Source organism: Wenyingzhuangia sp. IMCC45574 (genome assembly GCF_054182685.1).
On the sequence record NZ_CM135169.1, the window covers coordinates 862,542 to 920,084 of the forward strand.

Below are 57,543 nucleotides of genomic sequence, written 5' to 3' on the forward strand. Positions count from 1 at the left end.
GCGCGTTTGCAGACCCTAGTCCTACAAAAACAAACAAACTACCTATGACGATTCTTTTTAACCACATATTAATTCTTCTTTTTCTTGTTCTTATTTGGTACTACAGCATTCCAATCTTTAATCTTATCTTCTTTTGTAATCCCCTCTTTTATTTCAACTGTAATTCCATCACTCACACCTAAAACCACTTCCTTACGTTCAAACTCTTGTTCTCCTACTAAAACTTCTACATAAGGTTTCTTGGTTTTCTTATCAAACTGTAATAAAGATTCTTTAATAGAAAGTACATTCTCCGCTTTTTCTAATATAATAGATGCATTGGCACTTAATCCTGCACGAACTACTGTATTGGTAGGAATATTTACAGATGATTCGATATCGAACTGAACCGCACCATTCTTTTCTACTCCTTTTGGAGCAATGTAATCTAAAGTAGTTTCGAACTTTAAATCTGGTAAAGCCCCCACACTAATAGATATTGGCATTCCCTCTGTTAACTTTCCTACTTCACTTTCGTCTATTGTTCCTTCAAAAATCATTTTATTTACATCTGCAATGGTTGCCAACTGTGTACCTGCATTAAAATTATTACTTGGAATTACCTGAACACCTTCTTCTACAGGAACTTCTAAAACAACTCCACCTACAGTTGCTTTTACCAATGTGTTTGCCAAATTCTGAAAACCTTTAGTAGTACCTGTTTTTATTATTTGGTAATTTTCCGTAGCCGAAACAAATCTTTGTTTGGTTTGTAAATATGTTGCTTTGCTATTGTCAAAATCATTGGCAGATATAACCCCTTTATTAAACAATGACTTTTGACGATTGAATATTTTCTCTTGCGCATTCAAATCAATCTTAGCTCTTTCTACATTATTGGCTGCAGATTGTAAGTTATTTACTGTTGGTATTACTTTAATTCTAGCTATTAAATCTCCTGTTTTTATAGTATCTCCCGCTTCTACGTAAATCTTTTCTATAATTCCCGGAATGTTCGGTCTAATAATTACCTCTTCTTTAGGTGTTATTTTACCAGAAGCGACAGTACTTTGGGTAATGGTTTGTACACTTGCTGACTTAGTTTTAAATTCAACAGGCTTTTTTTGATCTCTTTTCCATAAGTATCCTAAAGCTGCTGCAAAAGCAACTACTATGATAATTAGAATTAAAATTGTTTTAGATTTTTTCATTGTTTGCGTATTATTCAGTTCTTATTGCGTTTATTGGTTTCATTTTTACTGCTTTTCTAGCAGGAATCATTCCGGCTAACAAGCCCGAAATAATTAGGATTAGGAATATGATGGCTAATAATTTTAAATCAATCGACGGATTTAAAATCATTAAATCATATGGATCCATAGTGTCTAACTTTAGATTTACTAAAAAGACGATAAATGTGGCAAAGGCAACACCTGCCATACCAGAGATAATAGTTAAAAATATAGACTCTAATAGAATTTGTTTTTTTACAATGTAAGGTGTGGCTCCAATAGCCCTTCTTATTCCTATTTCTTTGGTTCTTTCTTTAATAACAATTAGCATAATATTACTAATTCCAATTACTCCAGAAATTAGAATCATAATCCCCACAAAGAAAGAAACAGCCTTTAGTGTAATAAAAAGCATGTTAAACTTTTCAAATCGATCATTCAAATCAAAATTCCCAATAGCTCTTTTGTCCTTAGGATTAATTTTGTGCATTTTCTGCAAGGTGCTAATTACTTTAGGCTTTAATTCCGATGCAGATTGTCCATCCTCAGCCGTAATAAAAAAGTAATTTACTCTGTCTCCAAAATTAAATGCTTGCGAAAAGGTATTGAATGGAATATGAATTTTTTGCTGAGCACGAACGTTTTGTTGTCCATCTATAGAAGTATCTTTATACACCCCTACCACTTTAAAGTTTACACCTTTAACCCTAATGAAACTTCCTATTATTTCTTCTCCTTTCTCAAAAAGTTCATCTATTAAACCAACTCCTATAACTGCTATTTTTCTTTTATGAATTAAATCGTCTTCGTTTAAAAAACGACCTTGCGTCATTTTTAAAGCAATCTGATTTAAAAATTGTGGTTTATTTCCCTCTACATTAAAGCTTCCCTCTTTTAAACCATGTACAATAGAAGTTGTAAAATCATTTCTAGGTGATACTACTTTTAATCCTTTTACATTTTCTTGTAAAGCCTCTACATCTTTGGTATTAAAACGATACCATCTGTTCTTTGGCATCCCTTTGTACTCCATGGATGTTTTTTGTGCCCACACAAAAATTGAATTGGTTGCAATTCCGCTAAACTTGTGTTTAATACCTGTTTCAAAACCTCTTGCTGCAGACAATAATAGAATCATAATAAATATTCCCCAGAACACTCCAAAAGCTGTTACCATGGTACGTCCTGGCTTAGATTTTAGCGACGAAATTATTTCGTTCCACAAATCTTTACTTATAAATTTATTCATCTCTTAAAGCAATTATAGGTTTAATTTTAGCTGCATACTTTGCTGGAAAATAACCTGCAATAGTACCAGAAATAACTAATAATATTACTGTAGAAATAGCTATTGAAAAGTCTACAGTGGGTTGATAAATAAAATCAGTTTGTAAATTCTTACCCACTATCTCTAATACTCCAAATCCAAAAAGCAATCCTATCATTCCAGAAATGGAGGTTATAAAAATAGCCTCGTGTAAAACCATTCCTATAATACCTTTAGGTTGAGCTCCTAAAGCTTTTCTAATTCCAATTTCTTTAGTTCTTTCTTTAACAATAATTAGCATAATATTACTAACCCCAACAATACCAGCTATAAGCGTTAAAATTCCAATAGCCCAGAAAAACAACTTCATTCCCCATATTAATTGGTATAAATCTTTATTTCCCTTTACCGAGTTCCAAAAACGAATGGCTCTTGGATCATCTGGATGCACCTTATGCATTCGTTGCAGTTTTGCTTTTACTTGCTCGGCAAAAGCTTCTGATTTAGCCAAAGCAAGCTCGTAATTATCATCTAAGTCTAACGTAAACATAAAACCGCTCCCCCACTTGGTTCTACTATAAATCTTAGTCATGGTAGAATGAGGAATATACAGTCGTGTATTCTCTCTATCATTAGGATCTTTAAACACCCCAACCACTTTATATTTAACACCTCCTGTTTCAATTAACTTCCCTGTAGCTTTTTTAATATCTCCAAAAAGTTCTTGTGCTACTTTACTACCTATAGCCACCACTTTTAACCCATAATCATAATCGTTCTGATTTATAAAACGTCCTGCTATCATGTCTGCAGCCTCTATAAACTGTCTATCTGGCATAGAACCTACTAACTGGTAACTACCACTTTTATCCTTATAATTTGTGGTTAAACCATTTCTGTTAAAAGAAGCAGCTTCGTATTCAATTATATCTTCGTGCCACTTAGAAATTAAATTGTAATCGTTTACGGTCATTTTAATTTGTCTTCCGGAGTTTAACCCCATATACTCTTTGGTAGTTCTCTGCGACCAAAATTCGATTAATGAAGAAGCATCTCTAGCAAACTGTCTTTGGGTTCCTTTCTTAAAACCATTTGCTACCCCCAAAAGAATAATGAGAATAAAAATTCCAGAACCTACAGAAATACCTGTTAAAAAAGTTCGGAGTTTGTTTTTGGACATGGCATCGAAAATTTCTTGCCATCTATCTATATTAAACATACAATTCGGCTCTTACAGGTTCTATAATAGTATCACTAATAATTACCCCGTCCTTAAGCTCCACATTTCTCTTAGTCATTTTAGCAATATCGTGTTCATGCGTTACAATAATAATGGTCTTACCCTCATCATTAATTTTTTGTAACAACTCCATAACTTCATACGATGTTTTAGTATCTAAAGCACCCGTTGGTTCATCTGCCAACAAGACCTTTGGATCCGAAGCCAAAGCTCTGGCAACGGCCACACGTTGTTTCTGTCCTCCGGACAATTCATTAGGTAGATGATGAGACCATTTAGCCAGTCCAACTTTATCTAAATAATACAAAGCCCTTTCTTCTCTTTCTTTTCTAGATACTCCTTGATAATACAATGGTAAAGAGACATTATCTATGGCTGTTTTGTAGTTAATCAAATTAAAAGACTGAAAAATAAACCCTAAAAATTTATTTCTATACTGAGCCGCCAACTTTTCATTTAAATCTTTTACTTCTAAACCATCCAAATGGTAAGTTCCTTGATCTGGCTCATCAAGAATACCTATAATGTTTAACAAAGTAGATTTCCCAGAACCTGAAGACCCCATAATAGAAACCATTTCTCCTTTTTGTACATTGAAGTTTATCCCTTTTAAAACAGGTAGTACGTTTTTACCCATCTGATAGGATTTATAAATATTTCTGATATCTATCATGATTTTTTGTTTTATATAGAATTATGTATAACCAAGTAGTATGTCATCAAATAGTTTGCCAAACAAACTTACAGAGTGTCAAAAGTTTTGACAAACTATTTAATTTAAAATCAATAAAAATAAAATGGCTATTATAGATAATATTAAAATCATCTGCGATTAAATTTACAACGATGAATCTGTAAAACCATCATTTATTTGTTTAATAAAGTGTTAATTTTAAAATAGTTAAGATCTAATCTTTCTGTAACAAAACTCTCCCTTCATCCTGCTTTTCTACTTTTACATTTTCTACTTTTAAAGCTTTGGCATCTATAAGTCCATTTGTATCTACCATTAAACTGGCAAAACCTACCTTTTTCTTTTTGTTTGTCTGAAATTTAATTTTTGAATAAGAAGAAACATGCACAAACAAACTATCCATACCATTTGCTTTCATTAAAACATCAGCAGAATAAAGCACATTTACTTTTAAAGTGGATGGTTTGTATAACCAAATTCCAGAATGACAGTTTTTAACAGTAATAGATTCTACTGTATTAGATTTAACTTCTATTCGATTCTTTCTCTTTTTTAATAAATTGGTTCTTTTAAGCTCTGAATGATAGGTAATATATAGAGTGTCATTTTTAACAACTCTATCAAAAAGCTCACCTATATAATCATTATATACAATTCCTGTAAAACCTTTAGAATTATTAAAATCTACCGTACCTACATTTGCCCCATCTACCACTACATGTTTAAATTCAAAAGAATCTAATTCTTTTTGTACAACAAAATTATTTTCTGCTCTTTTATCGTACTTTACTTTTATATCGTATTTATCATATGCTACAAACCCTAAATAAAATATCATACAAAGGATTAAAATTTTATTACTTGTTTTCATTTTCTATTTTTTTAGATACTTATTGTATTCCTGTTTTATATCCTCTACATCTAAGTTTAGCAACTCCATGTTTTTAAAGACCTCTGGTAATACTTCTGTTATAAATTCTTTTTTTCTTAGCTCTATTACTTTATCTACAGCATCCACACTTGTAAAATACCCCAAACCTCTTTTGGTAAATATAATCTCGTGTTGCTGCAACCATTCATAAGATCGCTGCACTGTATTAGGATTTACCTCTAATTGGACAGCGGTTTCTCTTATGCTCGAAATTTTGCTTTCGTTTTCATAGGTTCCTAACAGTAATTTATCACAAATACTGTCTGCTATTTGTAAATAAATAGCCTTATTGTTATTAAATGCTATACTCATACTTCTTTTTCTTTTAGTTTAAAATAATAGACCAATGCTATCATTATGGCAATAGGTAGAAAAAAATAGAGAGCTATTTCTATGGTTGTAAAACTACTTCCTTGATAAATTGAATACTTTTCTGCAATGCGATTTTTGAATCTTACTTTTTGAAAAGGGAAAGAAAAAAGATTGCTTGTTGTAAATGTGATTCTATCGCCTAAAACAGCCAGATTCGCCAACGATGGCACTATAAAAAACACAGGTATTATCGCAAACTTTAACACACTCACAAAAGTGCCTTTGGGTGTTATCTGAAAAATTGAAGTTGTAAAAGTTACTATATAGATAACCAAATAAAAAACAAGCATACCATCTTTTAAATAATCTAATGGTTCTATAATTAACTCTCTAGAAGAAGATAGATTGTTTATTTTGTTGAACTCATGATAAGGTATGATTTCATAAATGATTAAATAATCTAACACTCTAAATAAGAGCAATGCTACCCCTAAAAACAAGAAAAAAACAAAATGTATATACACTACTTTCTCCAAGCTAGAACTTGGTGTTAATAGGTATTGTGCCATTCTATTTTTTATTTTTAAATCTTTGGTCGTTAAATTTATCACCAAAGCTACAAGTATAATTAAGTACAAAATAAACAATAGCTCTCTGGCTGTTGTAAAACCTTTGTAATCGTTAATCGTAAAGACCATAATTCCTAATACACCCAGCGTAATTAGAAACACATATAACAAGGCCGTCTTTCCTTTTTCTAACAAAAAAGAAAGCACTAAATTTTTAAACCTTAAAAAATTAAATAAGTCGTTCATTTTATAGCTATTTTTCATTTTTAAATATTTCTTTAAACTTTTTTGGATGCTCTAATACTGCATTCATTAACTGCTCCAAATCCATTTGAGTAAACTCTTTATCCTCATTTTTTTCCACAACAGCATACCCCCCCATTACCTCCAATACTCCCAAGCAAAATTCAGGATCTGGTTCTTGAGTATATTTAGTGAACTTAATTTTTTTTACAATCTCTGTTACAGAACTATTTAATACTAAACTTGTTTTGTCTAAAATTAATATATGATCTAATAGATTTTCTAAATCTCTAGATTGATGTGTGGATATAATAATTGTTTTCTCATCAGAAATTGTAGAGGCAATTATTTTTCTAAATTGATTTTTAGAAGGAATATCTAAACCATTGGTAGGTTCATCTAACAACAAGTAAGCTGTATTACAAGCCAATGCAAAAGCTATTAAAAACTTTTTTTGTTGCCCCAACGAAAACTCATAAGGCTTCCCTTTTACTGGGATTTCAAACTTTACCAAATAACTTTCGAATTCTGTAAAAGAAAAATTAGGATAATAGATTGAATATAACTTTACATACTGCTTTATTGAAAGCTTAGGCAAGGTAAACTCATCTGGTACATAATATATGGTATTTAAAAAACTGGGAGTTCTTTTACTTGGTAAGACTCCATTTAGAGTAACCTCTCCCCCTTTCGCAAAAACCAATCCGCACATTGCTTTTAGCAAGGTGGTTTTTCCAGTTCCGTTTTTTCCAAACAAGCCATAAACTTTTCCTTTTTCTAAGTCAAAATTAATATCACTCAACAATGGCTTTTTCTCAGAGTAATAAAAATCGAAATTTTTAAATTGTATCATATTTTTTAGTGTATTAGTAATCTAGTACACTACAAATATAAAGCAATTACTATTTTAATAGCAAATGTTATATTGTAAAATTTATTTTAATTTTAATTACAGACTATAAAAGCCTATTCTACTTAGTTAACTTGTGGTATATTTGTAAGCAACTGAATCTTAAATTGTAACAATTGATTTCTTTTTTAGCCAAAAACATCTTAAAAGGGTTCTTTAGTTTATTTGGAGTAGCTACACTTTTGTTCTTTTTGTTCAACTTATTAGGTGATCCTTCTAGAATGTTATTGGATCAAAGAGAAGATGAACAACAATTAAAAAACATAAAGGTTAAATATGGATTAGACTTGCCAATGCATATTCAATATCTAAACTATATAAACGACCTATCTCCTGTTTCGTTCCACAGTACAAACCCTAATAATTATAGTTATCTAAAAAAAGAAATCTCAAGAATTGAAATATTCTCTTTTAAAAACTTCATCACCGTTTTAAAATCCCCAAACCTTAGAAATTCTTTTCAAAAAAATGACAAACTCGTTGGTAGTATACTAGCAGAAACTCTCCCAAACACCATTCTTTTGGCAGTTTCTGCAATTTGTATAGCACTTTTAATTGGGTTAATCTTAGGGGTTATTTCTGCATTAAAAGTAAATTCAATTTTAGATAGATTTATTATGGTAATTAGTACTTTAGGAATGAGTTTACCCTCTTTCTTCTCGGCTATTATTTTTGCCTGGTTGTTTGGTTTTGTATTGCACGAAATTACAGGATTAGGTATGACAGGAAATCTTATTGAGGTAGATGATTTTGGAGAAGGTACCAAAATTGTCTGGAAAAATGCCCTATTACCCAGTATTGTACTTGGTATTAGACCTTTGGCGGTTGTGGTTCAACTAACACGAAACTCTCTATTAGACGTTTTAAACAAAGACTATATAAGAACTGCAAAATCCAAAGGACTTTCTACCTATCATATCATAAAAAAACATGCTCTTAAAAATGCTCTTAACCCTGTAGTTACTACAATTTCTGGATGGTTTGCTTCGCTTTTAGCTGGTGCCGTTTTTGTGGAATATATCTTTAATTGGAATGGTTTAGGAAAAGAAATTGTAAACGCTTTAAATTCTTCCGACTTACCTGTTATATCAGGAAGTATATTAACCATTGCTGCATTTTTTATCATTCTAAATATTTTAGTTGATATTTCATACAGTATTTTAGATCCAAGTGTAGAATTAAAATAACAGACATGAAACAAATAGCCATCATCTTTTTTAGTTTATTATTTATAAACTGTAAACCACCAAAAGACAAACAGTTTTCTCAAGAATTATTAAACGCTCCTATTATTACACATACCGGAGAAGAAATAACGTTTAAGAAAGTACTAGATTCTTACAAAGGAAAAACAGTATTAATAGACGTTTGGGCATCATGGTGTGGTGATTGTATAAAAGGATTGCCTAAAGTTAAAGAAGTACAAGAAAAACACCCCAATATTAGTTATGTTTTCATCTCTTTAGATAAAGATCAAAGAGCTTGGAAAAATGGTATAAAACGTTTTAGTATAAAAGGCGATCATTATTATGTAAATGGAGGTTGGAAAAGTATATTTGCAGAGAATATAGATTTAGATTGGATTCCTAGGTATATTGTCATCAACCCTTTGGGGAAGGTTGTATTGTACCGAGCTATTCACGCTGATGATAAAGACATTTTAAAAAATTTAAATAAATCAAATAATTAAATATCATGAGAACTAACATAGTTGCTGGTAACTGGAAAATGAACAAAAACGTGAACGATTCTAAAGCTTTAGCAGAAGGATTGGTAAACGAATTAAAAGATGTTACTTTAGAAAACACTAGAGTAATTGTTTCTCCTACCTTTGTAAACTTAACAACTGTAGCATCTGCTACTGAAGGTTCTGCTGTAGAAGTTGCTGCACAAAACATGCACCAAGAAGCTAGTGGAGCTTACACTGGAGAAATTTCAGCAGAAATGTTAACAAGCATTGGTGTTAAAACAGTAATCTTAGGACACTCTGAAAGACGTGAATACTTTGGAGAAGACGAAGCTTTATTAGCTAAAAAAACAGATGCTGCATTAGCTAATGGATTAGAAGTAATCTACTGTTTTGGTGAAGTAAAAGAAGAAAGAGAAGCAAATACTCAAGAGCAAGTTGTAGAAAAACAAATTTCTGAAGCTTTATTTCATTTAGATGCTGCTGCATGGTCTAACATTGTATTAGCATACGAACCAGTATGGGCAATTGGAACGGGATTAACTGCTTCTGCAGATCAAGCTCAAGAAATGCATGCTTTTATCCGTGGATTAGTTGCTAACAAATACGGAGCAGAAGTTGCAGAAAACGTATCTATCTTATACGGTGGTTCTTGTAAGCCTTCTAATGCAGAAGAAATTTTCTCTAAAAAAGACGTAGATGGTGGTTTAATTGGTGGTGCTTCATTAAAAGCTGAAGATTTTGCTGCTGTAATTAAAGCGATCTAATTTATTAGGTATACAATCCTTATAATATTATACAAATAGCCAAAAGTATCACTGCTTTTGGCTATTTTTGTATCCCAATACATTTACTAGAATTCATGAATTACATAGGATATACATTTAAAATAATTCCTTTGCAACCTGCATCGGAAATCTTAATTGCTGAATTAGGAGAACTTCCCTTTGAAAGCTTTGAAGAAACTGAAACAGGAGTTAAAGCGTATATTCAAAAAGAAAATTGGAACGAAGGTATCTTAGAAAATATTTTTGCATTACAATCCTCTGAATTCAACATTACTTTTTCTTTTGAAGAAATAGAACAAGTAAACTGGAATGCTCAATGGGAAAATAATTTTGACCCTATACATGTAGAAAACAAAGTAAGTGTTATTGCTCCTTTTCACGAAAAAACAGGAATGGAGTACGAAATAGTAATAGAACCTAAAATGAGTTTTGGTACAGGACACCATGAAACAACACATTTAATGCTTCAGCACATTCTAGAACTAGACCTAAAAGATAAAACAGTTCTAGATATGGGGACTGGTACAGGAATTTTAGCCATTTTTGCTGAAATGAAAGGAGCTAAAGCAGTAGATGCTATTGATATTGATGAATGGTGTTACATTAATACAAAAGAAAATGCAGCTGTAAATAATTGCACTAACGTAACTGCTTATAAAGGTGATGCTTCTTTATTAAAAGATCAAAAATACGATTTGATTATAGCTAATATCAATAGAAATATACTTTTGAATGATATGGATACCTTTAACAGTTGTCTAAATACTGGTGGTAAACTCTTATTAAGTGGGTTCTATAAAGAAGACATTCCTTTTTTAGAAGCTAGAACAAAAGATATAGGTTTGATAATTAAAAAAACATACACAAAAAATAACTGGGTAGGTCTACAACTAGACAAATAATTTCTTATTTTTGCATCTGATTATGAATACTATAGAAAAAACACAAGAAAGCATTGAAGTACTCGAACAACTAATAAAAGAGTACGAAATTGTATTATACAATGATGATGTAAACACCTTTGATTTTGTAATTAGTGCATTGATTGACGTATGTGATCATGAACCTATTCAAGCGGAACAATGTACAATGCTTGTTCACTATAAAGGGAAATGCTCTGTTAAAACAGGTGCATACAAAGACTTAGAACCAAAATGTTCTAAATTACTTGAATTAGGATTGTCTGCTGAAATTCAATAATGGAGCAATTACTAGATTACTACGATTTTTCTCCTTTTGTAAAGGATCAATCAACCTTTTTTGATCAAATAGCTTATACTCCAATCAAAGATGATTTGTATCTAGTTATTGAAAAAAAAGAAACTGGATACAGTGTTCATTTCACAAAATATTCCAACCAAAACTTAATAGGTAAAGAAAAACCATCTGGCTTAAATACCTTGATTGAAAATTTTGAAATGGATAATAATAGCCACCGAAAAGTTATCCAACAATATTTAGATTACAATTAAAAAGTAGCTGATAGTGTTAAACCATTAAATCGAGTAGATATATTGGGAATAAAGCTAACATTAAACTTCTTTTTACTTTTTGGAAGAATACCTCTTTCTTTCCAACTACTTCTTACAATAGAACGCCCTATTACTGTTCCCACAATACCTCCAAGTACCATGTCAGAAAGCCAATGTTGGTGTCCCCTTATATTTGAACAAAACACCACAGCCATAAAACCATACGGAACCCAATAATTATCATACTCCATCTGAAATACTTTAGCCATTGCAAAGAAAGCAGTTGCATGTAATGAGGGTAACGCTGTTCCATGAGGACTGGAGAAAATATATTCCCCTTGTCTACTATTGAAAAAATCATAGGGGTTATCTGTTGTGGTTAAAGGATCCTCCGTTAAGCCCTCCCTTAGATGATGATAAGGTCTCTTACGTCCAAAAACTGTTTTTAAAAAAGTATGAGAAATGGCTATAGAGTATATCAAAGCTTTATAACCGTTAACAGCAGCATATTGTCCTTTTTCACTTCCATTAAATAACGATGCTACATACACACCTGTCATGGTATAAAACATATAAGCATCTTCTCCAGCTAACCAAGGAAAATCAGCATTATTAACAGTAATAGCCGGTAATTTGTATTGAATATTGTCTTCTACATGGTCTTGATATAAAGTTGTTAAAGGCTTGTCAAAGGCTATCAAAGCTCCTACAATACCTGTATATAAAGCAGTTTGCTTCCAATCTTCGGTTACATTTTTCCCCATATATTTAAAATCAGAGGGAATGGTTTTAAAAGATGTTTTTAATACACTACCTGCTGTAGTAAGTCTATCCCTAAAAGAAGTTTTTTTATTAGTATTATATTGAGCATTAATAGTAATACTTATAAAAAATACGAAGAAAAATAATTGCTTTCTCATTGAAGTCCAATTTGGCTGTAGTAAAAGTAAAAAATCAATATCCAATATGTAATCCTATCGCTTAGTTTTTTTTTATAATTAACATAAAAAAAATTTAAGCCATAAATCTATAAATAAAAAAAGCCCCTAGTAAAACTAGGGGCTTTGTTGTGACTCCGGGAGGATTCAAACCTCCAACCTCTTGAGCCGTAATCAAGTGCACTATTCAGTTATGCTACGGAGCCGATTGCGGATGCAAATATACGACTTAAGTACAATGTAGCAAAATAAATTTCACACTTTTTTCACAAAGAATGTTTGGTTACAAAACAACGCCATTCTATTATTAATAATTGTATTTTTGATGCCTTAAATAAATCTATTCCTCTATGGGAATAAGTAGGCAAAAAGAGCTTATTAGCAACTGCTAAAAGTTTAAAAATTAGTCTTTTCATATGTCATAGAATTTTAAAGCAATACATAAATATAATAAAATGTTTCTAGTTTTCATTATTACAGGTTTGATAATCTTAGTTTTAGGAGGTGATTGGCTTCTTAAAGCTGCTGTAAATATTTCTGTTAAATTAAATATTCCTAGAATAGTTATAGGAATGACAGTAGTATCTTTTGCTACATCTGCTCCTGAATTAATTGTAAGCATCAGGTCTGCTTTGGATGGGTTCTCTGATATTTCTTTAGGAAATGTAATTGGTTCTAATATTGCAAATATTGCTTTAGTATTGGGATTAACTGTATGTTTGAGTAAAATAAACATAGATAAAACCTTTTATAAATTAGATTGGCCACTTATGATTGTCTCCTCTCTACTTTTATACTTCTTTATTGTTTTTGATCATCAAATTAGCAGAACAGAAGGAATTATTTTATTCATTGTACTAATAGTATCCTTGCTATATCTTTTAAAATTTCATCAAAAGAACAAAAACAACGCGATCGAAGAGGATGAAGATATTCCTAATTTAAGTATCCCTGTCTATAAAATTTTATTCTTTCTTATTATTGGTGCTATAGGGTTATGGGCTGGTTCTGAATTGTTAATTAAAGGTGCAACTGGATTGGCAAAAGAATTGGGTATAAGCGAACGTATTATTGCGGTAACCATTGTTTCTATAGGGACTAGTATTCCTGAATTAGCAGCTTCTATAATCGCTATCATAAAGAAAGAAAAAGCAATTTCATTAGGGAATTTAATTGGATCTAATATATTTAACATATTAGCTGTTATGGGAATTACAGCCATTATAAAACCCATTCATGTAAACGATATTAAAATTGTAAACAACGACATATATTGGATGCTAGGAATAGCCTTTATAATATTACCACTATGCTTCTTCCCAAAAAAGATGCAATTTGGTCTTAAAGAAGGACTCCTTTTATTAGCAAGCTATATTGCCTTTGTATACTTTACTATCTTTTAAAGATTTAAGAATTCAACAAACTATAAAAAGGGTGAGTATCTATTTCGATATTTACCCTTTTTATAGTTACAAGTACTGTTTTTATTACTGATACTTCTCGCCTAGTAATCTAAACTCAATACGCCTGTTTTTCTCATGTTCTTCTTAAAGACAAACAACATCGTCTGTACAATTATTTTTTCCATTTCTTATAGGAACTAATAAGCTCTTTTGTATTCCTTTAGAAACTACTTTAGCTCTACTTCAGAAAGTATCTTATTTACAGAACTGCTTCCTCTATGTATTGTTTTTATATTTTTCAATATCTTTTAATGATTATAGAATTCAACAAAAAGTAAAAGGGTGAATATCTATTTCAATATTCACCCTTTTTATAGTTACAAGTACTGTATTTTTTGCTAATATTCTACTCTAGCAATCTAAACTCAGTACGTCTGTTTTTCTCATGCTCATCTTCAGGACAAACAACATCGTCTGTACAATTGTTTTTTAATCTTGTTTCTCCATATCCTATAGGAACTAATAAATTTTCTTGTATTCCTTTAGAAACTAAATAATCTGCAACTGCTTTAGCCCTAGCTTCAGAAAGTGTCTTATTTACAGAACTGTTTCCTCTAGAATCTGTATGTGATGCGATTTCCAAACGAATTCCAGGATTGTATATCAATACAGGCATTAACGTAGCATCAATTGTAGATTTTGCAATATCTGTTAATTTAGAACTGTTGTATTCCCAATTAACTGGTAATGGTTGATAATCTAGTAAAGAACACTCAACTCCTTTCCAACTTACTATTCCACCTCTTTGTACTAATACCTTTCTCTGAACCACCTCTTTTACAGCCGGAATTACCTCTTCAACAACGTATGAATCTTTAATTAAAATATTTTTCTGAACATCTTTATACTCCGCTGGTACAACTACCTCTTCAATTCTTGCTGGCTCTAATAAAACATACTTATCGTAAGTAGTAGTAGACTTGTTTCCTACTGCTGTATTAAATGTAGCTTCTTGTACTACCACTTTAGTATCGTACTCTTCTATTTTAGCAGGATATGTTTTGTACTTCCAAAACTTACAAGCATCTGGATCTGGATCAAAACAATTTGGCTTCCTTCCTCCTACTTCCCATCTACTAAAACCAGGGCTTACTTCTAAGGTATCTCTTCTAATTTCAAAAACAGGTGGTGTAACTGTAATTTGAGAAGCTAAATCTTGATTTACAAAAGATGCTGTTTCTGTACCCCATACCTCAGGAACAACTACCATTTTTTTGTAAGAAGGCTTTACTAAAACCTTTTTATTAATCACCTCATACTGAGCAGGAATCACCTTAATAACCTTATGTTGTGGCTCCTTTACTATGTTTATATTTTTGTATTCGTATTTATCTTGAGAAGTAACTTTAATATAACACTTGTTTGGGTCAGGATTTTGAGGAAAATTTTGCCCGGTTGAGACAAATCCACACAACAATAGCAATGAAAATACTAATTTTTTCATGTATAAAGATGATTGAGTTTTAATTTCACGTTGTGCCCAAATATACAAAATGAATCTACAAAATAGATCAAATAATAGTTAATAATATACAGACAAAAAACAAACACACCTAAACATTTGAATTAAAACGCTTTAGCTCGTTTTATCATCAATTTAAAACCTATTAAACAACAGTTTGTTAGGTGGTTTTTTACAGTTATTATTCATCACAATAACCCATGTCAATTTTAAAATAATTTGATTATTACAAAACAGAATCCTCGTATCTTTATACACATGAAAAATGACATCCAAAATAGAGAAGATGTAAACCTGTTGGTTCGTACATTTTATACAAAAATAAGACAAGACGATTTATTAGGACCTATTTTTAACCGAATGATTCCAGAGGAAGCATGGCCAGAACACTTAGAGAAACTGACTGATTTTTGGGAAACAAATCTTTTTGGAATTCGAAAGTTTAAAGGAAACCCAACCCATAAACACATAAAAACGGATAAAGCTTTTGATTACACTATTTCTAAAAAGCATTTTAACCAATGGTTATGTCTTTGGAAAGGAACTGTAAACGAACTGTTTGAAGGTGATAAAGCCACTAGAGCACTGATGGCAGCCTTTAATATTGCAGATGTTCAAAATGCAATTATAGACAATAACAAACCTGTTGCAAAGACATAGCAAATGCTTTTTTAGAAAGTAAAATAGTGCACAAATATACATACTACTAAAAGACTACCAATCAATAGGTTTGTAGTCTTTTAGAAATTTACCACACCAGTGTTTTCCTGTATTTATTCCATCAAATAATGGATCTACCACCCTAGCAGCTCCATCTACAATATCCAAAGGTGGCTGAAAGTCATGTACTTGCTCCTTCTTTTTAGACAATTCTGCAGGATCTTCATCGGTAACCCAACCTGTATCTACAGCATTCATATAAATTCCATGTTTTGCCAGTGTAGAAGCTGATGTATGTGTTAACATATTTAAAGCAGCTTTGGCCATATTGGTATGCGGGTGTCTATCTTCTTTTTTAAAGCGATAAAACTTTCCTTCCATAGCAGACACATTAATAATGTGTTTTTTACCCGTGTTTTCCTTCTTCATTAACTCAGCCAAACGATTGATTAACACAAAAGGAGCTACTGAATTCACCAACTGAACTTCTAACATTTCAGTAGTTTCAATTTCTCCAATTTTCAATCGCCAACTGTTCGTTTTACGTAAATCTACTTGCTGTAAGTCTGCATCTAACTCTCCTTCTGGAAAAACTTCTGCCGGACTTAAAGAATTATCAAAGCTATATGGAATTTGAGACAACTTAGCAGAAGCTCTAAGCCCTACTCCAGGTTCTTCTCCATGCCAAGTAACTGGTACATTTTTATTATTTGCAACTACCTGTCCACTTAGCTGTTGCAATTCGTGTAAACACTCGTGATGATCTTTTAACAACTCTTGAGCTAGCACAGGTAAATCACTCACAGGCAATTCTTCTACCTTCATCATATGCGTGTAAAAACCTGCAGGTCTTCTTACCGTTTGTGCAGCATTGTTGATTAAGATGTCTAAACGATCGTATTTTTGCTCTATGTAGTTACAGAAAATCTCTACACTTGGTATATGCCTTAAATCTAATCCATGAATTTTTAAACGATGTCCCCATTCATGATAATCCGCTTCTTTTGCAAAACGAATGGCTGAATCTGCGGGGAAACGAGTGGTTGCAATCACCGTTGCTCCTGCTCTTAACATCATTAAAGTAATGTGGTATCCTATTTTTAAACGAGAACCTGTCATTATTGCAACTTGTCCTGTTAAATCTGCTAATTGAAAACGTTTTGCATAGTTAAAATCTCCACATTCTGTACACATACTATCATAAAAATGATGCAGTTTGGTATACAATGTTTTACACACATAACAGTTTCTAGGCGATTCTAGTTCAGGTGTATCGTCTTTTTCAACTTCGGTAAAAGTCAACATTTTTGGTGCTTCAAAAACAGCAGCTTCTCTGGCAGAACGTATTCCTGTTTCTTTACGCGCATGTTTATCTCTTTCTTGCTGTTTACGTTTGGCTGCCTTTTTTGCATCTTTTCTCCTCCTATCTTGCTCTTCTTTAGTAGGTCTGCTTAACAAACCTGCTACTTTCATTAAAGCAACGCGTTGCTCCTCTGGCATTTCAAACAGCTGATTGGTATCTTGTAATAAAGACTCTATAGTATTTATACAGTCTTTTACTTCTTTATCGGAAATATTTTTGGGCTTTGAATTCTCTGACATCTTCTAAATAAAATCAGTAGCAAATATACTACTTAAAAGAACATCTCTATAAAAAAGAAAACACCAAACTATTTAATTTATAGCTTGGTGTTATCAAAAGGAAAAAGGTAAAACTATTCTATAATAAACTTCATTCCAAAAGAAACTATTCCCGCTTTTAAACCGTTGCTTCTTGTGTAGTTACTGTATTTTAAATTCACATTTTTTAACCCAACTCTACCCATCTTGTACTTTGTAAAAATGTCGGTATACTTTATCCCCAAGCCAACTTGATTGGCAGAAAATGCAGATAAATCATAATCGGACGTATAGTACTGACTGGTAGAGACATGTTCCTCGTAAGGAGCAAAATAATCCATAGCTGTTTGTTTGTAATACCTGTAGGACGGATATAAAGTAAATTGCTCTCCTACTTTAATTGGCAATTCAACCTCTGCTGTATGTGCTGTTACTCCCCAGTTGTCCCAATAATATCGGTAATAGGTTCTTAGAGTTAAATTTTCATTTAGGTAATAATGGAATCTTGCCCCCATAGGCAACTTAAACCTTGAATCTGGTAAGCGCTCCAAATCGTCTGCCAAGTGGAAAACATCTGTATTTACAGGCGATGTATAATTGGAAATATTGGCTGCATTTCCAATGTAATAATTCGGTCTATCTTTAAAATACACACGTTGCATTGGATTTGCCAACCACCCGCTTTGTAATATCGCATCCGAAAAAATGGAGATTTGTACATTTTTACTCAGAATCTGAGAAAAACTAAAAGAGAAAGTATATGTATTTCTCCCTGTATCCTGAATCAAATTAAAACTATCTATAGGTTTCCAAGTTCTGTCCACAACCCCATTTTCATTTAAAATATCTACTCCCTGAAAGAAACCATTATTTACATCCCTACCTGCCTCTATGTAAGAATCTAACTCTGTAGGATATTTAGGCATCCAATTGTCTAAGAAAACCTTAGCACTTATACCTAATTCTGTATTCTTGTCATTGAACAACTTAGTCAACCCACCACCAAAACCAATAGACATATAGTCATATTCAGCCGCAAACGAAACATTGGCATTCCAAATAGTATTTCTATCGTCAGAACTATGGCTATAACTAGCTGCTATACTTCCCCAAGTATCCATATTCGAAGCTCCAGAAGAAGCTACCCAAGGATTACCTGTTACTCCTGCTGCACTTCCTCCGTGATCATCATCATCGTCATCATCATCATCCTCGCCTTCACCATTTGCAGATGCACCCGAACTATCAAAAGGATCTAAATTACTAGAAGATGCTGATGTATAAGTAGAAATTCCCGCATCTATCGTTAAAACATCATTGGCATTTAAAGGAACACTAATCACAACGGTAGGGGTAAAATCTGTTAACTTTTCGGAACCAATCCCCCCAGTTACAGCTGCATTGTTACCATCTTGTTGGTAATAGCTTGTTAAAAAGTCAACTTCTGTAGCTTCTAATACTCGTTTCTGATACGTTTTAGGTGGATCATTTTCCTTGTCTGGGGCAGATTTTTGTGTTTTTTGGGCTTGTACACTTACAAACATCAAAAAAAGGAGTTGGGTTATTAGCTTCATTTTGTTTTTAAACATCATTATTTCTTCTCTTGTTGATTCATTTTTTAATTACATCCACATCCTCCACCGGTTTTTCCTCCGTTTCCTCCCGATGCTGCTTCTCTGTATACCTGAAAAGCAGTTTCAAAACGATTGGATTTATTGGCTGACAACTCCATATCCGGGTCGTTGATATTGACTTTTTCGTAAGGTTTTAATACTGCACAAGAACTCACCAATACTCCAACTATCAGTACCATTGTTACTTTCTTAATCATGTTTTGTTTCTTTTAAATTGATTCCTTTGGAACTGTGCACTTTATTGTCCGCATCTACCACAATACACTCCACTCCCTTTAACTGATTTACAAAGTCGATTCCTACATCTACCCCCATTACAAAAATGGATGTTGCCAAAGCATCTGCCACTTCTGCATTCTTAGCAAAGACAGAAACACTCAGCACTCCGTAACTTGGATATCCTGTCCTAGGATCTATGATATGTGTATATCTTTTTCCATTGAACTTTACATATTTCTCGTAATTTCCAGAAGTAACCACCGCTCCATCTTTTACAGGCATCCACGAGAACACTTTCTCTTTGTTCAACGGATTTTTAATTGCCACCAACCAATCTTTTCCACTGGGTCTAGTGCCCCATGTGGTTAAATCTCCCGATGCATTTATAATTCCTCCCTTAACTCCTTTGGATTGCAATAAAGCCTTTGCTTTGTCTGCTGCATAACCTTTACCAATGGCTCCAAAGCCAATTTTCATTCCTTTCTCTGTTAAGTAAACCGTTTGCTTTTCTTTGTCAATCACTATTTTTTGATAGCCCACTCTGGCCACCGAAGCTTTTATTTTTTCTTGGCTAGGCATTACTTTCATACTACCATCAAACTTCCAGATTCTATCCATAGAAGCGTAGGTAATGTCAAAAGCTCCATCGGTTAGTTTGGATAGTTTCACCGCTCGTTCAATCAAGTAAATCAACTCTTTATCTACCTTTACAGCTTGTACTCCTGCATTTTTATTGATTTTAGAGGTCTGTGAGTTTACATCCCAACTAGAAATAATTGTTTCTATACGTTGAATCTCAGCAACTGCTAAACCTATATAGTTGTCTCCAGCTTCTTTGGTATCGGCCAATACAGTAATTTCATAACCACTCCCCATCAATTTTAGAGAACGTTTGTAAATCTGTGCTTGTGCTACACTAACACAGAGCAAAAGGCAAATAATTAGTTGTCTCATCCTTAAAAAGCTTCTAAATGTTGAATGTATTCCTCAACCGACATCTTTTTATAACTGGTTTCTCCTATTTTTTTTCCATCAGAATTTAAAATGACTACAAAAGGAAAAATTCCATTAGGGTTGTATTTAGCGGCCAGCTGATTGTTTTGTTCTTGTACCTCTTTGGATAGTTTGTTCTTTTTTCTTCTTGGAAAATCTGCCTTTAACATTACAAAATGCTCTTTGGCATAATCCTTAAAAGAAGTGGTGCTCCATATTTGTTTGTCTAACTTAATACATGGGGCACACCAGTCGGATCCCTGAAAAACAACGATTACTTTGTGATTTTTTTCATGAGCAATTATTACAGCTTCCTTAAAATTGGTTTTCCATTCTTGAGAAAAACCTAGCGTAAAAAAGAATAAGAAAAAGGGCAGGATTTTATATTTCATTTGTCTAATGGTATTACGATTTACTACTAAGACATTTTTTTTAAGCTCATCCCCCTAAAATTTCTATCTATATTGATACTTTTCTATATTTACCCCAACTAAAAAGTGTAATGAAGACAAAAGAGCCCTCTATTTGCGAAGAAAAAAATTACAATCACCTGTTCAGAACTTACTATGAACCAGCCACTAAGTTTATATTTTACAAGTGTGGAAATTTAGAACAAGCAGAAGATATTGTACAGAATGTATTTGTAAAACTTTGGAAGTTATGCGCAACCATTTCCTTTTCAAAAGCAAAATCATACATCTACACCGCTTGTAGAAATATGTTCTTAAACGATGTTGCCCATCAAAAGGTGGTGTTAAAACATCAGAAAACTGTCTTAGATCCTGTAGAACACGAAAACCCTGCTTTTAATTTAGAACTAGAGGAATTTCAAGAAAAATTAAACAATGCCATCAACCTACTAACAGACAAAGATAGAGAGGTGTTTCTACTAAGTAGAATTGAAGATAAATCATACAAGGAAATTTCAGAAATAACAGGATTAACTATAAAAGCTGTAGAAAGGAGAATGAGCAAGACTATGCTAAAGCTAAGAGAACATATTGGAAAAGAATATAAATTTTAATTAGGGGGTACTTACTGCTTTTACGGTCTTATATTAAAGAACTGCATAATTTATGGAAGAAAACTACACTAACGACGATACATTTTTGGCAAGATGGATAGCAGGGGAACTGAGTGAAGAGGAACGTATCGCTTTTGAAAAAACAGAAGCCTATAAGGAATTTAATACCCTAAACAAAGTTGCCAAAACATTAGCTGCCCCAACTGTAGATACTGAATCTGCCTTGACTAAAGTAAAAGCGAAACTAAAAGCTAATACAACCAAAACAAAAGTAATTAAGCTATGGATTTCGGTAGCTGCAAGTATTGCTATTTTAATAGGTTCGTACGCATTTTTACAATCTAGTGTAACCTACACTACTGCCATTGGTGAAAAGATTGATATTACTTTGGAAGACGGATCTGTGGTAAACTTAAATAGCAATTCTAGCCTTACACACAAACGTTTCTTTTGGAAAGATGATAAAAAACTAAGTCTGAGCGGAGAAGCTTATTTTACAGTAACCAAAGGAAAGGGATTCCATGTAAAAACCAATCACGGAATTGTGTCTGTATTGGGTACACAGTTTAATATTAAAACTCAAAAACTAGGAACTGAAGTAAAGTGTTATACTGGTAAAGTACAATACAAAAACGAACAACATCTAGCGATTTTAACCAAAGGGTTTAAGGCTGCTTTCCAACAAAAAACGGGAAGTTTTACCAAAGATACCTTTAACAAGACCACACCAGATTGGAAACAAGGATTCTCTAGCTATAAAAACCAAGATTTTGCCACTGTATTGACAGATATTACCAACTACTACCCTATTAAAATTGACAACCAAAATGTGAATATCAACAGAGTGTACACGGGTGTATTTGTTCACAACAACTTAAACCAAGCCCTACAAACCACCCTAGGTGCCCTAGGAATTAAATACCAACTGTCTAAAGACGGTACAACACTTGTAATTTCTAAATAGTTATGAGAGCAACTCTCTTTTTTGTTATTTTACTAATCTCTTTGAATCTAAACTCTCAAAACAACAAACATTGGAAGTTTACAAATACTCCATTAACAACAGCTATTGATGAAATACAAACGTATTATCATATTCAGTTTTCTTTTGATGCTGCCTTGGTGAAAGAACAAACCATAACGCTTAACTACAAACCTATCAACCTAGCTGATTTATTACTATTCTTAGAAACTTATACTGGCTACAGTTTTAAAAAAATTACTGACAACCAATATGTAATTGTAGAAAACCCCAATGCTTCTCAGTTACAGGAATTGGCACAAGTGGTATTAACGGGTTATATTACTTCTGGAATTGATAGAAACTCCGATAGTTCTATTAAAGTTACGAGTAAAACCTTGGGGATTTTACCTGGTTTAACACAAGCTGACTTGGCACAATCTATTCAGTTAATTCCTGGGATTAGCAGTTTGGATGAATCTGCTACAGGAATTCAAATTAGAGGGGGTTCCCCAGACCAGAATTTAATTTTATGGAACGGTATAAAACTATTCAACACGGGCTATTTCTACGGAATGTTTTCTGCTTTTAATCCTTCTGCTACCGAAAGTGCTCGTATTTTTAAATCTGGAACGAGTGCTGCGTATGGGGATCGTATTTCGGGGATTATAGACATTACTTCTGGAAACCAAATTCCAGAAAAAATAACAGGCGGATTTGGACTGGACGGTTTAGCAATGGATGCCTTTGTGAAAGCTCCTATCAACAAAAAAACAGCTGTTTATGCCTTTGCTCGTAGGTCTTATGGAGATGTACTCCAAACTCCAACCTATGATAGCTACGGAGAAAAAATATTCACCAATTTTGGTACAGTAACCGATAAAAACGGAAATATTCTAAACATAGAAACCGACGACGATTACGATTATGAGAATAGTGAACATGAATTCTTTTTCAACGATCTAAACCTAAAAGTGATTCACAAACCTGACGAAAATAACGTACTTGAATTGAGTGGTTTGTATAGCAAAAACCGAATGGATTTTACGTTTACTGCAGATGGAGAAACCAAAAACGATTCCTTAAACACCATAAACAAAGGACTAAGCTTTAACTGGAAACACAAAAGCAGCAATAATAAGCAATCCGAAGAAATTTCTGCTTACTACTCCAACTACCATTCTTTTTACAACAACGACGAAATAAAAGACTTAGACAACGACGGTTTTATTGACGATTTAGAAGAAGTAAACGACCGTAAAAACACCATTACAGAACTAGGAATTCAGCTGAGTAGCAAAACACAACTAAGAGAAAACCAACAGCTAGAAATTGGTTACCAACTGTCGCAAACAGACTTGGGAGTCTTATTGACGAAGATAGATACAGAAGATCCTACAGACAGTGAACATATAGAACAAAAAGAGAGCAATGTAAAGAATGCTGTGTTTGGAGAATTCACCCAACGATTTAACAAAAAAGGTTTGTTAATTGGAGGATTAAGAGCGGTGTATTACAACGTGGTAGACAAATTCTACTTAGAACCTAGAATTAGCGGAGAATACAATATCAGTAACACCTTTAGAGTAAAATCGGCCTTAGAAAGAAGAAACCAACCCATTTCTCAGTTGGTAGAATCTCACCAAACCGAATTGCGTTTGGAAAACAACTTGTACCGTTTGTCTAACAAAACGGACTACCCTATGCTTAGCAGTAACCAAGTCTCTGGAGGATTTTTATACCACCATAAAAACTTAACGGTAGAATTGGATTCTTACTACAAAAGACTGAATGGTTTAACCACTTATACCAGTGGTTTTAGCAACCCTTTGGCCAATTTAGAAAAGGGAAAAAGCACCATTAAAGGAATAGATATTTTGGTAAAAAAACGTTGGAGAGATTACCGTTTGTGGGCTGGTTATACTTATAACGATATTGAATTTGAGTTCCCAACCTTAGCCCAACAAAAGTTCCCTGGAAACAACGACATTACCCATAGTTTTAGAATTTCTAACACTTTAAAAGTAGACCAATGGCAGTTTTCTTTGGGTTGGCAATTTAGAACCGGAGAACCTGTTACTCCAATAGACAATGTGGAAAACATTCCAGACCCTGCACCAGAAACTCCAGGAGCTACCATTCCTGTGGTAACCTACGGAGACATTAATAGTCACCGTTTGCCCAACTACCACCGATTGGATGCTTCGGTTATTTACGATTTTGACTTTAACAGCAACTTAAAAGGACAATTGGGTATTTCTGCTTTGAATCTATACAACCGTGTAAAACCGTTGTCTTATACCTACCGTTCTGAAATTAAAGAAACGGGAGATGGTGGAAACGACAAAGATGAAATTATAGAACAGGTAATTCACCGTTTTTCTTTAGGCTTTACTCCGAATGTATCGTTGAGGGTTTGGTTTTAAACAACCTAGAATTATTTAAGTCTATTAATTAAATCCGCTTGAATATTATTCCAAGCACTCAACTCGTCAGACTCCTCCCATAGTTCCTTTAATTCTGAATTAGAAATAATGTTTTTTATTGTTTATACTTTGTTTTCAGTCTTTTTAGAAATCCAGATAATGAGACTCTTTCTGTTTTAAGGTTATTGAATTTTTTGTCTGATAAAGTATCGTCTCCAAATATATTCATATAGTCTTTGAAATGTTCTTCACTGTCCATCCATTTTAATATGTCAACACAGTTTACTTCAATTGCATTATTAGCTAAGTTTTCAAAATCTTTAGGTATCCAACTATATAAAAGTCCATTATCACAAATATAAAACCAAGTATCTATGGGAGGTAAGTCATAAACATCTATAATTCCGTTAGATTCAACTTCTGAGGCTCCGTCAGTTACAGTAGATTCATATTCTGAAACAAGTATTCTTCCGTTAAATTCAATTTCTTGGCTAATAACATTATCTAATTTATATTTAAGTTGCTTTTCAAATATTTCAGTTAAAAAATTATTTCTATCAAACGGTTCAATATTCCATTCGGTAAGAAACAAATCTTTAATGTCAAGACCTTCAAATGTATTTAAATTAAAAGAAAACAATTCTTCATCTTCAATAACTGGATTGATTGACCTTAAAATAGATGCAAAATTTTTTGAACGTTGTTCTATTTGAGTCTCACAATAGTTTTGTGTCAAATTAAGGTTGTTCAAAAATTCTTTTTTATCAATCATTTTTTTAATTAATGCTAACGGCAGTCTGTCTCAGAACCACCTTTTTTTCTTTAAAAGTACAGAAATTTAAGATTTGCTGTTTTAATTTTGTTAAAAAAGATTATTTGCATTAAAAAGTAAAAACCTTTATAGACTCTTATTTCTCGAATTAAGAGTCTATATAAGCCTTTTAGAGTTAAAAAGAGTATATCTATTGCTTTCCACCCTAGTTTTATAAGTCTTTTTAGGTTATATGCTATTGTAATGAGTCCAAAGTCGGCACTAGCTCTTTTTCTACCTTTTTTTGTTATAATATGATCATATCCCCATTGCCTTTTTATAGTGCCATAAGGATGCTCTACTAAAGCTTGTCTTTTTTTGTACATATCAGGGTATCTCTCTACGTTTTTGGCATTGATTTCTGTGTATTCAGTATACTCAGTACGTTGTACAATTTTACCATTTTTAGCCGTTGTACATTGGCTACGAACTATACAATTTTTACAAGCACTTGTTCTGTATTGTTTGAATTTATAATTCCTAGAAGTATACCAATTTCCATTGGTGTTGAGTTCGTTTTTTTGCGGACAAGTGTAGGAATCTTTAAGGTGGTTATAAACAAAATTTTCAGCATTGTATTCAGGGTTTGGAGCTTGAGATTTTCTCCCAATATTAGGGATAGCAACCAATGTTTTGATTCCCAAATCAAATGCCACTTTAAACCCGCTCCCAGCATGATATCCTTTATCGTACAAGGCTACAAAACGATTGTTTCTTAAAATGGTTTTGGCTCTTCTGAGCATCGTCCCCATCTCTTTTTTATCACTCTGATTGGTAATTAAATAGTCAATAATGATTTTGTGTTTTTCATCTACCGTTGTTTGCGCAGTGTAACATACCTCTGTAATATTCCCTCTAACAATTTGATGTCTACTTTCAGGATCAGAGGTTGACAATTGAGGGTTGTCAGAAGTTGTATCCCCTTTTAGAGTTTTAGCGATCTGATTATATTTATGTTTTTGTTCTTTTCTTTTATTGATGATCTGTTTGATTTCCTCTCTTTTATCAGGTTCATCCTCCTTAGCAAGTTCAGCTTCATGTTCTAGGAGTTTATTATCAATATACTCAATATGTCGTTGTACTTTTTTAGGGTTGTAGTTGTTTTTCTTACTGTTCTGTGCTCTTAGTTTGGTAGAGTCACCAGCAATTAAAACAGCCCCAATAAGATTGTGGTTTTTAGCAATGTTTACCGTAGCCCTAAAGACTCTTTTAATAGCTTTGGGATTCTCCTTTCTAAAACGAGAGATAGTATTATGATCAGGTTTTAAATTCCCCATGAGCCAAAAGAGTTCTATATTTCTTTTACATTCAATTTCTAATTGTCTAGAAGAGCGAATTCTGTTCATATACCCATAGATATAGAGCTTTAACAAATCCGCAGGATTATAGGGAGGTCTTCCTTGTGTTTGTAAAGGATTAAAACCTAATGCATTCATATCTAAAGAATCTACAAAATTATCTATAATACGAACAGAGTTTTCCAAAGGAATCATATCGTCTAGACAAGTAGTAAAAAGTGTAATCTGTGTACGAGGTTGTTTTTGAAGATACTGCATACTTAAAGATAAGTAATATCTAATAGTTTTGAGACAGTCTGACGGGTTTGTATAGGCTGGATTTTTGGTTAAATAGCAGCGAAACTATCGGCCGTGACCAACCTTGTTTAAAAGTAGTGAACTAAAAATTAGTAACAAAGCCACAAACGTCTTTTAGCTATTGTTTTACGTTGGTTTTTCACGGTAATAACCAAAATTTCCAGCCTCCCCAATGTTTTCGATAATGTACTCTAAAAGTTTTAAATTCAGAGACAGTGGGTAACTCATTTTGTTTGGCAAATAAATTATATTCTTCCATTGAATTATAAAAAACAATTTCATCTTTCGATAAATCCCAAGAGAAAAAAGGTTTTGGTCTATCTACAGGACTTACCTCACTTTTACCAACCAAATATTTTTTTGACATCTCAAAACCATGAACATACATAGAGCCATATTGGTAATTTTTAGGGTTAATTGAAGTAGTAGTCCCATTAATTTCATTTACTTCTTTAAAATACCCTATCGGTATTCTTGCACCATCTCCTAAGCCATGATCTCCGCTGTAAGTAAACATGTAGATAAAAAGAAGAAATGATATGATAAGTCCTGAAAACCACCATATTTCTTTTTTCATTTTCGTTCTTTGAGAAAAATAACTTTGAGGGAATATTTTACCTAATAATAGAAATATTATAAGAGTTAAAGTAGCATAAAAACATCCTAAAATAGAGATTTTTATTATTTCAAATACAAAATGTAATGATGCTTCCATTATTCTTCATTTTCAACTTGTATTTCCATCTATATAAGAGTTTTACACAAATTTAAGCATTTTAGAATTTAATTCATCTAGCTATAATCCTTTTTAGTACAAAATCATCCAACAAAAAAACCGTTCCTTTTTAAGAACGGTTCTTTGCAATAATTAAGACAACAATTATTCTACTATAATTCTTCTAACGGTAGCAAAACCGTCTACATCTATCATCTTCACAAAGTAGAGTCCTTGTAGGTTTTTGTTGGGTACTATTACCCCAGATTGTGTAAATATTTGGAGCTTTACAATTCTTGTAGACATTTGAATTTGGTTGTTTATTATCTTTAAGTCTTCATCGGGTGAAGTCACAGATTTTCTACAATCTTCATTAGTGGTAAACACACTGCTATCTTCTACATAACCTACCCACGTATTTTTACTAAAACCTACATCATCTACCACTACACAGCTTAGATTTGGGTTGCTACGAATGTTAAAATTGTTGTTGGTAATCAAACGATTTTGTGTATTCTTTACTTGTAATATTTCTAACGCATTGTTCGCTAACAACAAGCTATGTAACTTGGTATTTTTACTTAAATCTAAAGTCCCCATTAATTGGTTTGTAGATGCATTTAACGTTTCTAAATGAATTGCTTGGCTTAGTGCTAGAGTGGTAAGCTTATTGGTTTGTATATACAGTGTTTTTAATGCGTTTTGTTGTCCTATGCGCAAACTATCCAATTGATTTGTTTGTGCTTCTACGTAGCTTACACGAGTATTGGCTGTTAAATCTAAATTCGTTAACTGGTTTCCTTTAACACTTAGTGTTGTTAAGGCCTTGTTTCTGCTTATATCTATCGTTTTAAGGTTGTTTCCTCCTAAAAACAGTTCTTCCAACGCTACAAACTCAGCTATTCCAGTTACATCGGTTAAACCTACCCCAGACAAGCTTAAAGTGGTTTGTATAGGTACATCTCTACTGGCTACAATACTTCCGTTTGCTACACCGTCCAAATCCCAACCTTTAAAAACCATGTAGGCTTCTAAGGTAGAGAATTGGGTGGGGATGGGTGTTGGGGCGGGGTATCCTCCTTTGCATTGATCTCCAGGGTATGCATCTAAATTGTTATTACATAAGTTATAGGCTTCTAGTTGTGTGTAAGGAGTTAAATCTATGTACCCTGTTAAGTTATTATCGTTTAACTCTAATTCTTTTAGCTGTAACGAATTGGACAGATCTATGGTTTGTAAGGCGTTAAATCCAGCTATCAATTGTTTTAAATTATTATTTCTTGCCAATAACAAATGTTGTAGCGTACCATTCTCTTTTACTCCTACGTACTCTAAATTTCTATTGTACCTTAGGTCTAACGTTTCTATTTGGTTGTACATTAGTTCTAAAGACTTTAAATTAGGAGTACTGTCTAAGGCTATTTCTTTTAATTTGTTTCCTTTTAAATACAACTCTTCTAATTGAGTGTTTTTATGAACGTGCAACGATTTTAATTGATTGTATTCTAAGTTTACATACTTTAAGTTTTTGTTTTTAGACAGATCAACTATTTCTAAATGATTGTTTTTAGCGGTTAAACTTTCCAAAGCAGTAAAATGCTCTATTCCTTCTAAACTCTGTAAGTTTTCATTAGACAGGTCTAAACTTTTAATGTTAGCAACTTTAGCATTGGGTCCAAAAACACCATTGGGCCAATAATCATAACCTCTTGCTACCATAATTGCTTCAAACTTTGCATCTACGGCAGCATGGCTTTTCGTTTCGGTAGTTCTACCTCTAGTAGCAACCTCTACATTGTCTATCAACCATCTATCTCCACAGTTTTGAGTCATTACAAAAGCAATGTAAATAGGAGTATCTATATAAGCACTTAAATCTATTTCTTGCAACGCTAAAAAAGGAGTTAATACTTTTTCTCCTTGCTCATAAATAGTTGTAAAACTTGCTTTGTCTGTTTGCGAGCTGGTAGAAATACGAATACTCATTTTAGAACCAAAATCTCCCCAATCTGGATCTCCTTGATCAAATTTTAAGAAATGTTCTTCCAAATTAGGGGTTATTAAAGGAGTTACCAACCAATCTTCTGCATCGGTAGAAACTGTACAATCGTACATAATATATGCTACATTACTACCTGGAGTACCATATTTCCATATATTCCAATGCAATCCTGTACCTACACCATTATCAAAAACCGCCCATGTGTTTGGAATTCCAGCATCAAACTTCTCTTTAAAAACCTGAGCATTGGTCATTACCGAAAAAAAAGTTAACAGGACAATACAATAAATTCTATTTCTAACGTTTTTCATACTTAATGTTTTGTTACCTCTAAGACAGGAGATATATTAGCTACCCCCTCTTTTTTTTATAAAAAAATATATGGCTCGCAAATAGGCTTTACCTATTGTTAACGTAAAATTCTTTTTTAACCTCCTCTGATTCGTATTTTTAAGGTCTGATTTATTATATGCTATTACATACCTCAATACTATCGACAACTTAAAACAACTGATGAAAACACTTTAAAAGGGCATTAAGTGCTCTTTTACCTTTATCAATACATCTAATCTATACAAACGAAACATGAAAAAAAGATTCAACACCAATCTTAGAAAACTGTTTGTACTGGTTTTTATGACAACTAGTACCTTAATAACAGTAAACGCGCAAAATTGTAACTGTAATCATACTATCCCCCTAGGTACAACAGTCGTTAATGGTGATTTAAATAGCCTACAAAGCAACGAACTCTATTTACCTATTCAGTCAGGAGATACAGTATGTATACAAGCAGGTACTTATAGCAACCTAACACTTAAAAACATTAGTGGAAGCTCAACAAACAAAGTAATTTTTAAAAACTGTGGTGGTTTGGTAAGAATTGGATATCATCCTTATTTCCATTCTTTACATATACTAAACAGTAAGTTTTTTCAATTAACAGGAACTGGAGATGCAAATTATGAATTCGGAATCTTGATAGATGTAGACTCCCCTATCAGAACCGATGCTGCTCCTAGTGGATTGGCTATAGAATCTACTTCCTCAGATTACGAAGTAGATCATTTAGAAATTACCAATACTCCTTTTGCAGGTATTATTGCCAAAGCAGACCCGCTTTGTTATAAACCTGAAAACTGGAGAAGAAATTTCGTTGCTAAAAACTTATCCTTTCACGATTTAAACATTCACGATGTTGCGGCAGAAGGAATTTATGTTGGATATACGGGTAATCCTGTAACCTGTGATGGTGAAACCGTTTATCCTCATTTGATAGAAGGATTAAAAATTTACAATGTAACTACCAATAATACTGGTTGGGACGGTATACAAGTAAACAGAGTGAGTCAGGATTGTGAAATCTACGAAAACAAAATTACCAATTATGGATTAGAAAACGAGATTTTCCAAAATACGGGAATCCATTTAGGAATTGAATCAGTAGGGAAAATTTATAACAACCTAGTTGATACTGGTACAGGAATGGGAATAGAAATTAAGGGTATTGGAGATGTTTCTATATACAACAATATTGTTTTAAATACTGGGGCTGTAGGAATTTACGCAAACGACTCGGGAGCAAGTACTGGTAGAGGAAGTTATCGTTTTATGCATAATACGGTAATCAATACAAAAAGCTTTGGTATTAGAATGATCAATTTTAAGGATGGAGCTACCGATTACTTTTATAACAACATAATTCTAAACTCAGAAGAAACCTATTTTAATAGTAACAAAGACTATTTATACATTGCTAGGAACCAACAAATAGATAGTACTGCTAATCTAATGAATGTACCTCTTTCTACCATTCAATTTGTTGATACCATTCAAAAAGATTTTCGTTTAAGAGATAGCTCTCCTTTAAAAAACACAGGACATAACATTCAGAATTTTGCTATTCCTTTTGATTTTGAAGGAAAATCTAGAATTATAGAAGGAACAAGTGACATAGGTGCTTACGAGCACGAATTAATTATAAATCCTGCTTTACCTACCACTAATTTAACCACCAACCTTTGTGGTAACACATCTGTAGACATGAATGCTTTGGTATGGGCCAATGCTGTCCCAAATGCATCCTCATATCTATTCAACATAGAAAATGAAAATACTGGAGAAATTACAGCACTAAAAACCGATGTAAGATTCTTTAAGTTTAAAGATATAGCCAATGTCACCTATGGTACTAACTACAAAGTAAAAGTAGCTGCTATTGTTAACGGAATTGAGCAAACCAACTACGGAACAGTTTGTACTGTAACTACAGAAACTTTACCTATTACACAGTTAACTAGTACGTATTGTAATGCCACTAATTGGTCTCCAACACAAGAACTTTGGGCAGAAAGATTAGATGCAGTTTCTGCATATGAATACCATGTTACCAACAACACAACTAACGAAACATTTACGATTCAGACCACTTTAGACCATTTTAATTTGGCACAAAGTAATGCTACTATTTACTACAACTGTAGTTATGCTATTAAAGTTAGAGGAATTGATTTAGGAGGGAATCCAGGGCCTTGGGGGGCTACTTGTACAGTTACTTTAAAAGACTTGTCTTCTGTTGCTCAGTTAGCTAACACTAGTTGTGGAGCCTCAAAGGTTATTGATGAAACTCTTATCTGGATAAATGAAATTCCAGGAGTAGAAAAATTTGAGGTAACCGTTTCTAATACAGCTACCAATTATAATGAAACAATTACTATTTACGATCGTTTCTTTAAACCAAAGAATTTACCAAACCCTTTAGAAAGAGGAACAACTTACAATATTAGTGTAAAAGCCTTTACTCCTATTATAGACGCTACAGGTAATAGCTGTACTATAGAAACATTAGCCATTCCTACTACTCAAATTGCAAGTTGGCAATGTGGTAAAACCAATGTTGGTCACAACGATATTATTTGGGCAAACAATGTACCACAAGCGGAAGCATACCGTTTCTTAATTCAAAACAATTCCATTCCTTTTGAAACTACTTACGAAACTACTTCTAGATTCTTTAAAGTAAAAGATGTTGGTGGAATGTCTTACGGAACTACCTACGAGATTTCTGTTGGAACAGTAATAGGTACCAGTGTTGCTTATGGAGCACCATGTAACATTACAACTATAGACCATCCGTTAACAAACTTAACTTCTACGAGTTGTAATGCTACACAAGTTGGCTTGTCTCAAACCTTATTTGCTGAGAAAGTACCTATGGCAGAATCTTATGAATTTTTAGTAGAAAATACAGCTATAGGATATAGTTCTACCGTAGTAAGAACAAACGACAACTTTAGATTGGTTTGGCTGTCACAACCTATTACACAAGAAGGAGATTACCAAGTTTCTGTTAGAACTACTGTTGGAGGAGCAACTAGTAACTACGGAACTGTTTGTACAATTTCTGTTGAGGATGCTAGTTTAAGCAGTCAAACTCAAAATTTAGAGACAATAACCATTAATTTTGACAACAACGAAAATGTTATTATAGATACTCCTAAAGAACTATTACTATACAATAGTCTTGGACAATTGGTACTCTCTAAAAAAATAACTCAAAGTAAAGAATCCTTAAGGTTTGATTATCTACCTAAAGGACTGTATTATGGTATTATTAATGGTACCGAACCATTTAAAATTATAATCCCTTAACAACAAAAAGAAAGCTTCCTTTACCTAAGGGAGCTTTCTTTTAAATTAATTGATACTCCTATTTGTATAAACTGTTGCTATTTGTATTTTTAACCCAACAAATTGCTTTTACAACCCATTGTTATGTTTGGATATTACACACCTGTTTTACTGCTGCAAGCTTTCTGTTTATACAATGTATACACCAGAAAAGACGACCAAAAATGGTTCTTTATTATCTTTTTTGTGCCTATTTTAGGTTGTTTGTTTTATTTATATCAGACATTTTACAGCAGTAGAAACGTAAAATTTGTTGCCGAGGGAGTTAAAAGTACGCTGAATAGTAATTATAAAATAGATCAGTTAGAAAAGGATTTGTCTTTTTCTGATACCGTTGCGAATAGAATTACACTGGCAGAAGCATATATAGACAAAGGAGACTACACCAAAGCACATACGCTTTTAGAAGAATGTCTACATGGAATTCATAAAGACGACATACACCTGTTAATGACTCTGGTAAATGCGTATTATTTAAATGGTAATTACGACAAAGCTATTACCTATGGACAGCAAATTGTAAGCGAAACTGAATTTAAAAACTCTAAAGAAAAAGTAGCTTTAGCTTGGTCTTATCATTACAATGGTTCCCCTAAAAAAGCCACAGAGTTATTTGATGAAATGGACATGCGTTATTCTAATTACAATTTACGTTTGGAATATGCTAAATATTTAGAAACAAACGAAAACATAGATTTAGCTATAAAAAAGTTAGAAATTATGCTCAACGAAATTGATACTTTAAACAGCTACGAGAAAAAATTAAATAGAACTGTTTTTAGAGAAATAAGAAGCTATTACCAACAACTTGTTAAAAAGCAATAGCTAAAATAAATGAACTTATTTCTTTTTTTAATTCTAGCAGCAACTATTTATAGCATTGCTAATTACTATACCACACTACAAAAAAACAAATGGAAAACTCCACAAAGAGAGTTTCCTCCTATTTGGAGAGCCATTCTAAAAGAAGAAGTAAACTTTTACAACGCTCTTAATACAGAACAAAAAGAACTATTTGAATATAAGGTCCATGAGTTTCTATTAAACTGTAGGATTACCGGAATTAGAACAGATATAGAAGAAATAGACAGAGTTTTAATAGCCGCAAGTGCAGTAATTCCTATTTTCGGTTTTAAAGACTGGAAATACACCAACATTAAAGAAGTACTAGTGTATCCTACTAGTTTTAATCGTGAATTCCAAACCCAGGGAGCGGATAGAAATATTTTGGGAATGGTGGGCTATGGCTATATGGAAGGTCTCATGATTTTATCTAAAGAAGCCTTAAAACTAGGATTTGACAACGAAACAGATAAAAGAAATACAGCCATTCACGAATTTATTCATTTGATAGACAAATCGGATGGTAAGATAGACGGAATTCCCTCTGTATTGCTAGAAAAAGAATTCACCTTGCCTTGGATTGATTTGATTCAGAAAAAAATCGATGAGATTCACGAAGGAGAATCAGACATTAACCCTTATGGAGGAACCAATAGAGCTGAGTTCTTTTCCGTAGCAAGTGAATACTTTTTTGAACGTCCTAAATTGCTACAAAAAAAGCATCCAGAGCTCTACAAGCAATTGGAAAGTATCTTTCAGCAAAAAATGGTTTCTAAAAAATTAAAACAACATAGAAAAGAAATTGGTCGTAATGAAAAATGTCCTTGTGGCAGTGGTCTTAAATTTAAGCACTGCTGTGGTAAAGAGCATTACACTACCTCCTAAACAATACGACAATGGCAGAAGAATTCAACTCAGATAAATTATCTCCTAAAGAACTAGCAAAACACCTAAGACAACCCGATGGTGAAACTGGTAAAAAGGTGGGAGAACAGATGAATAAAGGAAATAAACACATTTGTTTAAACTCGTACAAAGTTTTAAACCCAACCCAAGAGAATCATATTTTGGAAATAGGAATGGGAAATGGTTTGTTTGTTGCGGACCTACTATCTATGGCAGACAACATTCAATATATAGGCGTGGATTTTTCTGCAACTATGGTACAAGAAGCTAGTAAAATTAACGAAGATTATATTGCTATTGGAAGTGTAAAATTTAAAGAAGCTTCTATAGAGAAACTACCTTTTAAAGATGCTACTTTTGATGCCATTACTACTACCAACACCTTGTATTTTTGGCCCAATCCAGCAAAAAACATACAAGAGTTGTTACGTGTATTAAAACCTACTGGTAAACTCTTAGTTGCGTACCGCTCTAAAGAATGTATGGATCAGTTAGAGCTTACCAATTACGGATTTGAAAAATACAAAACAGACCATGTAGAAGCTCTTTTTAAAAATGGTGGTTTTACCAATATCAGCACAAAAGTTATAACAGAACCCAAACTAGACTTTGACGGGAAAGAATTTGAAATGAAAGGGTTTTATACGGTTGGATATAAGTTGTAGATTATGAGAATTTAGCTGGTGTTCGAGCAGCTTGTACAGAGCAAAGTCGAAGTATCGAGAACAAAATAATAGTAGAATATTCACATCTCGACTCTGTTCAATTACACTGTTCTTAGAATCGTTCTAATATCTATTTAAATTTTCCCCTGATATGTATACAAGTCAAAATAACGACCTTCTTTGGCTATTAACTCGTCATGGTTACCTCGTTCTACAATATTCCCTTGTTCTATTACTAAAATCTGATCAGCTTTACGAATAGTACTCAAACGGTGTGCAATTACAACCGTTGTTCTATTGGCTGTTAACTCGTTTAAACTTTCTTGGATTAACTTTTCGCTTTCAGTATCCAAGTTCGATGTTGCTTCGTCTAGAATGATCATCTTAGGATCTGCTAAAATCGCTCTTGCAATAGCAATACGTTGTCTTTGACCTCCAGAAAGTTTCACCCCTCTTTCTCCAATTAAAGTATCTAAGCCTTTTTCAAAACGATCTGTAAACTCAGCTACATGAGCCGCTTTTACGGCTTGTTCCAATTCAGCCTCTGTAGCATTCGGTCTTGGGAATAAAATGTTTTCGCGAATGGTTCCTTCAAACAAAAACTCATCTTGTAACACCACTCCTAAATGCTTTCTAAAAGAACCTAATTTTACTTTGGTAATATCTTGCTCATCTATAGTTATAGTACCCGAAGAAGGATTTAAAAAAGTAGCAGACAACCCTGCAATGGTTGACTTTCCAGAACCTGAACTCCCAACCAAGGCAACTACAGAACCTGCCGTAGCTTTAAAGTTGATATTATGCAATACATTTTTATTTTCCTCGTAAGCAAAAGACACATTGTTAAATTCAATATCTCCTTTTAAATCTTTTAACTCAACTGTACGATTCTCATCGTCTTCCTCTGCCTGCATATTCATTAGCTCTTCTGTTCTATCCAAACCAGCCAAAGCCTCTGTTAACTGACTTCCAATATTACTCATCTGAATGATTGGAGCTACCAAGAAACCTAAAAACAGGTTAAATTGAATAAAATCTCCGGGAGTTAAAGGTTTTATTTCTTTCATCATTAAATAACCTCCTATTCCCATAATACCAGTAGAAGCAATCCCGAGTAAAAGAGTAGATGAACCTGTCATTAAAGCAGTAGCTGTTAAACTCTTTTTTACATTTTGGAATAGTAGATCAACACCCTTTTCAAACGTTTTATTTTCTTGTTCTTCAGCATTGAATGCTTTTATGACTCTAACACCAGCTAAAGTCTCAGTCAATCTACCTTTTACCTCTGCATTAATTTTAGTTCGTTTTTTAAAAATCGGGCGAATATATCCAAAAGCTTTTAATGCTATAATTCCAAAAATACTCACTGGAACTAATACAAAAAGAGTCATTTGCCAACTTATAAGAATCAACCATATCAAACAAACTACAGAAGTTATAGTACCACCTATCAATTGAACTAAACCAGTACCTATTAGATTTCTTACTCCTTCTACATCACTCATAATCCTAGAAACCAAAGCTCCTGACTTGTTATTATCAAAAAAGCTAATGGGTAAAGACAATACTTTTTTCTGTACTTGTGCTCGTAATTCAGATATTAAATATTGAGCCTGAACACTTAAAATTCTAGTTAATAGAAATGAGGTGATAGCTTGTAACGCAATAGCTCCCCCTACCATGTAAAGAATTTCATACAATAAATCATAATCTTTATTAGGAACTACATCATCTATTAAAACTTTAGATTTCCAAGGAAGAATAATACTTGCTAAACGACTAATAACAATCAATATCAAGCCTATAAAAACAAGTTTTCTTCTTGGCCAAATAATAGTTTTAAATGCAGTTACAATACTTACTTTATTTTTCTTTTTGTCCTCTTTATTAGTGGTTGCGTAAGACTTCATGTTGATTTCTTTCTTTAAGTGGCAAAGATAAGCCATCCTTAGCCAATTACAATTCCTTTAGACTCTTAGTAATCTAAGGGACTTATATCAAAACCCTCTGCTAAAAGCCTGCTTTGCACCTCTAGTTCTGTTAAACTTTCGTTGGCTTCTATTCGTAGTACACAGTCCACATCTAACAAATCTACAGACCAACAGTCTACAAAAGGATTGTTGTCCATTAGAGAACGAATACTTTCTACTTTTTCTTTAGTGTTGATATTGGTTTTAAATATCAACAATACTTGATTTACTGCTAACATCATTTTTTTTAGTTTTCTTTATCGTTATTTTTTGTTGAGTTATTTTTTCTTTCTAAGAATTCTTGGTAACGCTCTTCTCCTTCTTCATCCCAAAATTCATCGTAGTGTTTCCACTTAGAAAAATCGGTCTTGTCTTCTTCCTTTTCTTTACATTTCCATTTACGCTTTTTAGACGATTTTTTATCTCCACAACCACCAATACCTCCTAATAAAAATTTAGAGAGTGCAAACAATCCTACAGCTTGCCAAAAGGTCAACATTGGTAATCCAAAAATCATGGGCATTAACCAGTTCCATAACCACATAATTACATAGCCAAACAAAATAGCCAAACCTGTGATTAAAATTGCACCAAAAATAATTGCTCCTACAATTTCTAGTGGTGACTTTTTCCTTAGCTTATGTTTTAAAAAATTTGTCATACTATTTCTACTTTACGTTTTTTAATTCTATTTCTATATGCTTATACAAAATCCCTATAGCCCTGTGCCTTCTAGACATTAGGGTTCCTTGTGAAATCCCTGTTTGTTTTGAAATTTCCTGATACGAATAACCTTCAAAATCTACTGCTTTGATAATATCTCTGTACACAGGTTTTAACTCGGCCAAACATTTTTTAAGAACCGTTATTTTTTCTTCTGCAAAAGGATTTTCATCTGCATCCATTAATTCTTCGGACAATTTACTCCAACCATCCTCCATAGTAACTTCCGATGTTGATGAACCTCTCATAATATCTATAATCTTATTTCTAAGAGAACGATATACAAAACCAGCGACATTGTTTATGGGAGCATATCTATCGGCTCCAGCGAACAAATTCAAAGCAACATCCTGAATAATATCTTCAGCATCTCTGCTAGCAGTATCTCTAATTTTACTGCTTACAAAGGCTCTAAGGTTTTGGTATTCTTTACCAAAAAAGTCTTGAAGCTTTTTACTATTCTCTGTTTCTGATGGCATGAATCCTTTTTATTAAAGGTTCTTTATTCTAAAGACGGAACTTTTCCGAGATATTGCATTTTTTTTAATTTATTTTAAAATAAATTCTAGAGCAAAAATAAAGGCAATTATGACTGATGATGTCAGGGGGTGTTTAATTACTAAAAAAATAGGGCCTTAAAACTTACTTAAATAAATACTCAAACTGTCCTCTCTTTTTAGTCCTATTTTCTTACGAATTCTAGAACGTGCCATATGTACACTATTTATAGATATACCTAGTAACTGAGCCATTTCTTTACTATCAAAGTTTAATTTTATTAGGGCACAGTGTTTTAGGTCTTTAGAAGTTAATTCTGGATGTAACTCTCTTAATTTTTCATAAAATCGATCATTAATTTGAGTAAACCTAAGATCAAAGTCATCCCAAATTTTTTGATTCTTTATTTTGTATTTATTCAATAAGCTTTTATCAAAAACAGATTCTTGTTCCATTAATGTCTCTAACAATTCTTTAACAGCTATTTCTTTTTCAATAATCTTTAAAGCACTAGCAGTTAACTCTTTATTTTTCACCTCTAAAATTGCCTCGTTTTTTTCTTTGTTTAACTTTTGCTGTTGTTTTACTTGTTTTAATTTAGATACAACCCTAAACAAGGTAAAAGCAACAATAAACAATACCAAAAGAACACCTAAAATTAATTTTAACCTTAACTGAGCTTTTTTTGTTAGCCTTAGCAGCTTTGCTTGAGCTTCATATTCCTTTTCTATTTCTATAAACTCATCTCTGTATTTATTTTTTACACGAAATAAATTTTTATTCTGTTCACTCTGAATATGAAATAAACTATCCGACACTATCTTAGCCTCCTTTAGAAATACATATGCCTTAGAATGATCTCCCCTATTTGCGTACTCAGAAGAAACTCTACTTAAGATTATGGGCTTTAAAGATATATTTACTCGTAGGGAGTCTATACCTTTTAGGGCTTTATGATAATAATATAGTGCACTATCCTTTTGCTTAACAAGAGTTTTATATTCTGCTAAAAAATAATCGACTGAAAACTGAAACTCATTACCTACAGATTCAAAAAAGGGAGTTAATCCTTTAAAATAAGTTTTAGCTTTAACAACTTCCCCTAGCTTGGTATACACATAACCATAGTAGGCATCTACATAATGCAATCGTTGTCCAGAAGTATTTACCAAGTAGCAAGAATCTAAATAAGATAAACTTTCCGAATAAGCTTTCATAGCCGTATATCTAACCGCCACATCTAAGTAACTTGATATTAAAGAATCGTTCTTTTTTATGGTGTTTTTTGCTATTTGATGTGCTTGTTTTGTATGAATTAAGGCAATGCTATCCATTCCATAAATCCCATATAAAATTCCTAAAATTTGATTTGCCTCCTGCAATGGGCGAGGGTTTTTAAGTCTTTTTAGACTTGGTAACATATCAAACAATAACTCAAAAGATTCGTTATAATTCCCCTTTCTCCTTTCAATATCAGACAAACTTACGATACACCTTAAATAATTTAAAGTATCTTTTTTTCTTTTAAAGTAAATTCCTCCATTTTTAAAATATTCAAAAGCCTTATCGTTAGGCTGAATAGTCATTTTGTATTTGTTTAAAATAAAATTCTTTTTAGAATACAAAGAACTATCTGCAATAATTCTTGTTTTACTTTGTCCCATAGTACTATTCCAAAAAAGAATCAAGGAGAACCATAAAACGCTTGTATTTATATGTGAATTCATTTACTAGGTATAGATATATACACACAAAGAAACTGAAATAAGTAAAAAATATAGTACTCTAAAACCGTCTATATCTATAAATATAGTTAAAATATAGTGGTTACACTCTCTTTTAAGCACATCAGAAGATAACTTTGAACCACTGTTTTACAACAAGTTAAAACAATTAAACATTACCTAACTTCAATTTTTATTTAAATGATAAGATTCTTAAAAACAATGTTACAACTCACTACATTTTTATGCTTTTATACTATAAGTATCAATGTTTTCTATGCTCAAAATGTAAGTGAAACTAAAATTAACAACCAAAAAAAATCAACCGAATACTTTAAAGAAGAATGGCCTTCTATTGCCAAACACAGCACCCCCGAATGGTTAAAAGATGCCAAGTTTGGTATTTATACACATTTTGGACCAGCTGTAACTGCAACACAATATAAAACAACAGAATGGTATGGCTGGGCTATGTACAAACCAAAAGCACACTATTGGAACAATGCCATAAGACCTAACAGACCAGACACTACTAGAGTATTTAAATTACACCAAGAAAAGTGGGGACACCCAAGTAAATTTGGTTACAAGGATTTTATTATGCTCTTTCAGCCTAAAAAGTTTAATGCAGAGGAATGGGCTGATTTATTTCATAAAGCTGGAGCAAAATTTAGTGGACCTATGGGAACTCACCACGACAACTTTATGTTATGGGACTCTAAAGTAACTCGATGGAACATGAAACGAACTGCTGGAATTGATGTAGTAGGAGATTTGGAAAAAGCGATTAGAAAAAAAAACATGAAATACTTAATAACATTTCATCATGCTTTTTCTTGGTGGTTCTTCTCTGGTTCATATAACTATGATGGAGGAATTCCTGGTAACGAGGATTTGTATTGTAGACCTCATAAATTCTCTGAAGATGGTGATAGTTTTGCAGAATACCCTGATGCTGAATATGAAAATTTATGGTTTAGAAAACTAGAAGAAGCTTGTGTTAATTACAATCCTGATTTAGTATGGTTTGATATGGGTTTAGAATTACTAAGTGATAACATTAGGAAAAAAGCTTTTGCTAGAATGCTTAATAACGCACGTTCTAAAAAACAGGATTTAGCTATTTCATATAAAACCAAATTTGACATTTGCATACCTCCAAGAGCAGGAGTCTTGGATTATGAAAAAGGAAGATCTACAGGTATGAGAGAAGATACCTGGCTAACTGATACTCCTTTGGGAGGATGGTTTTACAATGGTAGAAAGTCTCGATCTTCAGAAGCCATTATAGAAATTTTAATCGATATTGTTAGTAAAAATGGGTGTTTGTTATTAGATGTTAGTCCTAAGCCAGATGGTACCATTCCAAATGATCAAAAAGAAACCTTATTAGGAATAGGAGAATGGTTAAAGATAAATGGAGAAGCTATTTATAATACCCGTCCCTGGATTATTTCTGGAGAAGGTCCTACGAAACTATCTAAGGATGGACACTTTAACGAAAACTGGGAGGCAATTTATACAGAGAAAGATATTCGTTTTACGAGAAGTAAAGACAACAATACCTTGTACGTAATTGTTTTAGACAAACCTACTTCTAATAAAATAGTAGTTAAAAAATTAGGAACTGCTTTTGAACACTTAACTAGAGAAATAGAAAGCGTAGAACTTATTGGCGAAAACACACCTATTAAATGGAAACAAGAACAATTAAAAATGACTTTCTCATTTCCTAAAAATTCCAAAGGTAAACATGCATTTTGTTACAAAGTAAAACTTAAATAAATCACCTCAAAAAATGATATGCCATCTAATTAATTTAGATGGCATATTATATCTAATAATAAAGACTACATCTTCTTTTGCTTCTTTAAAATTTTCTTTATAGCCTTAGAAGGTTTTATTTTATTACCCTTATCGGCACAATAAGCTACCAATAAAGCTTCAGATTGATTGTAAATTTCATCTCTACTTAGCTTTGTTCCATTATTTTCAAGGACTACTTTACACATAGCTGCAAAGTATAACCCTAATAAACCTTCATTCCCTTTGGTTAATTTCATCATTCTTCCTTCCATATCAAAAGTATAATCCGGTGTACCTGTAGCCCATATAAAAATAAACTGTAAAGCAATTAACCTATTATGTTCTTCATATTTAACGGGATGATTAAATAGATAATTGGCACATTTAAGCACATCTGCATCTTTTGTTTTGTATTCTTCGGCAGTTTTAAATGTATAATCTTTAAGCTCTGAGAAGTTTTGTCCAAACGAATAGTTTATCGAACACAATAGAACAAATAGTAATAAGAACTTTTTCATAGTTGAGTATTTTATTTCTGATTGATATTATTTTGCTTTAAGATTTTATTAAAAGTATCCAACTCATTATTCTTCTCCATCTTTTTATAAATCATTCCAATCACTTTTTCTGCATCTACTCTGTAAGGCGATTTATTTTGAGAATAAATAATATAAGCTTTACACATATTATCTAACCCCTCCTCTAGTTTGTTTAGTCTTAGAGCATATACATTCCCAACACCATAATATATCTCTGGATTGTCAGGGTCTAAAACTGCTAATTTTTTGTATGCCTCTACTGCTTTACTATATTCTTTCTTGTATTGATAAGCCACTGCTATATTTTGCAAAGGCATTCTTCCCTTAGGATCAATTCTAATGGATGTTTCATAAGCAAATATTGCCTCATCAAATTGGTTCAATTTTCTATAACTCAATCCTAAATTATCCCAAGCAAAAGCAAATACAGAATCTATAGCCAATGCTTTTTTATAATATTTAATTGCTTTTTTTTGATTTCCTGCTTTGGACTTATCCATTCCCTTGTAGTAATACTTTAAAGCTTTCTTATTCTTAGACAAGGAATGTCTATTTTCCATATCTCTACTCGCTATTTTAGCTTTTACTGAAGGGCAATTCGTAAACAAATACTTTTCAAGCTCTTGATAAGCACTCTTGTATGTTTTTGACTCTTTGTTGGTATTAATAACTACATCAATATTTTTTGTTTTCTTATCAGTAGACTCTGTTAATTGATCTAAAACACCTTGCATTTGTGACCCCATCTGATAAGCCCCAGTTTGCTTATCTATACAATTCCCTACTTCACTAGACACTAAAAAAGGAGTTTTATTCCCTGTATCTATGGAATCTATACACTTACAAGCTTTTTCGGAAAGTTCTTTTAACAAAGCTTTCTTGTCTTGAGAATACCCTAGTAAACAACAAGACAACAACAATAAAGACATTATTTTCTTCATAGAATTTTTATTTTTTATGAGTACAATATAATTAATCTCTTTTTTAACAACAAAAGTCAAGCCTATTATTAGAATAGTAGGTAAAAAAACCATTCCGCATAAGCAGTATGGCTTTTTTACAAAAACCTACTTATTTACCTCAACACCATCCCAAACTCCTGTTTTGGCTGTTTCTTTGACAAAATCAGAAAAGTCAATCGGCTTTCTTCCCAATACATTTTCTATATCATTACTTATCTCATTATTTCCCTCTGCATCTAATACATTTGTAAACAAATAGTCTATTAGCCAAATATATTCAGCAGGCACATTAAACTCTTTTAACATTGCTATGTACTCTTCGTGTGGAATAGCTGTAAATTGAATCTCTCTACCTGTAGTTAAATTAATTTCGTTAACAACATCCTCAAAAGTTAACAATCTACTTCCTGTTAATTCGTATAACTGTCCATTGTGCTTATCATCTAACAAAGCCTCTACTACTACAGCTGCTATATCATCAGCATTTACATAAGGTACTTTTGCTTCTGGTTTAGGCAAGGCTACTTGTCCAACTTGTAAAGCATCTAAAAAGAAACTTTCGCTAAAATTTTGCATAAACCAACTGGCTCTTACAATGGTATAATCCAAACCTGAATGGATTAATACTTGCTCACACAACTGAGCTTCCTTCTCCCCTTTACCAGAAAGCAGAATCATTTTTTTAAGCCCCTGTTTTTTGGCCAATTTTACCAAAGCTTCAATTTTATCTAATGCTCCGGGAATGGCTAAATCTGGACTATAGGTTACATAGGCTTTATCTATATTTTCTAATACGGCTGGCCAAGTATCTCTGTTTTCCCAATCAAAAGGGATAGTGGCACTTCTAGCACCTACTCTTACATTTACATCGTGATTCTTTAATTTTTCTACGACTCTACGTCCTGTTTTTCCGGTTCCTCCAATTACTAAAATGTTACTCATAATTTTATGTTTTAAATGATTTATAAATGAATTAATTGTTCTGATTGATAAAAGCAGTGATTAAAAACACCACAAAAGAGAGTACAGAAAAAACCGTTCTTAGTTTGTGATATAAATTCCACTTACTTTGGTACTCTGTCCTATACTCTGTTAACTCTGCTATAGATATATTTTCTAGTGACAATAGATCCAATGCATTGTTTAAAGGAACATTTCCTAAAATGGTTACGAGAATGGTACCCAAAAAATAAACGAGGGTTGCAATTAATATCACCACAAAAAGTGATGTCCCTCTGTACTGATACAAGCAAAAAAGCTGTACAAAAAAGGTCCCTAAAAAAACCATCATAAAAGCAGGATTAATTATTGCCCTGTTAATACTTTGCATTACTTGTATATAAGCAACATCATTAATACGTTTGGTTCCGGGAATAACAGATACTTCCCACGCATAGAACAAACCTGCAGACAACCCTGTTAATGCAATTGCTGTAAATAAGATGATCGTTTTCATAATTATATAATTTTAAGACTATTATTGCTTACATACTTTCCAAAGACACAAACCACTAAAAAGTATTCAGCCGCTATTAGGTAGAACGAAATGGCTGTAAAAAATTCGGAATAACTTCCACCTGCTGGTATAACAAAAACAGGAACTGTAACTAGTACATCCAAAAGAACAGCCATAGAAACAAAAACAGTAGCCAGTTCTAAAGGATGTTTTCTGTTGTTTCTGTAGAACAAATAAGTCCCTATACAAGCACTTGGAATAATTGCTACTGCCAATACCAAATTCGCTTGAAATTCTGCGTTTTCTATAACAGGTACATAAAAAGAAGCTAAATAAAAGCTAACCCCTAACAGCCATACAAGTATGGCATACAAAATACTCTTCAATAAATTTTTCATGATATCTAATTTTAAAGTGATTCTATCCAAGATTTTAGAATGCCATATTCTTCTTTAGTTAGCGGAACTCCACCTTCTTTAGGCATTCTTTTCAATTCAAAAACTTGTTTTTTGATTCTCTTAGCACGTCTATTCATATTCTTTTCTTTAAAAATTAGAAAAGGGTTTCGCTTTTTGTGACAAGTATTACACTTGTTTTGTAGAATAGACAAGGCTTGCTTTTGGTAAGGATTTTCTACTGATTTTTGAAAAGACTGCTCCGCTGAAAATAAAATTGATGGAGCATTTACTGCACTTCCTTTATTAGAAAGTAAAACCGTAAAAACTATACTAACTACCAGTACTAAAAAAGGAATTCTAGGCTCTATTGCATTGCGTTTCATAACGTTGATTATTAATTACAACACAAAATTAGAACGACAATAAAAGAACTACTTATCTAAAAAGGAGTATGATTTATTCGAAAAGGAGAATTGGATGTTTATTTATTGATTTGGTAAGTCGTGTAGTTTATACTGAATAAAAAACAACTTATTGAAGTTGGCTAGGTCTGTACCCAAATTTTTTCTCAAAGGCATTGGAAAAAGACCCCAAACTTTCATAACCTACATTCCATGCAGCTTCTTGTATGCTTAAATCTTTATTTTTAATTAAATCATAAGCTTTAAAAAGTCGTTCGTTTTGTAGGTATTTAAAAACAGGAACACCAAACAATTCTTTAAACTCTTTTTTTAGTTTAAAAGTATTTAAACCTATCTCTTTGGCAAGTTCATTTAAACTTGGAGGGTTGTCTAAGTTTTTAATTAAAATTTCTTTGGCTTGCAACAACTTAGTTCTTTCCTTATCGTTTACCTTCTCTTGCTGCTGTAATGCCAACTGTCCAAAAAAATGTGACAATAACGTTGTTATCTGACTTTTGTAGAATAAAATTTTAGTTTTACCTGTGTAAGGGTTGTATAACATATTGTGAACAATAGGTTGCATTTCTGGAGTCATCAAAAACAAAGGACCCTCTACATAATGATCTTTAGGGTGTACGAGCTGATCTAATAACTCTCCAAAAATCTCTGCTTCACCATTGGGCAAGTTTTGTAGGTTTTTAACGGCTGTAGCCACCACCAAACATTCCAAAGGTTTTAAGGGTGAAATTTGATGTTCAAAAGCTACTTGACTATCTGCGTAAAAAGACAACACCATCCCTTTGGTGTGCGTAAACTGCTTTTGTTGCTCTCCGTATTTCACCGTTAATTCCACATCTCCTTCTCCATACAAAGCAATGGCAATAATAGGCTCATCAAAAAAACAAGTATCAAAATAGGTTTCTTGTCCTTCTGCTTTTTCTATCAGAATGGTAAAATCGTTGATGTCTATGATGGCTCTGGACATTTTTGTAAATAAATTTTATGTAAATCTCATCCATAAATTTGGAAAGACAGATGGTAATTCTTCCTCTTGATAAATTGAGCTTTTAGATATATGGTAAGAAATATTTTCTTTATCGACTTTTGGAATTAATTTTCGTGATTTTATTTCATAAACTTCCTCAATAATATCTCTTAGGGTAATCATCAACAGTTCAGATATTTCTATCTTGTCCAATAACTCGTTATTTAAGCATGTATTTTTGAATTGAACCTCCCCTTTAGAGATCAAATAATTCATTAATAATATTGTATAACCAATATCGTCTGATTTAAATATTATTTGGGATGCTCCATTAACCTCTTTATTTAGGAATGTGTGATAAAAACTTAATAACAAATTATCTATTTCAATCAATTCTACCAATGAAAATTTCAGTAAACTATCTTTTAAAAGTCCATAAAATTGTTTGTCGTAATTTTTGCTTTTGATCCTTATCTCATCAATCAAACTCCAAAACTTTTTTTCATCATATAGATTTATATTTGTTCTAATCTGTCTTTCCTCTAATAGTTTTTTGTATTGATTCTTTCTACTTTGTTCTAAAGCATCGTTTCCTTTTTTAGACTCATATCTTGTATATAAATACCTTCCTAACCAAAAAACAAGTACTAGGATTAAACTAATATAAGGATTACCATCCATCGTTTTTATTTTTAAAATTACCTCTTTAAAGATTGGAACACAAATACAATAGTCATAATTATTCCAAACAAAAAAGCCACTCCATTATAAAACGGAATGACTTTCGACTTTAAAACAAATATCAAAAATAATATTATGCGGTCGCTTGAGAGAATACCCAAAATAACTCAGTGGCTATTTGTAAACTTCTCTCTTGGTATTTTTCTGCTTGTTGTGGAGTACCATCAAATGCTTTAGGGTCTAAAAAAGTAATTGGTATTCTTTTTTCAGATCCTGTTACAAAAGGACAGGCTTCGTTGGCACTATCACAAGTTAATATGGCTGCAAATCCATTTGCGGGATTAAATGTGTCGTCAAACTTTTTAGAAAAACCTATAAGTCCCTGCGTATTTTCTGCATATTTAATACTATACACCGGATTTTTCTCTTCTGAAAGCTTCTGAATTTGGAAACCTGCACTTTCTAGAGCTTCAGCCGCTGATGGAAACAAAGCCGTAGCTTCTGTTCCTCCAGAATAACTTGCCATATCTTTAATTCCAAAGTGTGCCCCTATAGCTTGTGCCCATACCTGAGACAAGTGGCTTCTTCTTGAATTATGTGTACAAATAAAATTTAAACGAATTGTCTCTTTAGCTTCTAATTTTGCTTTTATAAAATCTGCCAAAGACTGTAAAACTACCTTACGATCTTCTGCAATAGTAGTAACATCTAGAGATTCAATGGTTTGTTGAATCTGTTCAAATAGGTTCATTCTGTTTTGTTATTTAGTTTTGTTTTTTATTAGCAACACCCGCTTCCTGGTGTACATGAACTTTGTTGCGTAGAAACTCTAATTCTAGGTTTTTCTTCTGGAATTCCACATTTGTCTTTTGCCAAACAATCAGTAGCCTTACTTACCAACAAAAAGTTTTGCCCGTTAAAATCTAGTCCATACTTTTCTATTGTTTGTCCTTGGTATTCTACCTCCACTTCAGAATCTTCAATTCCTAATACTTTTTCAGACATTTCTATAATACCTGCTAACTTTTCTGGGTGTAATCTATGATTGTAATCATCGGCACTCCATAATTGAAAGTTTACTACTGCCTCCATACGAAGTGTTCCACCACAATCTATAAAACTCTTTACTACTCTCCCCACCTCAGTTACATGAAAATGAGCGGGTACTAAATCTCCGTTCGGTAATTCAAAAGCGATAGTTTCTAAACCCTGTAACGTTTTTTTTACTTCTGATAACTTCATAATCTATTCTATTTTATCGTGCTGTAACAATGTATTCATTTTGTTTAACAGCAACTATCGTTGCACTCTAAATCTTGATCTAAAAATGGCACCAAAATTTCTTTCATTTCCGTCCATTTGTCTTTATCTATGCAATAACACACACTGGTTCCCTCTACACTTCCTTTAATTAAACCCAATTGTTTTAATTCTCGTAAATGTTGTGATATTGTGGGCTGTGCCAAACCAATTTCATTCACCAAATCTCCACAAACGCAAGCATTCTTATCAAACAAATATTCCAAAATAGCAACTCTTGCAGGGTGACCAAATACCTTTGCAAACAATGCTATTTGATTCTGATTGTCTGAAAAAAATTCCGTTTTAGCTATTCCCATAATCCTTATTAATTGCTTCATTGCAATATTACGATAAATAAAAAACATCTACCATAATTTATCTAGAAAAATTATTGACTAACACAAACTATTTTTAAACACACATCTAAAGAAAGGTTTTCCTTAATTTTACTACTATATAGAAAACAAAACCGAACGCAAATGCTTACTTGGAAACATATCATGGATTTTACGGTAAATGGAAATCCAACCCCAGATAAAAGAGTAGAAAAAACCAACGAAGAATGGAAAGAACTCTTAAACCCTAGTCAATATAAAATAACACGTATGTCTGGTACAGAAATGCCACATACAGGAGCTTACTGCACTAGTTACGATGCTGGTATTTACAATTGCTTGTGTTGTGGAAATGAGTTGTTTGATTCTACGATTAAATTTGACTCTGGAACTGGCTGGCCAAGTTTTACACAACCTGTAAAAGAAAATGCGGTTAAATACATTAAGGATAGTTCTCATGGAATGGTTCGTGTAGAAATTCAATGCAACCAATGTGACAGCCATTTAGGACATGTATTTCCTGATGGACCAGAACCAAGCGGATTGCGTTATTGTGTTAATTCTGAATCTTTAATCAAAAAATAATGGCTAAAATAGAACAAGCCACATTAGGAGCTGGTTGCTTTTGGTGTGTAGAAGCATTTTTTAATGAGGTAAAAGGGGTGCTAAAAGCAGTATCTGGCTATAGTGGAGGAAATGTACCAGGAACTCCAACCTATAGAGAAGTTTGCTCTGGATTAACAGGTCATGCAGAAGTAATTCGTGTGGAATATGATCCTGAACTTATATCCTACCAAACGGTATTGGAATTGTTTTACACCGCACACAACCCTACCACATTAAACAGACAAGGTGCTGATGTAGGTACACAGTATCGTTCTGTTATTTTTTATCATGATGAGCAACAAAAAGAAATAGCTGAGCAAGTAACAAAAAATGTACAACAATACTTTGACGAACCTATCGTTACAGAAATCAGCCCTTTAGTTAATTATTTTGATGCTGAAGATTACCATCAAGGATACTACAAACAACATCCAGAAGAAGGGTATTGCTCTGTTGTTGTTGGACCTAAACTGAATAAATTAAGAAGAATACATGCCGATTTACTAAAATAGGCCACTACATACATGAAATTAAATATTCAAAATACGTTTACCAGCGAATTACCCGCAGATACGAATAAAGAAAACTTTACCCGTCAGGTAGACAATGCTTGTTACTCTCTAGCAAACCCTATCCAAACAAAAAATCCTAAACTAGTACATGTAAATACAGAACTTGCCAAATCCTTAGGATTTCATCCAAAGGATGTAAGCACAGAAGACTTTTTACAACTAGTTACAGGAAATTCTGTTTATCCTAACACAGAACCCTATGCCATGTGCTATGGAGGTCATCAGTTTGGAAATTGGGCTGGTCAGTTAGGAGACGGAAGAGCGATTAATTTATTTCAAGTAAAAACAGACTCTTCTTTTACGCTACAATTAAAAGGAGCTGGAAAAACACCGTATTCTAGAACTGCCGATGGATTGGCTGTATTACGTTCTTCTGTACGAGAATATTTATGTGCTGAGGCAATGTACCATTTGGGGGTACCTACCACCCGTTCATTATCTTTATCTCTTAGTGGAGATCAGGTACTAAGAGACATGTTTTACAATGGAAATCCTGGATATGAAAAAGGAGCTATTGTTTGTCGTGTTTCAGAAAGTTTTATCCGTTTTGGGAACTTTCAGATTTTTGCTTCTAAAAACGATAAGGCAACCTTAGCGGCATTAATGAATTATACCATTAGACATCACTTTCCTCATTTAGAAGAGAATGACAAAGAAAGTTACGGTAAACTTTTTCAGGAAATTGTAAATGCAACGGTTAAAATGATTGTTGAATGGCAACGTGTTGGTTTTGTACACGGTGTAATGAACACAGATAATATGTCCATTTTAGGACAAACTATTGACTATGGGCCATATGGTTGGTTAGACAATTACGATCCAGATTGGACTCCAAATACCACAGACAAACAAAATAGACGTTACCGTTATGGCCAACAACCCAATATTGGTTTGTGGAACTTGTATCAATTGGCCAATACTTTTTATACACTAACAGAAGATGCTACTCCGCTAGAAGAAGCATTAAATAGCTATAAAGTTCAATTTGAAGAAATGAACTTGGCAATGATGTGTGCTAAAATTGGAATTCAAAAGCCAAACAAACAAGACTATATCTTAATTCAGGCTCTAGAAACAAATTTAAAGTTAACGGATACAGATATGACCATCTTCTTTAGATTATTGGCAAAAGCCAAGAAGATTGAAGATTGTTTAGAAGCTTTTTACACTCCCGAATCATTAACAGGTGAAATACTTACAGAGTGGCAAGCTTGGTTTGAACAATATACAGAACGATTGACTCAAGAAACTTTGTCTGATGAAGAGAGAATTAAAAATATGAATGCGGTAAACCCTAAATATGTTTTACGTAATTATATATCTCAATTAGCAATTGATGCAGCGAACGAAGGAGATTTCTCGTTGATTGACGAGCTATATACAATGCTACAAAAACCATATAACGAACAACCAGAATACGAAAAATGGTTTGCCAAAAGACCCGATTGGGCTAAAAACAAAGCAGGATGTTCTATGTTAAGCTGTAGTTCTTAAAAACCATTTATGAAGCTTATCTATATATTTTTATTAAGTATTCTTTGTCTAAATTCTTATGCGCAAGAAAAGTTAATTACTCCTACAATGGTGAATGAAAAACCATCGGCAGGGAAAAGAGTAAAGGTAGTTCCTAAAGAACATTTAAAAACCGATTTATTTTACTCCTTATACTTACCAAAGAATTATAACAAGGAGAAGAGCTATCCTGTAATTGTTGAATATACAGGAAATTACTACCCTCCTACTCAGTCTACTGGTAATTTAAAAGATGCTTCTTTAGGTTATGCCATTGCACAAAATATAGATGCCATATGGATTTGCTTACCTTATGTTACTAAGGAGTATAAACAATCTCTAAAATGGTGGGGGAACGAACACAACACTATTGATTATGCCCTAAAAAACATTAAAGATGTCTGCTTAGAATACAATGGAAACTCAGGTCAGATTTTTATAATTGGTTTTTCTAGAGGAGCTATTGCTGTAAACTATTTAGGATTGCATAACGATACGATTGCAGATGTTTGGAGAGGTTTCTTTTCTCATGACCACTACGACGGACAACGCAAATGGGGTAAATACTGGGCTAAAGACTTGGATAGTTACAGAGCAGCAGCTAAAGTTAGAGCCAAACGTTTAAATGGTAGAGCTTCTTTAATTTCTAACAATCGTATTAATGGAAAAAAATATATTGATGGAAACGGAATAACTAATTATGGAGTATTTACTTATATAAAACCTGACATTGAAAAAGCTACTAAAGGACAAAACTTACATCCGCATAATGACCTTTGGATGCATACACAATTAGAAGATGCTCAAAAAGTATTTTCTTGGTTTAAAAACACACTTGAATCCCCTGTTGGAGTTTATACCATTTCTGGAACTGTTACCACTAAAAAAGGGAAAACTCTTTCCGGTATAATTGTGAATGCTGGTGGTATTCACTTTGGAATTACCAATGCTAAAGGAGCATACAAAATAGAAGGAATTACTAAAAGTAACAGAACTATACACCTAGAAAACTCCCCTACAAAAAGAAAAGAAGTAACTGTGAATCAGGATATTTATAATTTAAACTTCGTAATAGCTGAATGATGTTATCTAAAATAGGTTTAGGTGGTGGTTGCCATTGGTGTACAGAAGCTGTTTTTCAATCGTTAAAAGGAGTTGAAAAAGTAGCACAAGGCTATATTGCCTCTACAGCTCCTAATGAAACCCTTTCAGAGGCTGTAATTATAACCTTTAACGAAGAAATCATTCCTCTACAAATTCTAATTGAAGTGCATCTTCTAACTCACAAAAGCACCTCTAACCACTCATTTAGAAATAAGTACCGTTCTGCTATATATTATTTTAATGAACTACAAAAAGAAAAATCTAATACCGTTTTAAAAGAATTACAACCAGACTTCCCTAAAAAAATAATCACAGAGGTATTACCTTTTGTAATGTTTCACTCTTCTAGAGAGGAATTACTAAACTACTACTTAAAAGACAAGAACAAACCTTTTTGTAAAACCTACATAGAGCCTAAACTAAAACTCTTACTAGAACAATTCTCTAATTTCATAGTTCATACGTCTAAAGGCTAATTCCGTTCTTTAAACTAAATACCCGAATCGTATCGATAAATCCTCAAACTTTAGAAATCTATTTTATTAAGACTTTAGCTTCTGCTAACTTTACCTGAATAACCGAAAACTTAAAAATATAATGAGGAAAAATCAATCGTTTTTAAAAGCAGTGTGCACAGGAGTTTTAGCACTATTTATGTCTGTAAACTTATTTGCTCAAGATGCTGTTTCTTTTGCTGATGATAACACAAGTATAGCAAACGCAAGACCTTTAGAATTTAAAGTGAATTATACTGCAAGTGATGATAGAGAGATTATGCTATCAATTAAAAACTCAGAATCTAAAGAATGGATTGCTGGAAGAAAAGTAAAAGTAGAGAAAGGAGAAGGAGCTGTTAGCATTAAACTAAACAGAAAAGGTGGTTTTGAAGACGGAAACAACTACGAAGTAAACCTTATTATAATGCCTGTAGGTGGTAAATGGAAAGATAATTTAGACAAAAAAGCTAAAAAACCTTTTACAATTGGTGAGACACCTGTTGAAACCAAAGAAGATGTAGTAGCTGTAAATGTTTCTTCTGTTAAAGTAAATAAAAACGGAGTAGCTTTTGTTGAAGTTAATTATACTGCTTTAGACAAGAGATTAATTGCTGTTCAAATTAAAGACATCAAAACTAAAGAAGAGATTGCTAGTGGAAGAAAATCTGTTGAAACTGGTTCTGGAACGGTTAAAGTAAGATTGACAAAAAAGGATGGAGAAATTAAGAAAGGTGAAAACTACCATTTAATTGTATCTACAAGACCTGTTGGAGCTACTTGGAAAGAAATCATCAACAAAAAAGGTGTAAAACCTTTTGCTGTAAAATAAGCAGTCGTTTTTTTAATTAAAAACACAAAAGATGTTATCCTACAGGATAACATCTTTTTTTATTGGGAATCTAAACGCTCTAAAAATTTAGCAGCATTTTCTAAATGATTTACTTTTTTTTCTGGAGATAATCTTTCAAAAGATCGATACATCATAGATAAACGTGGATTTTTTTTAATATAATCACTTTGTTTATCAATAAAATTCCAAAATAAGCCATCCCAAATTTCTTGCCAGTCTCCAGCTCCATAGTTGCTCATTTTCTTTATATAATTAGAGCCACTTATATAAGGTTTTGTAGCAAAAACACCTCCATCTGCAAACTGACTCATTCCATATACATTGGGCACCATTACCCAATCGTAAGCATCTACAAACAACTCCATAAACCACTGATAAACTTCATCGGGGTCGAACTCACATAATAACATAAAATTCCCCAATACCATTAAACGCTCTATATGATGACAATATCCTGTTTTAAGTGCTTTCTTTATAGCAATATCTACAGGAACTATTCCTGTTGTTCCATTATAAAAACTCTTAGGTATCTTTCTTTTAAAATTCCAAAAATTTCGAGTTCTAGAAAAACTACCTTTCGCCACATAAACACCTCTTATAAACTCTCTCCAACCAATAATCTGTCTTACAAACCCCTCTATAGAATTCATAGGAATATCATTTTTAAGGCCATAAGTTATCGTTTTATCTACTACCTCTTTAGGTGATAAAATCCCTACATTTATTAGGGGAGATAATAAGCTATGATGCATAAAAACTTCTTCTTTTACAATAGCATCCTGAAAAACTCCAAACTCCAAAAAACGATACTCCAAAAACTGCTCTAACCAAGTATCAGACGTTTCAAAATCTACAGGATAGTAGGGTGCTTTGTCTATTGTTCCATAATTAGCAGCAAAATTTTCTTTCACATAACTCACTGCTTCCTCCCAATAAGCACCCACTTCTGGATAATGAATTGCAGGTGGAGTTTTACCTTTTGGATATTTTTTTCTATTCTCGCTATCAAAAGTCCATTTTCCTCCCAAAGGTTCTCCCGCAGTATCCAATAAAACACAATAGTCTTTTCGTTGCTTTTTGTAAAAGTTTGTCTGGAAATAGGATTTCTTATCTTTTTTAAAATAGTCATCAACCTCCAATTGGGAATTGAGAAAATTAGGAGACTCGTATTTTTTTAACGTACACTCTTTAAAAACTTTATTTATTTTACGTTCCAACCAATCATCAATCGGGTTTATAAAATGAACCGCTTCGATATTTTTACTTGCTACTTCTGTAGAAAAATTCAACAAATCGGACAATTCATTTTTAGACTCTATATAATAAACCCTTAAGCCTTTGGTTAACAAATAATCCTCATAGCACTTCATAGTAGCTCTATGAAAAGCTATTTTTTGTTTGTGAAACTTATATTGGGTAAAAAACAATGCCTCCTCTATCAAATAGATTACATGTCCATTATTAATAAGTTCACTTTCTTTAAAAAGCTGATGTGGAAAAATTATATTTACTTGATTAGCCATGCCTTTACTTTATTTCTTTTGCAACGTTCACTACAATACTTCACATCATTCCAATTCTTCTCCCACTTTTTTCTCCATGCAAAAGGTTTTCTACAAACCAAGCATCGTTTTGTTGGTAGCTCCTGTTTTTTAACTCCTCTCATTTTACAGTTCTTTTTTTGCTTTGTTCCAAAATTTAAAAAAAGAAGGATAGTACCCTGTAACACTTGTCATCCAATCTCTAGCTTCTTGTTTTCCTTTGTAATGTGTATTCGTAGGATGTTCTTTGTAAATTATATATTGCTCATCAACCTTAGTTAATAGGTCTGAAAAATCTCCAACAAAAAATTGAATTTCGTTGATATTACTGGTCAATTCCAATGCAAAATCTAAACAGTGCTGATTCACCGGATAGTTCTTAAAAAACGTAGGCTCTATTAAGAAAACTCGTTGCACGTCTTGTCCAAAATACCAACTAGGATCTATATTGTAATAATTATAAACCAATGTTTTTTTACGGTTATTTAAAATAGGAGAATCAACATTGGGAAACTCTAGTTTGTTAGTAAAAGAAACAACCTCTTCTAAAATATTGGGAACTTCCATAGTATCAAAAGCTTCGTAAGGAATATCTAAAAAAGTTCCTTTTTGACTGGTTTTAAAGTACTTATTGATATTGTCTTGATTGGCAACATATTTCTTGTTAGAAAATGCTCCAGCTACCCATTGCCAACTTAAATGATTGCTTGCCAAATCTCCATCTAACAAATTACTATACAGCCATTTTGCTGGCTCTAACCAATGAGTATGTCCCATATTACAACAAATAGCAGCCACGTACATTCGCATATGATTGTGCATATACCCCGTAGTAAACAGTACCTCTAAAGCTTCATCAACAACATTAACTCCTGTCCTAGCTTCTACTATAGCTTTGGGTATTTTATAATGATTAACTCCTGTTTGTGCTTGTTTTAAATCTGTAAAAATTAAATCTCCTTTTGCCAGCCAAACTTGCTGCCAATAATCCCTCCAAGACAATTCCTGAATTAGCTTTTCCGCTCTTCCCCAGGGCAACTCTAGCTTTTTTATTTCTTGATAAACTTGTTTCGTAGAAATAACTCCTCTAGAAATATAAGGACTTAAGTATGTTACTGCTCCATCTACAT

At 32.8% G+C, this 57,543-nt stretch carries 61 protein-coding genes and 1 tRNA gene (2 of these 62 running past the window's edge); 22 read left to right on the top strand and 40 right to left on the bottom strand.

Annotation, left to right across the window (positions count from 1 at the left end):
* The 9 genes from ACXHHC_RS03775 to ACXHHC_RS03815 form a co-directional block, all read right to left on the bottom strand.
* Positions 1-67, bottom strand: partial view of a TolC family protein gene (locus ACXHHC_RS03775; RefSeq protein WP_458228323.1) — the 5' portion only. It extends 1,268 nt beyond the left edge of the window; the window shows 67 of its 1,335 coding nt (coding positions 1-67); the start codon lies at positions 65-67; its stop codon lies beyond the left edge, outside the window.
* Between the two features lies 1 nt (position 68).
* Positions 69-1,190 (bottom strand): efflux RND transporter periplasmic adaptor subunit, encoded by a 1,122-nt coding sequence (locus tag ACXHHC_RS03780; RefSeq protein ID WP_458228324.1) that lies wholly within the window; start codon positions 1,188-1,190, stop codon positions 69-71.
* 10 nt (positions 1,191-1,200) lie between these two features.
* A complete protein-coding gene (locus tag ACXHHC_RS03785; RefSeq protein ID WP_458228325.1) occupies positions 1,201-2,460 on the bottom strand; it encodes an ABC transporter permease in 1,260 nt (419 codons plus the stop codon).
* A complete protein-coding gene (locus tag ACXHHC_RS03790) occupies positions 2,453-3,697 on the bottom strand; it encodes an ABC transporter permease (protein ID WP_458228326.1) in 1,245 nt (414 codons plus the stop codon). The genes ACXHHC_RS03785 and ACXHHC_RS03790 overlap by 8 nt, the downstream gene beginning before the upstream one ends.
* On the bottom strand, positions 3,690-4,391 hold the full coding sequence (locus ACXHHC_RS03795; protein WP_458228327.1) for an ABC transporter ATP-binding protein: 702 nt from the start codon (positions 4,389-4,391) through the stop codon (positions 3,690-3,692). The genes ACXHHC_RS03790 and ACXHHC_RS03795 overlap by 8 nt, the downstream gene beginning before the upstream one ends.
* Positions 4,392-4,626: 235 nt before the next feature.
* On the bottom strand, positions 4,627-5,283 hold the full coding sequence (locus tag ACXHHC_RS03800) for a hypothetical protein (RefSeq protein WP_458228328.1): 657 nt from the start codon (positions 5,281-5,283) through the stop codon (positions 4,627-4,629).
* Positions 5,284-5,286: 3 nt separating this feature from the next.
* Positions 5,287-5,655, bottom strand: coding sequence for a GntR family transcriptional regulator (locus tag ACXHHC_RS03805; protein ID WP_458228329.1), 369 nt, complete (start codon positions 5,653-5,655; stop codon positions 5,287-5,289).
* Entirely contained in the window at positions 5,652-6,488 is an 837-nt protein-coding gene (locus ACXHHC_RS03810) for a hypothetical protein (protein ID WP_458228330.1), read from the bottom strand. Before ACXHHC_RS03810 ends, ACXHHC_RS03805 begins: the two co-directional genes overlap by 4 nt.
* Complete coding sequence (locus ACXHHC_RS03815) at positions 6,478-7,320, bottom strand: ABC transporter ATP-binding protein (RefSeq protein ID WP_458228331.1); 843 nt, start codon at positions 7,318-7,320, stop codon at positions 6,478-6,480. Before ACXHHC_RS03815 ends, ACXHHC_RS03810 begins: the two co-directional genes overlap by 11 nt.
* Positions 7,321-7,493: 173 nt before the next feature.
* Here ACXHHC_RS03815 and ACXHHC_RS03820 point away from each other — a divergent pair, with 173 nt between their 5' ends.
* The 6 genes from ACXHHC_RS03820 to ACXHHC_RS03845 all read left to right on the top strand — a co-directional run bounded on the left by ACXHHC_RS03820 (position 7,494) and on the right by ACXHHC_RS03845 (position 11,324).
* Positions 7,494-8,564 (top strand): ABC transporter permease, encoded by a 1,071-nt coding sequence (locus ACXHHC_RS03820; protein WP_458228332.1) that lies wholly within the window; start codon positions 7,494-7,496, stop codon positions 8,562-8,564.
* 5 nt (positions 8,565-8,569) lie between these two features.
* A complete protein-coding gene (locus tag ACXHHC_RS03825; protein WP_458228333.1) occupies positions 8,570-9,067 on the top strand; it encodes a TlpA family protein disulfide reductase in 498 nt (165 codons plus the stop codon).
* Between the two features lie 5 nt (positions 9,068-9,072).
* Positions 9,073-9,831 (top strand): triose-phosphate isomerase, encoded by a 759-nt coding sequence (tpiA, locus tag ACXHHC_RS03830; RefSeq protein ID WP_458228334.1) that lies wholly within the window; start codon positions 9,073-9,075, stop codon positions 9,829-9,831.
* A 95-nt stretch (positions 9,832-9,926) separates the two neighbouring features.
* Positions 9,927-10,754 carry a 50S ribosomal protein L11 methyltransferase gene (gene prmA / locus ACXHHC_RS03835; RefSeq protein WP_458228335.1) on the top strand — a complete coding sequence of 276 codons (828 nt, stop codon included), beginning with the start codon at positions 9,927-9,929 and terminating at the stop codon, positions 10,752-10,754.
* A gap of 22 nt (positions 10,755-10,776) precedes the next feature.
* Entirely contained in the window at positions 10,777-11,052 is a 276-nt protein-coding gene (locus tag ACXHHC_RS03840) for an ATP-dependent Clp protease adaptor ClpS (RefSeq protein ID WP_458229219.1), read from the top strand.
* Positions 11,052-11,324, top strand: a complete 273-nt coding sequence (locus tag ACXHHC_RS03845) for a hypothetical protein (RefSeq protein WP_458228336.1) — start codon at positions 11,052-11,054, stop codon at positions 11,322-11,324. The genes ACXHHC_RS03840 and ACXHHC_RS03845 overlap by 1 nt, the downstream gene beginning before the upstream one ends.
* On the opposite strand, the gene ACXHHC_RS03850 is transcribed toward ACXHHC_RS03845, so the two are convergent.
* Together ACXHHC_RS03850 and ACXHHC_RS03855 are read right to left on the bottom strand one after the other, a co-directional pair.
* A complete protein-coding gene (locus tag ACXHHC_RS03850) occupies positions 11,321-12,244 on the bottom strand; it encodes a phosphatase PAP2 family protein (RefSeq protein ID WP_458228337.1) in 924 nt (307 codons plus the stop codon). The two genes, ACXHHC_RS03845 and ACXHHC_RS03850, sit on opposite strands and share 4 nt — an antisense overlap.
* Before the next feature lie 150 nt (positions 12,245-12,394).
* Positions 12,395-12,468, bottom strand: a tRNA-Arg gene (locus ACXHHC_RS03855).
* A 249-nt stretch (positions 12,469-12,717) separates the two neighbouring features.
* Between ACXHHC_RS03855 and ACXHHC_RS03860 the strand changes: the two genes are divergently transcribed.
* On the top strand, positions 12,718-13,665 hold the full coding sequence (locus tag ACXHHC_RS03860) for a calcium/sodium antiporter (protein WP_458228338.1): 948 nt from the start codon (positions 12,718-12,720) through the stop codon (positions 13,663-13,665).
* A gap of 406 nt (positions 13,666-14,071) precedes the next feature.
* On the opposite strand, the gene ACXHHC_RS03865 is transcribed toward ACXHHC_RS03860, so the two are convergent.
* Complete coding sequence (locus tag ACXHHC_RS03865; protein ID WP_458228339.1) at positions 14,072-15,169, bottom strand: OmpA family protein; 1,098 nt, start codon at positions 15,167-15,169, stop codon at positions 14,072-14,074.
* Between the two features lie 276 nt (positions 15,170-15,445).
* Here ACXHHC_RS03865 and ACXHHC_RS03870 point away from each other — a divergent pair, with 276 nt between their 5' ends.
* Positions 15,446-15,847, top strand: a complete 402-nt coding sequence (locus tag ACXHHC_RS03870) for a group III truncated hemoglobin (protein ID WP_458228340.1) — start codon at positions 15,446-15,448, stop codon at positions 15,845-15,847.
* Positions 15,848-15,901: 54 nt separating this feature from the next.
* Here ACXHHC_RS03870 and ACXHHC_RS03875 read toward each other — a convergent pair whose 3' ends face one another.
* From ACXHHC_RS03875 to ACXHHC_RS03895, 5 genes are all read right to left on the bottom strand, one after another.
* Entirely contained in the window at positions 15,902-17,449 is a 1,548-nt protein-coding gene (locus tag ACXHHC_RS03875; protein WP_458228341.1) for an SDR family NAD(P)-dependent oxidoreductase, read from the bottom strand.
* Positions 17,450-17,562: 113 nt separating this feature from the next.
* Positions 17,563-19,041, bottom strand: coding sequence for a DUF3570 domain-containing protein (locus ACXHHC_RS03880; protein WP_458228342.1), 1,479 nt, complete (start codon positions 19,039-19,041; stop codon positions 17,563-17,565).
* A gap of 44 nt (positions 19,042-19,085) precedes the next feature.
* On the bottom strand, positions 19,086-19,298 hold the full coding sequence (locus ACXHHC_RS03885; RefSeq protein ID WP_458228343.1) for a DUF4266 domain-containing protein: 213 nt from the start codon (positions 19,296-19,298) through the stop codon (positions 19,086-19,088).
* A complete protein-coding gene (locus ACXHHC_RS03890; protein WP_458228344.1) occupies positions 19,291-20,274 on the bottom strand; it encodes an FAD:protein FMN transferase in 984 nt (327 codons plus the stop codon). Before ACXHHC_RS03890 ends, ACXHHC_RS03885 begins: the two co-directional genes overlap by 8 nt.
* Before the next feature lie 2 nt (positions 20,275-20,276).
* A complete protein-coding gene (locus tag ACXHHC_RS03895) occupies positions 20,277-20,705 on the bottom strand; it encodes a thioredoxin family protein (protein WP_458228345.1) in 429 nt (142 codons plus the stop codon).
* A 110-nt stretch (positions 20,706-20,815) separates the two neighbouring features.
* On the opposite strand from ACXHHC_RS03895, the gene ACXHHC_RS03900 reads away from it, so the two are divergent.
* Genes ACXHHC_RS03900 through ACXHHC_RS03910 form a run of 3 tightly spaced genes read left to right on the top strand, consistent with a single transcriptional unit; the run spans position 20,816 to position 24,724 of the window.
* Complete coding sequence (locus ACXHHC_RS03900; RefSeq protein ID WP_458228346.1) at positions 20,816-21,337, top strand: RNA polymerase sigma factor; 522 nt, start codon at positions 20,816-20,818, stop codon at positions 21,335-21,337.
* A gap of 52 nt (positions 21,338-21,389) precedes the next feature.
* Positions 21,390-22,301 (top strand): FecR family protein, encoded by a 912-nt coding sequence (locus ACXHHC_RS03905; protein WP_458228347.1) that lies wholly within the window; start codon positions 21,390-21,392, stop codon positions 22,299-22,301.
* Positions 22,302-22,303: 2 nt separating this feature from the next.
* Positions 22,304-24,724, top strand: a complete 2,421-nt coding sequence (locus tag ACXHHC_RS03910) for a TonB-dependent receptor plug domain-containing protein (RefSeq protein ID WP_458228348.1) — start codon at positions 22,304-22,306, stop codon at positions 24,722-24,724.
* 115 nt (positions 24,725-24,839) lie between these two features.
* On the opposite strand, the gene ACXHHC_RS03915 is transcribed toward ACXHHC_RS03910, so the two are convergent.
* The 4 genes from ACXHHC_RS03915 to ACXHHC_RS03930 form a co-directional block, all read right to left on the bottom strand.
* A complete protein-coding gene (locus ACXHHC_RS03915) occupies positions 24,840-25,496 on the bottom strand; it encodes a hypothetical protein (RefSeq protein WP_458228349.1) in 657 nt (218 codons plus the stop codon).
* A gap of 50 nt (positions 25,497-25,546) precedes the next feature.
* Positions 25,547-27,091, bottom strand: a complete 1,545-nt coding sequence (locus ACXHHC_RS03920) for an IS1182 family transposase (RefSeq protein ID WP_458228350.1) — start codon at positions 27,089-27,091, stop codon at positions 25,547-25,549.
* Between the two features lie 178 nt (positions 27,092-27,269).
* Complete coding sequence (locus ACXHHC_RS03925) at positions 27,270-27,845, bottom strand: hypothetical protein (RefSeq protein WP_458228351.1); 576 nt, start codon at positions 27,843-27,845, stop codon at positions 27,270-27,272.
* Positions 27,846-28,010: 165 nt separating this feature from the next.
* On the bottom strand, positions 28,011-30,158 hold the full coding sequence (locus ACXHHC_RS03930) for a choice-of-anchor J domain-containing protein (RefSeq protein WP_458228352.1): 2,148 nt from the start codon (positions 30,156-30,158) through the stop codon (positions 28,011-28,013).
* A 274-nt stretch (positions 30,159-30,432) separates the two neighbouring features.
* Between ACXHHC_RS03930 and ACXHHC_RS03935 the strand changes: the two genes are divergently transcribed.
* From ACXHHC_RS03935 to ACXHHC_RS03950, 4 genes are all read left to right on the top strand, one after another.
* Positions 30,433-33,498, top strand: coding sequence for a right-handed parallel beta-helix repeat-containing protein (locus ACXHHC_RS03935; protein WP_458228353.1), 3,066 nt, complete (start codon positions 30,433-30,435; stop codon positions 33,496-33,498).
* A gap of 123 nt (positions 33,499-33,621) precedes the next feature.
* The gene (locus ACXHHC_RS03940) at positions 33,622-34,362 is read left to right on the top strand and encodes a tetratricopeptide repeat protein (protein ID WP_458228354.1); all 741 of its coding nucleotides are present in this window, start codon (positions 33,622-33,624) and stop codon (positions 34,360-34,362) included.
* 9 nt (positions 34,363-34,371) lie between these two features.
* Positions 34,372-35,265 carry a zinc-dependent peptidase gene (locus ACXHHC_RS03945; protein ID WP_458228355.1) on the top strand — a complete coding sequence of 298 codons (894 nt, stop codon included), beginning with the start codon at positions 34,372-34,374 and terminating at the stop codon, positions 35,263-35,265.
* An 11-nt stretch (positions 35,266-35,276) separates the two neighbouring features.
* Positions 35,277-35,951, top strand: coding sequence for a class I SAM-dependent methyltransferase (locus tag ACXHHC_RS03950; protein ID WP_458228356.1), 675 nt, complete (start codon positions 35,277-35,279; stop codon positions 35,949-35,951).
* A 134-nt stretch (positions 35,952-36,085) separates the two neighbouring features.
* On the opposite strand, the gene ACXHHC_RS03955 is transcribed toward ACXHHC_RS03950, so the two are convergent.
* The 5 genes from ACXHHC_RS03955 to ACXHHC_RS03975 all read right to left on the bottom strand — a co-directional run bounded on the left by ACXHHC_RS03955 (position 36,086) and on the right by ACXHHC_RS03975 (position 40,869).
* Positions 36,086-37,861, bottom strand: a complete 1,776-nt coding sequence (locus ACXHHC_RS03955) for an ABC transporter ATP-binding protein (RefSeq protein ID WP_458228357.1) — start codon at positions 37,859-37,861, stop codon at positions 36,086-36,088.
* Positions 37,862-37,926: 65 nt separating this feature from the next.
* On the bottom strand, positions 37,927-38,163 hold the full coding sequence (locus ACXHHC_RS03960) for a hypothetical protein (protein ID WP_458228358.1): 237 nt from the start codon (positions 38,161-38,163) through the stop codon (positions 37,927-37,929).
* Positions 38,164-38,168: 5 nt separating this feature from the next.
* Entirely contained in the window at positions 38,169-38,582 is a 414-nt protein-coding gene (locus ACXHHC_RS03965; protein ID WP_458228359.1) for a hypothetical protein, read from the bottom strand.
* A gap of 7 nt (positions 38,583-38,589) precedes the next feature.
* Complete coding sequence (locus ACXHHC_RS03970) at positions 38,590-39,123, bottom strand: RNA polymerase sigma factor (protein WP_458228360.1); 534 nt, start codon at positions 39,121-39,123, stop codon at positions 38,590-38,592.
* 156 nt (positions 39,124-39,279) lie between these two features.
* Positions 39,280-40,869, bottom strand: a complete 1,590-nt coding sequence (locus ACXHHC_RS03975) for a helix-turn-helix transcriptional regulator (protein WP_458228361.1) — start codon at positions 40,867-40,869, stop codon at positions 39,280-39,282.
* A 219-nt stretch (positions 40,870-41,088) separates the two neighbouring features.
* On the opposite strand from ACXHHC_RS03975, the gene ACXHHC_RS03980 reads away from it, so the two are divergent.
* The gene (locus tag ACXHHC_RS03980; protein WP_458228362.1) at positions 41,089-42,651 is read left to right on the top strand and encodes an alpha-L-fucosidase; all 1,563 of its coding nucleotides are present in this window, start codon (positions 41,089-41,091) and stop codon (positions 42,649-42,651) included.
* Positions 42,652-42,716: 65 nt separating this feature from the next.
* Here ACXHHC_RS03980 and ACXHHC_RS03985 read toward each other — a convergent pair whose 3' ends face one another.
* From ACXHHC_RS03985 to ACXHHC_RS04035, 11 genes are all read right to left on the bottom strand, one after another.
* Positions 42,717-43,190 (bottom strand): hypothetical protein, encoded by a 474-nt coding sequence (locus ACXHHC_RS03985; RefSeq protein WP_458228363.1) that lies wholly within the window; start codon positions 43,188-43,190, stop codon positions 42,717-42,719.
* 11 nt (positions 43,191-43,201) lie between these two features.
* Positions 43,202-44,152 carry a tetratricopeptide repeat protein gene (locus ACXHHC_RS03990; RefSeq protein WP_458228364.1) on the bottom strand — a complete coding sequence of 317 codons (951 nt, stop codon included), beginning with the start codon at positions 44,150-44,152 and terminating at the stop codon, positions 43,202-43,204.
* A gap of 126 nt (positions 44,153-44,278) precedes the next feature.
* Positions 44,279-45,115, bottom strand: coding sequence for an NmrA family NAD(P)-binding protein (locus ACXHHC_RS03995; protein WP_458228365.1), 837 nt, complete (start codon positions 45,113-45,115; stop codon positions 44,279-44,281).
* Positions 45,116-45,146: 31 nt separating this feature from the next.
* Entirely contained in the window at positions 45,147-45,629 is a 483-nt protein-coding gene (locus ACXHHC_RS04000; protein WP_458228366.1) for an anthrone oxygenase family protein, read from the bottom strand.
* A gap of 2 nt (positions 45,630-45,631) precedes the next feature.
* A complete protein-coding gene (locus tag ACXHHC_RS04005; protein WP_458228367.1) occupies positions 45,632-46,027 on the bottom strand; it encodes a DUF5367 family protein in 396 nt (131 codons plus the stop codon).
* A gap of 11 nt (positions 46,028-46,038) precedes the next feature.
* Positions 46,039-46,410, bottom strand: coding sequence for a hypothetical protein (locus tag ACXHHC_RS04010; RefSeq protein ID WP_458228368.1), 372 nt, complete (start codon positions 46,408-46,410; stop codon positions 46,039-46,041).
* A 148-nt stretch (positions 46,411-46,558) separates the two neighbouring features.
* Positions 46,559-47,413, bottom strand: a complete 855-nt coding sequence (locus tag ACXHHC_RS04015; RefSeq protein ID WP_458228369.1) for a helix-turn-helix domain-containing protein — start codon at positions 47,411-47,413, stop codon at positions 46,559-46,561.
* Positions 47,414-47,428: 15 nt separating this feature from the next.
* A complete protein-coding gene (locus ACXHHC_RS04020) occupies positions 47,429-48,094 on the bottom strand; it encodes a hypothetical protein (RefSeq protein WP_458228370.1) in 666 nt (221 codons plus the stop codon).
* 133 nt (positions 48,095-48,227) lie between these two features.
* Positions 48,228-48,845 carry a protein-tyrosine-phosphatase gene (locus ACXHHC_RS04025; RefSeq protein WP_458228371.1) on the bottom strand — a complete coding sequence of 206 codons (618 nt, stop codon included), beginning with the start codon at positions 48,843-48,845 and terminating at the stop codon, positions 48,228-48,230.
* 29 nt (positions 48,846-48,874) lie between these two features.
* Entirely contained in the window at positions 48,875-49,336 is a 462-nt protein-coding gene (locus ACXHHC_RS04030; RefSeq protein ID WP_458228372.1) for a DUF6428 family protein, read from the bottom strand.
* 44 nt (positions 49,337-49,380) lie between these two features.
* Complete coding sequence (locus ACXHHC_RS04035; protein WP_458229220.1) at positions 49,381-49,713, bottom strand: ArsR/SmtB family transcription factor; 333 nt, start codon at positions 49,711-49,713, stop codon at positions 49,381-49,383.
* A gap of 162 nt (positions 49,714-49,875) precedes the next feature.
* On the opposite strand from ACXHHC_RS04035, the gene msrB reads away from it, so the two are divergent.
* From msrB to ACXHHC_RS04065, 6 genes are all read left to right on the top strand, one after another.
* Complete coding sequence (msrB, locus tag ACXHHC_RS04040) at positions 49,876-50,316, top strand: peptide-methionine (R)-S-oxide reductase MsrB (RefSeq protein WP_458228373.1); 441 nt, start codon at positions 49,876-49,878, stop codon at positions 50,314-50,316.
* A complete protein-coding gene (gene msrA / locus ACXHHC_RS04045; protein WP_458228374.1) occupies positions 50,316-50,849 on the top strand; it encodes a peptide-methionine (S)-S-oxide reductase MsrA in 534 nt (177 codons plus the stop codon). Before msrB ends, msrA begins: the two co-directional genes overlap by 1 nt.
* Before the next feature lie 12 nt (positions 50,850-50,861).
* Complete coding sequence (locus ACXHHC_RS04050; protein WP_458228375.1) at positions 50,862-52,403, top strand: protein adenylyltransferase SelO; 1,542 nt, start codon at positions 50,862-50,864, stop codon at positions 52,401-52,403.
* Between the two features lie 9 nt (positions 52,404-52,412).
* Positions 52,413-53,504 (top strand): hypothetical protein, encoded by a 1,092-nt coding sequence (locus tag ACXHHC_RS04055; protein WP_458228376.1) that lies wholly within the window; start codon positions 52,413-52,415, stop codon positions 53,502-53,504.
* Entirely contained in the window at positions 53,501-54,001 is a 501-nt protein-coding gene (locus tag ACXHHC_RS04060; RefSeq protein ID WP_458228377.1) for a peptide-methionine (S)-S-oxide reductase, read from the top strand. The genes ACXHHC_RS04055 and ACXHHC_RS04060 overlap by 4 nt, the downstream gene beginning before the upstream one ends.
* A 121-nt stretch (positions 54,002-54,122) precedes the next feature.
* Complete coding sequence (locus tag ACXHHC_RS04065; protein WP_458228378.1) at positions 54,123-54,851, top strand: hypothetical protein; 729 nt, start codon at positions 54,123-54,125, stop codon at positions 54,849-54,851.
* Positions 54,852-54,910: 59 nt separating this feature from the next.
* On the opposite strand, the gene ACXHHC_RS04070 is transcribed toward ACXHHC_RS04065, so the two are convergent.
* The 3 genes in view from ACXHHC_RS04070 to ACXHHC_RS04080 are tightly spaced (at most 1 nt apart) and all read right to left on the bottom strand, a layout consistent with a single transcriptional unit that may run on beyond the window.
* Positions 54,911-56,395 (bottom strand): cryptochrome/photolyase family protein, encoded by a 1,485-nt coding sequence (locus ACXHHC_RS04070; protein WP_458228379.1) that lies wholly within the window; start codon positions 56,393-56,395, stop codon positions 54,911-54,913.
* Positions 56,380-56,538: a DUF2256 domain-containing protein gene (locus ACXHHC_RS04075; protein WP_458228380.1), complete on the bottom strand. Its 159-nt coding sequence runs from the start codon at positions 56,536-56,538 to the stop codon at positions 56,380-56,382. The genes ACXHHC_RS04070 and ACXHHC_RS04075 overlap by 16 nt, the downstream gene beginning before the upstream one ends.
* A gap of 1 nt (position 56,539) precedes the next feature.
* On the bottom strand, positions 56,540-57,543 hold the 3' portion of the coding sequence (locus tag ACXHHC_RS04080; RefSeq protein WP_458228381.1) for an FAD-binding domain-containing protein. It continues 85 nt past the right edge of the window; only the last 1,004 of its 1,089 coding nucleotides appear in the window; its start codon lies off the right edge, out of view — the gene reads right to left on this strand; the stop codon is at positions 56,540-56,542.

Bases quoted from the DNA above. Each gene is read 5' to 3' on its own strand.
- ACXHHC_RS03780 (WP_458228324.1), bottom strand. From the start codon at position 1,190: ATGAAAAAATCTAAAACAATTTTAATTCTAATTATCATAGTAGTTGCT.
- ACXHHC_RS03785 (WP_458228325.1), bottom strand. From the start codon at position 2,460: ATGAATAAATTTATAAGTAAAGATTTGTGGAACGAAATAATTTCGTCG.
- ACXHHC_RS03790 (WP_458228326.1), bottom strand. From the start codon at position 3,697: ATGTTTAATATAGATAGATGGCAAGAAATTTTCGATGCCATGTCCAAA.
- ACXHHC_RS03795 (WP_458228327.1), bottom strand. From the start codon at position 4,391: ATGATAGATATCAGAAATATTTATAAATCCTATCAGATGGGTAAAAAC.
- ACXHHC_RS03800 (WP_458228328.1), bottom strand. From the start codon at position 5,283: ATGAAAACAAGTAATAAAATTTTAATCCTTTGTATGATATTTTATTTA.
- ACXHHC_RS03805 (WP_458228329.1), bottom strand. From the start codon at position 5,655: ATGAGTATAGCATTTAATAACAATAAGGCTATTTATTTACAAATAGCA.
- ACXHHC_RS03810 (WP_458228330.1), bottom strand. From the start codon at position 6,488: ATGAAAAATAGCTATAAAATGAACGACTTATTTAATTTTTTAAGGTTT.
- ACXHHC_RS03815 (WP_458228331.1), bottom strand. From the start codon at position 7,320: ATGATACAATTTAAAAATTTCGATTTTTATTACTCTGAGAAAAAGCCA.
- ACXHHC_RS03825 (WP_458228333.1), top strand. From the start codon at position 8,570: ATGAAACAAATAGCCATCATCTTTTTTAGTTTATTATTTATAAACTGT.
- tpiA (WP_458228334.1), top strand. From the start codon at position 9,073: ATGAGAACTAACATAGTTGCTGGTAACTGGAAAATGAACAAAAACGTG.
- prmA (WP_458228335.1), top strand. From the start codon at position 9,927: ATGAATTACATAGGATATACATTTAAAATAATTCCTTTGCAACCTGCA.
- ACXHHC_RS03840 (WP_458229219.1), top strand. From the start codon at position 10,777: ATGAATACTATAGAAAAAACACAAGAAAGCATTGAAGTACTCGAACAA.
- ACXHHC_RS03845 (WP_458228336.1), top strand. From the start codon at position 11,052: ATGGAGCAATTACTAGATTACTACGATTTTTCTCCTTTTGTAAAGGAT.
- ACXHHC_RS03850 (WP_458228337.1), bottom strand. From the start codon at position 12,244: ATGAGAAAGCAATTATTTTTCTTCGTATTTTTTATAAGTATTACTATT.
- ACXHHC_RS03860 (WP_458228338.1), top strand. From the start codon at position 12,718: ATGTTTCTAGTTTTCATTATTACAGGTTTGATAATCTTAGTTTTAGGA.
- ACXHHC_RS03865 (WP_458228339.1), bottom strand. From the start codon at position 15,169: ATGAAAAAATTAGTATTTTCATTGCTATTGTTGTGTGGATTTGTCTCA.
- ACXHHC_RS03870 (WP_458228340.1), top strand. From the start codon at position 15,446: ATGAAAAATGACATCCAAAATAGAGAAGATGTAAACCTGTTGGTTCGT.
- ACXHHC_RS03875 (WP_458228341.1), bottom strand. From the start codon at position 17,449: ATGTCAGAGAATTCAAAGCCCAAAAATATTTCCGATAAAGAAGTAAAA.
- ACXHHC_RS03880 (WP_458228342.1), bottom strand. From the start codon at position 19,041: ATGAAGCTAATAACCCAACTCCTTTTTTTGATGTTTGTAAGTGTACAA.
- ACXHHC_RS03885 (WP_458228343.1), bottom strand. From the start codon at position 19,298: ATGATTAAGAAAGTAACAATGGTACTGATAGTTGGAGTATTGGTGAGT.
- ACXHHC_RS03890 (WP_458228344.1), bottom strand. From the start codon at position 20,274: ATGAGACAACTAATTATTTGCCTTTTGCTCTGTGTTAGTGTAGCACAA.
- ACXHHC_RS03895 (WP_458228345.1), bottom strand. From the start codon at position 20,705: ATGAAATATAAAATCCTGCCCTTTTTCTTATTCTTTTTTACGCTAGGT.
- ACXHHC_RS03900 (WP_458228346.1), top strand. From the start codon at position 20,816: ATGAAGACAAAAGAGCCCTCTATTTGCGAAGAAAAAAATTACAATCAC.
- ACXHHC_RS03905 (WP_458228347.1), top strand. From the start codon at position 21,390: ATGGAAGAAAACTACACTAACGACGATACATTTTTGGCAAGATGGATA.
- ACXHHC_RS03910 (WP_458228348.1), top strand. From the start codon at position 22,304: ATGAGAGCAACTCTCTTTTTTGTTATTTTACTAATCTCTTTGAATCTA.
- ACXHHC_RS03915 (WP_458228349.1), bottom strand. From the start codon at position 25,496: ATGATTGATAAAAAAGAATTTTTGAACAACCTTAATTTGACACAAAAC.
- ACXHHC_RS03920 (WP_458228350.1), bottom strand. From the start codon at position 27,091: ATGCAGTATCTTCAAAAACAACCTCGTACACAGATTACACTTTTTACT.
- ACXHHC_RS03925 (WP_458228351.1), bottom strand. From the start codon at position 27,845: ATGGAAGCATCATTACATTTTGTATTTGAAATAATAAAAATCTCTATT.
- ACXHHC_RS03930 (WP_458228352.1), bottom strand. From the start codon at position 30,158: ATGAAAAACGTTAGAAATAGAATTTATTGTATTGTCCTGTTAACTTTT.
- ACXHHC_RS03935 (WP_458228353.1), top strand. From the start codon at position 30,433: ATGAAAAAAAGATTCAACACCAATCTTAGAAAACTGTTTGTACTGGTT.
- ACXHHC_RS03940 (WP_458228354.1), top strand. From the start codon at position 33,622: ATGTTTGGATATTACACACCTGTTTTACTGCTGCAAGCTTTCTGTTTA.
- ACXHHC_RS03945 (WP_458228355.1), top strand. From the start codon at position 34,372: ATGAACTTATTTCTTTTTTTAATTCTAGCAGCAACTATTTATAGCATT.
- ACXHHC_RS03950 (WP_458228356.1), top strand. From the start codon at position 35,277: ATGGCAGAAGAATTCAACTCAGATAAATTATCTCCTAAAGAACTAGCA.
- ACXHHC_RS03955 (WP_458228357.1), bottom strand. From the start codon at position 37,861: ATGAAGTCTTACGCAACCACTAATAAAGAGGACAAAAAGAAAAATAAA.
- ACXHHC_RS03960 (WP_458228358.1), bottom strand. From the start codon at position 38,163: ATGATGTTAGCAGTAAATCAAGTATTGTTGATATTTAAAACCAATATC.
- ACXHHC_RS03965 (WP_458228359.1), bottom strand. From the start codon at position 38,582: ATGACAAATTTTTTAAAACATAAGCTAAGGAAAAAGTCACCACTAGAA.
- ACXHHC_RS03970 (WP_458228360.1), bottom strand. From the start codon at position 39,123: ATGCCATCAGAAACAGAGAATAGTAAAAAGCTTCAAGACTTTTTTGGT.
- ACXHHC_RS03975 (WP_458228361.1), bottom strand. From the start codon at position 40,869: ATGAATTCACATATAAATACAAGCGTTTTATGGTTCTCCTTGATTCTT.
- ACXHHC_RS03980 (WP_458228362.1), top strand. From the start codon at position 41,089: ATGTTACAACTCACTACATTTTTATGCTTTTATACTATAAGTATCAAT.
- ACXHHC_RS03985 (WP_458228363.1), bottom strand. From the start codon at position 43,190: ATGAAAAAGTTCTTATTACTATTTGTTCTATTGTGTTCGATAAACTAT.
- ACXHHC_RS03990 (WP_458228364.1), bottom strand. From the start codon at position 44,152: ATGAAGAAAATAATGTCTTTATTGTTGTTGTCTTGTTGTTTACTAGGG.
- ACXHHC_RS03995 (WP_458228365.1), bottom strand. From the start codon at position 45,115: ATGAGTAACATTTTAGTAATTGGAGGAACCGGAAAAACAGGACGTAGA.
- ACXHHC_RS04000 (WP_458228366.1), bottom strand. From the start codon at position 45,629: ATGAAAACGATCATCTTATTTACAGCAATTGCATTAACAGGGTTGTCT.
- ACXHHC_RS04005 (WP_458228367.1), bottom strand. From the start codon at position 46,027: ATGAAAAATTTATTGAAGAGTATTTTGTATGCCATACTTGTATGGCTG.
- ACXHHC_RS04010 (WP_458228368.1), bottom strand. From the start codon at position 46,410: ATGAAACGCAATGCAATAGAGCCTAGAATTCCTTTTTTAGTACTGGTA.
- ACXHHC_RS04015 (WP_458228369.1), bottom strand. From the start codon at position 47,413: ATGTCCAGAGCCATCATAGACATCAACGATTTTACCATTCTGATAGAA.
- ACXHHC_RS04020 (WP_458228370.1), bottom strand. From the start codon at position 48,094: ATGGATGGTAATCCTTATATTAGTTTAATCCTAGTACTTGTTTTTTGG.
- ACXHHC_RS04025 (WP_458228371.1), bottom strand. From the start codon at position 48,845: ATGAACCTATTTGAACAGATTCAACAAACCATTGAATCTCTAGATGTT.
- ACXHHC_RS04030 (WP_458228372.1), bottom strand. From the start codon at position 49,336: ATGAAGTTATCAGAAGTAAAAAAAACGTTACAGGGTTTAGAAACTATC.
- ACXHHC_RS04035 (WP_458229220.1), bottom strand. From the start codon at position 49,713: ATGGGAATAGCTAAAACGGAATTTTTTTCAGACAATCAGAATCAAATA.
- msrB (WP_458228373.1), top strand. From the start codon at position 49,876: ATGCTTACTTGGAAACATATCATGGATTTTACGGTAAATGGAAATCCA.
- msrA (WP_458228374.1), top strand. From the start codon at position 50,316: ATGGCTAAAATAGAACAAGCCACATTAGGAGCTGGTTGCTTTTGGTGT.
- ACXHHC_RS04050 (WP_458228375.1), top strand. From the start codon at position 50,862: ATGAAATTAAATATTCAAAATACGTTTACCAGCGAATTACCCGCAGAT.
- ACXHHC_RS04055 (WP_458228376.1), top strand. From the start codon at position 52,413: ATGAAGCTTATCTATATATTTTTATTAAGTATTCTTTGTCTAAATTCT.
- ACXHHC_RS04060 (WP_458228377.1), top strand. From the start codon at position 53,501: ATGATGTTATCTAAAATAGGTTTAGGTGGTGGTTGCCATTGGTGTACA.
- ACXHHC_RS04065 (WP_458228378.1), top strand. From the start codon at position 54,123: ATGAGGAAAAATCAATCGTTTTTAAAAGCAGTGTGCACAGGAGTTTTA.
- ACXHHC_RS04070 (WP_458228379.1), bottom strand. From the start codon at position 56,395: ATGGCTAATCAAGTAAATATAATTTTTCCACATCAGCTTTTTAAAGAA.
- ACXHHC_RS04075 (WP_458228380.1), bottom strand. From the start codon at position 56,538: ATGAGAGGAGTTAAAAAACAGGAGCTACCAACAAAACGATGCTTGGTT.